The sequence below is a fragment of the Streptomyces aureocirculatus genome (assembly GCF_000720475.1).
Taxonomy (GTDB): domain Bacteria; phylum Actinomycetota; class Actinomycetes; order Streptomycetales; family Streptomycetaceae; genus Streptomyces; species Streptomyces aureocirculatus.
In genome coordinates this window covers 55924-112297 of record NZ_JOAP01000041.1, presented here as the reverse complement: position 1 = coordinate 112297, position 56374 = coordinate 55924, and the positions used below count along the sequence as shown (strand labels likewise).

The window sequence follows — 56374 nt, the reverse complement described above, 5'->3', positions numbered from 1 at the left end:
CCCGCGCCCACGTCCGTACAGCGGTGACGATCACTGAACACGGCTTGGCGGAAGCCCGCCGCTTCGTCCACGACCTGGCACCCGCGGACCTGGCAGAAGCCGCCACCAACGACGGCGAAGCCTTGCCGTCTGCCCTCCGGGCCCTGGCGGAACGGGAGACGGCGGCAGGGCTGACGATCCGCTTCCACGCCGAAGGCAGGCCCGTCCCGCTGCCCGGCAGAGCACAGTCGGCCCTGCTCCGCATCGCGCAGGGCGCCCTGGCGAATGTTCGCGAACACGCGGACGCGAGCGCGGCAGCGCTGACGCTGACATACCTGGACGACCAGGTGGTCCTCGACATCGCCGACAACGGGAGGGGATTCGTCGTCAAAGAGGGAGGGCGAGGGGGTGCCGCAACAGGGGGCGACCAGGTCCCGACCGATCTCCGCGCAGGTCAAGAGGTCGCCGTCAGCAGAGAGGAGGTCTCCATCAGGAAGGAGGAGGTGGGCGACGTGGACGAGCGCGATGGCGGGATGCGTGGGCCCTCCGACACCGGTGACAGTCCTTGGGCTCCCATCGCAGACGACGGTCACGAGTCCACCGACGCGGCCACCAGCCATGGGGCCGCCACAACCGAAGCGGACAACGGCTACGACCATGCCCACGACCTCGACCTCGACCTCGACCACAACGGTGGCCACGTTCACAGCCACGCCCACGGACCCACCGCCCCGCACACCAGCCCGAGTCCGAGTCCTGCCAGCCGTGACGCTGGTCGCGGGCCGAGCACCGACGCCAGACGAAGACCCATCGCTGCACGCGACCTCGACTCCGGATCGAGGCGGGGGCACGGATTGCCGGCGATACACGCTCGGGCCCGGCAACTCGGCGGGACGTTGACGGTGGAGTCGACACTGGGCGAGGGCACGGTTCTGTCGGTCTCCATCCCCCTGGCAGCCGCGCCGCCGCCCGCCACCGGGGCCCCGCCGCCGTCCCCGACTCCGACCACACCCCAGAGCCCGACCGCAGCTCCGGCCTCGACCCCGACCTCGACCTCGACTCCGACCTCGCCCACGCCCCCCGTTCCGTCCTCGCCCGCCACACCACCCCAGTCCGAACCGTCGCCCGATGAGTGGCCTCCGTCAGGGAGTACGCATGAGCAGTGATATGTCGCCGGATGAGTCGGTGCGGCTGGTGGTGTGTGACGACCATGTGGTGGTGCGGGCGGGACTGCTGGCGCTGCTGGCCAGTGCGCCTGGGGTCGAGGTGATCGGGGAGGCCGGTTCGGGGGAGGAAGCGGTGGCGTTGGCGGGAAAGCTGGCGCCGGACGTGGTGCTGATGGATTTGCAGCTCGGGCCGGGTATCGACGGGGTGGAAGCGACGCGTCGGATCACGGGTCGGGGGCGAGAGCGCGAGGACGACGGCGGCGGCCGTGGCGGTGGTGGCGGCGGCGGTGGCGGTGGCGGCAGTGAGGAGGTCGCTGGCCAGGGCGGTGGTGGGGCGCCGCGGGTGTTGGTGCTCACGACGTACGACACGGACGCCGACATCACGAGGGCCATCGAGGCGGGGGCGACGGGGTATTTGCTGAAGGCCGAGCGGCCCGAGGAATTGTTTGCGGCGATTCATGCGGCGGCGCAGGGGCGTACGGCGCTGTCACCGCCAGTCGCGTCCCGGGTGATGGCGCGGATGCGGGAGCCGCAGCCCACGCTCACACCCCGGGAGCTGGACATCCTCGGGCGGCTGGCGCAGGGGATGGGGAATCGGGAGATCGCCAGGACGCTGTTCATCAGTGAGGCGACGGTGAAGACGCACCTGGGGAGGATGTACGAGAAATTGGGGGTGGATACGCGGGCGGGGGCGGTGGCTGTGGCTAAGGAACAGCGGTTGCTTCCCTGAGGGCCCTGCTGCGGGGCGGCAAGGCAGGCCGACACCCGGGGGCGCAGGAAGCGTCGGCTCCAGTGAGCCCCGGGGTAGCTCCAGTGAGCTCAGGGCGGAACCGGGGCGGGGCTGCGCGGGGTCGGCGGGCCACCGGCGGGGCAGGAGGGGGAGGCTGGGCGGGGCAAGGCTCGGGTGGGGCGAGGCGCAGGTGGGGGTGAGGCTGGGCAGGGTGAGGCTCGGGTGGGGGTGAGGCTCGGGTGGGGCGGGGTGTGCGGTGTGGGTGGTGGGGTGGTGGCGTGGCACTATCGGGCGGGTGCTCGATATTGGCTATGCCCTTTCCCGCCGGTTTCCGGATCCGCCGCAGATGAACTATCGCGAGGCGGACGTTCGTGCGCTGCGGCACGACCTGTTCTGCGGGGACGTGTATCTGGCGGACACCAAGGCGGACCGGGAGGTGGGGACGGCCTGGGGGTGGGTGCCGGTGCTCGACTTCGCGTGGGCGCTGTGCGACATCGTGGAGCAGTTGGACACGGATCCGCTGGGGAGCCGGGCGTCGCGGCCGCAGTATGCGGAGCTGGACTTCACGGAGTCGACGGATCGGATGCTGTTCGCGCGACGGTTCGGGTGGGTGGACATCGAGGCCGACTGGATGAGGGCGGAGGAGGAGCCGCTCACGTTCTCGCACGGGGAGTTGCGGAGGGAGGCGCGGGACTTTCTGCACGACCTGCTGGCAGACCTCATCGACCTGCATGAGGAGCTGGGGGCGAATCCGGTGGTCTGGACGTTGCAGGCGCGGTATCCGCGGGTGGGCTAAGGGGTGGGTGTCACATTTGGTGGGGGGTGACTCGTCGTATCGGTGAACGTGTTCCCGTGCCCGTGAGGGCAGACAGAGACGGAGGCCGCCATGGCCCGCGCCCATGCCACCCGCGCACCCCACTCCTCCGGCCGTCCGCAACCGCACATCACGGTGGTCGGTGGCGGCTTCGCCGGGCTGACCGCTGCGATCACGGCGGCGGAGGCCGGGGCGAGCGTCACTTTGTACGAGTCGCATCACACGTTGGGCGGGCGGGCTCGTACGGCGGATGAGGAGTACAGGACCAACGAGGGGCCGCACGCGCTGTACAACGGTGGGCCGCATTGGACGTGGCTGAAGCAGCGGGGGCTCATCGGGGACCTCGCGCCGATCCCGCCGATCGAGGGCACCCGGCTGCGGCTGCATCACCGTGGGGTGCTTCGGCGTACGCCGCCGTTGGCGATGCTCAGGCTGTTGCGGCGGGCGCCGGAACAGGCGCCGATCGACGTGGACTTCGCCACCTGGGCGGGCGCGCAAGTGGGTGAGGAGGGCGCGCGGGCTGCGGCGCACTACTCGGCGGTGGCGTTGTTCCACCATGACCCTGGTTCGCTGTCGGCACGGTTTGTGCACACGCGGCTGCGGCGGGCGGCGAAGTTTCCGCCGGAGGCGCACTACCCGGTGGGCGGCTGGGGGTCGGTCATCGACCGGATGGCGGCCATGGCGTGGAACCTGGGGGTGCGGGTGGAGACGCTCGCCAGGGTGGACGACATCACGGAGTTCACGGACCGGGGCCCGGTGGTGGTGGCGACGTCGCTCGACGCGGCCCGACGGCTCCTGCAGGACGACACGTTGCGCTGGGAGAGCGGTCGTACGGCGCTGGTGGACGTGGCGTTGCGGACCCGGCGGGGTGATCTGTTCGCACTGTCGGACCTGGATGCCACCGGCTGGGTCGAGCGGTTCACCGCTCAGGACCGCACCCTCGCCCCCGCGGGTGAGCAGCTCATCCAGGCGCAGATCCCCATCGGGCCCGAGGAGTCGAAGGCGGACGGGGTGGCGCGGGCCGAGCATCTGCTGGATCTCGGTTTCCGTGACTGGCGTGAGCGCGTGACGTGGCGGCGTGCGGCTGTGGCGAACGGCCGTACGGGTGCGCTCGACCGGCCCGGCACCACCTGGCGCGACCGACCGGCCGTGAACCGTGGCGACGGCGTGTATCTCGCGGGGGACCAGGTGGCGGCGCCCGGACTGCTGTCGGAGGTGTCGTTCAACAGCGCCATCGAGGCGGTGACGTTGGCCCTCACCGCGGAGAGCGGACTGAGCGGGATGAGCGGGTTGAGCGGGATGAGCGACGGCAAGGGTGCGGCGGGTCGGCCGGGTGACGGCAAGCCCGCTCCCTGGATTGACCTCAAGTCCGCTTGAGGTTGGAGAGTGAGGGGAGTCGGTCCTCCGGCGGCAGTCAACCCTCCGGACGGCCCCGCATCGGCGCCCACACCGGTGCGCCCGACCGCACCGCACCCGCACCCGCACCCGCACCCGCACCCGCAAGGAGCCCCCATGCACGCCATCCGCCTCCACGCCTTCGGCCCCGCCGAGAACCTCGTCCACGAGACGGTCGAGGACCCGCAGCCCGGGGCGGGCCAGGTGCGGATCGCCGTCGCCGCGGCCGGAGTCCATCTCCTCGACACGGCGATCCGCCAGGGCGACAAGGGCCCCTCGCCGGAGCTGCCCGCGCTGCCCACCATCCCCGGTCGCGAGGTCGCCGGAACCGTCGAGTCCGTCGGCGCGGGCGTGTCCGCCGACTGGCTGGGCAAGCGCGTCGTCACGCACATCGGCTTCGCGCCCGGCGGGTACGCCGAGCTGACCGTGGCGGACGTACCCCGGCTGCACGAGCTGCCCGAGGGCCTGGGTTTCGCGGAGGCAGTGGCGTTGATAGGGACGGGGCGTACGGCGATGGGCATCCTGCAGTTCGTGGAGCTCGACGGGCGTTCGGTGGTGGTGGTTCCGGCGGCGGCGGGCGGGATCGGGACGCTGCTCGTGCAGTACGCGAAGCATGCAGGAGCGACGGTCGTGGGGCTTGCGGGCGGGGAGGCGAAGGTGGCGCGGGTGCGGGCGGGCGGTGCGGATCTTGCCGTCGACTACACCGACCCGGAGTGGCCGGAAACGGTGCGATCGTTCCTCAAGGGCCTCGACGGCCTCGATGGTCTCGACAGCCTCAAGGGCCTCGCCGACCTCGACGGCCTCGACGGCCTCGACGGGAGCGGACGGAGGGCCGTGACGCACGTGCTCGACGGGGTGGGCGGTGCGACGGGCCGAGCCGCCGTGGAGCTGTTGGGGACCGGCGGCACCCACGTCACGTTCGGCTGGTCGGCGAACGAGGGACCCGTGGAGCTCGGCGACGACGAACGCGCGGCGCGCGGCATCACGCAGATCAACCCGCTGGGCCCGGCCATGCTGGCGAAGGCGGGCGGCGAGAACCCCATACGGGTCCTGGAGCTCGCGGCGCTGCGGGCGTACGCGGGTGGATACTTCACGCCCACCGTGCAACGGTTCCCGCTGGCCGAGGCGGCCGCCGCGCACCGCGCGCTGGAGACCCGGGGAACATCCGGGAAGGTGGTCCTGATCCCGTAAGGGGCAGCAAAGGGGCAGCAGAGGGCCAGAGGAGGGCTGGAGAAGGGGCAGCAAAGGGCCGGGCGAGGGGCGGCCCCCGCCGGAAGGCAAGCGTGGCGAAAACCAGATGCCCGTGCGACATACGCGAACTACCGTCCGTTATATGGACTCCGCACGCCCCGCCGTCTCCCTCACCGTCCGCCACCTCCCCGAAACCGACATCGACCGCGCGCTCGACCTGGCGTACCTCGTCTTCCACGACACGCCGGAGGAGGAGAAGCGCAAGCACCACCACGATCTGCTGCTCGGCTGCGACCGCATCGGCGCGTACGACGGGGACGTCCTCGTCGGCCTGGTGGCCGCCTTCCCGTTCACCGTCTCCGTGCCCGGCGGCGAACTCCGCTGCTCCGGCGTGTCGTTCGTCGCCGTGGCGCCGACGCACCGGCGCCGCGGGGTGCTCTCCGGGATGATCGGGAAGCTGTACGAGCAGTGCGCGGCGGACGGCGTTCCGGTGGCCGCGCTGTGGGCTTCCGAGGACGCGATCTACGGCCGGTTCGGCTTCGGCTCGGCCACTCACGGCAACACCGTCGAGGTCCACACCGAGCGTCCGCTGGCGCTGCGCATCACCCCGGACGACGGCAGGCTCCGCCTGGTCGACCCGGCGGACGCCCCGGCGCTGCTCGGCCCGTACTACGACCGTACGCGTGCCGACCGCGGCGGCCGTATCGCCCGAGGCCAGGCGTGGTGGAGCGAGGAGTGGCTGGTCACCGAGGACGAGGAGGACGACGAGCTGTCGCCGCCACGCGTCGTCGTCCTGGGCCCGCGAGCCGATGGCTCCCACGACACCGAGGGCCCCCACGACACCGACCGCCCCCATGGCACCGAAGGCCCCCATGGCACTGACCGCCCCAGGGACATCACCGGCTACGCCATCTACCGCACCAAGTGCCGGGACGACGCCCCCGGCCTCGTCCGCCTCGACGAGTTGGAGGCCGACACTCCGCAGGCCGCCGCCGCCCTGTGGCGCTACCTCGCGGACATCGACCTCACGGGCCTGATCCGCGCCTGGGGCCGCCCCCTGGACGACCCGCTGCTCCTGTTCGCCGCGGACCGCGACCAGGTCCGGGTGACGGGACAGTTCCCGGCGCTGCGGCTGCGGCTCGTCGACGTGGGTGCCGCGTTCCGCGCCCGCTCCTGGGCCGCGCCCGTCGACCTCGTCCTGGAGGTCCGGGACCCGCGACTCCCGGCGAACGACGGCCGCTTCCGTCTCACGGTCCCCCCGGCCGACACGACCGCCACCACGTACGGAGGCACCACCACGTACGGACGCACCACCACGTACGGACGCACCCCCACGTACGAGACCACCACCCCGTCCGAGCACACCACCGCCACGTACGAGCGCACCACCGACCCCGCCGACCTCACCGTCGACGTACGCGACCTCGCCGCCGCCTATCTGGGCGGCGTCACCCGGCTCACCGCGGTGGTACGGGCGGGCCTGGCCACGGAGCACGTTCCGGGCGCGGCGGCCGCCCTGGACGCGGCGCTGTGGACGGAGCGCCTCCCCCACACGGTGGACGAGTTCTGACAGCCAAAGCCAAAGCTGAAACCGAAACCGAAACCAAAATCGAAACCGAAATCGAAATCGAACCGCAGCCGACGTACGGCGCCCCTCACCGCCCCCCAAGCTCCCCCAACGCACCGTCCGTCAGCCGGTACACCGTCCACTCGTCCTGCGCCCGCGCCCCCAACGCCTCGTAGAAGGCGATGGACGGAGCGTTCCAGTCCAGTACGGCCCACTCAAGGCGCTCGTACCCCCGCTCGACGCAGATCCGGGCCAGCTCCCGCAGCAGCGCCTTCCCGTGGCCGCCGCCGCGCGCCTCGGGGCGCACGTACAGGTCCTCCAGATAGATGCCGTGCACACCGCGCCAGGTGGAGAAGTTCAGGAACCACAGGGAGAAACCGACGGACAGGCCCGTCGTGTCGTCCACAGCGATGTGGGCGTACGCGGCGGGCCGCTCGCCGAACAGCGCCTCGTGGAGCTGCTCTTCGGTGGCGCGGGCCTCGTGCGGCACCTTCTCGTACGCGGCGAGCTCACGGACCATGGTGTGGATGAGGGGGATGTCATCGGGAGTGACGGTACGAATCATGAGCGCAGCAAGCCACAGCCCCCCGCGACGGGTCAACCACGTCGCCCCACGGCGCGAAGCCCCCCTCCGCCACCGCCCGGTGCACCCCCGTCGCGCCACCTCGACGCCGCGCCGCCGCGCCCCTCACCGCCCGAGCAACCGCCGAGCCACCTCCACATGATCCGGCGCCAACGCCCGCCCGTCCTCGATGTCCCACAGGGCGTTCTGGAGCACCCGGCCGAGCGTCCAGGCCCTGGCCCGCTCCCGGTCGAGGCCGAGGACTTCGGTCATGGCGTCGAACCGCCAGCACACCTCGTCGGCGTCGAAGAGGTTGTCCAGGGCTGGCCACAGGTCGAAGCCGGGGTCGCCGGCGAGTGGCTTGGGGTCGATGGCGAGCCAGGGTTCGCGGTCGGACGCGAGGACGTTGTCGAAGTGCAGGTCCCAGTGGAGCATCCGGTCGCCGGGCTCGCCGACGACCTCGCGCACGGCGTCGGCGCACCGCGCGATCAGGGCCCGCTCGGCCGGGTCGGGCAGGTTCCGCAGGGCGGCCGGGGTGTCGTCGAGCATCCGTGCGGCGATGTCGCCGAGGGTGCGCATGCCGGGCGGGGCGGGTACGGAGGTGAGGCGGGCGAGGAGTTCGGCGAGGAGGACGACGGCCTCGCGGGTCTTGTCTCGTCCTGCCTCGGCGAACGCGGTCAGCTCCCTGCCGGAGCGGGCGCGTTCGAGGAGCATCGTGCCGGTGGTGTCGTCGTAGTCGAGGAGCCGCACCGCGCCGTCGCCGTCCCACACGCGCAGCGCGACCGGCTCGCCCGCCGTCTCCTCGTCGAGGAGCTGGAACTTCACTACGGCGGGGCCCCCGTCGCCCCGCTCGACGGGCAGCACAAGGGCCGCCATGCCGTACATGGAGTCCCCGACGACCCGGAGCTGCCAGCGGTCGACGAACTCCGCCACCCGCGCGGGCAGCGCGGCGATGAACTCGCGGCCCGGTTCGCCCGCGTACGTGTACTGCGACTGGACCAGCTCGTCCGGGATCTGGATGTCGATCACGCGGGCGACCCTATCCACGGGCCGCGATCACCACATGCGATTAATTCCGGCCACCGGAACCCTGCCCTCCCCCCGACCTACGCACCCCTAGACCCCCCTACGCCCCCTACGCCCCCTAGGAGATCCCAGCCTCCTTGAGCACCTTCGCGAACGCCGTCTCGCTGTACAGCGCATCGCTCGCCGCCTTCTTGCCGTCGACCACGACGGTGGGCGTCCCCGAGATCCCGTCGGAGGTGAAGGCGTCCATGGCGGTGCGGACCCAGCTCTTGTACGTGCCGTCGGTCACCGCCTGCCGGAAGGCCGCGTCACGCAGACCGACCGTGTCGGCGATCTTCAGCAGGAAGGCGGGCGTGAACGCGTCCTCGCTCTCCTCCGGCTGGTTGGTGAAGACGGCGGAGTGGAACTGCGCGAACTTGCCCGAACCCACGGCGGCGCGCAGCGCGTTCGCGGCGTTCACCGAGCCGCTGCCGCCGAAGTTCCGGTCGAGGAACGAGGCGATCGTGTACTCGACCTTCACGTCCCCCGCGGCCAGCGGCCCCACGAGGGCCTGCGCGCCGCCCTCCTCGAACTTCTTGCAGAAGGGGCAGCGCGGGTCCTCGTACACCTTGACGGTGTGTTCCGCCTTCGGCTCGCCGAGCGTGATCACGCCGCCCCGCACCGAGGCGGGCACCTTGGCGAGCCGCTCCACGGAGACGGGCGGAACCTTCGCCTCCGGTACGTCCGCGGGGTCCTGGGAGGGGGCAGGGGCGCCGGACGGAGCCTTGGACGCCCCCGGGGAACCGGAACCGCCCGTCGGCCCCGCCGGGGCCGACGGCTTGCCCGGAGCTGCGCCGTCCGCCGACGCCGAGTCCTTGGGCATGCCCATCCAGTCCCCGCCGTCGTCGTCCCCACCGCACCCGGCCACCAGGGACCCGAGCAGCACGACGGCGGCCGCGGACGCGCCGACGCGCCCGGCCTTGGATACGGCCCTGCGTACGGCCATGAACAGTCCTCCACACTTCCCGTCCCCCACGCGGCCTTCCGCCACGTACAGCTCAAAGTAGCGTCCGGGCCCACGAGCACGGGAAGTCCGCCCCGCCAACCGGCCGCCTACCGGTCCGGGAGCTTGTCCGGGAGCCGGTCCGGGAGCAACCCCATGTCCAGGTCGACGACGACCCCGTGATGATCGCTCGCCCATACGCCGTCGACGGGCTTGTCGAAAGCGAGCCGGGCGCCGCGCACGCGCGCGTAGGCCGCCGGGTGGGCGTGCGGGGAGCCGACGAAGACGTAGTCGATCCGGCGCCGGTGGCCGGGCTGCCGTACGAGGCGTTCGATGTCCTCGGCCGCGTTGGGGTTGTCGGCGGACCAGGTGTGTCCGGGCCCCTCGCCCGCGATCTCCCACGCGTCGTGGAAGTGCGTGCTGCGCCCCGAAAGGGACTGTCTGCCGGTCAGGTACCGGATGCCCGCCGTGTCGGGGTCCGCGTTGAAGTCCCCGGCCATGATCGTGGGCAGGGCCGTCCGGTGCCGGGCGTCGAGGTCGCTGAGGGCGAGGACCTGACGCTCCCGCTGGGCTTCCGCGTCGAGCCTGAACGACGTCGTGGGCGCGATGAACAGCACGTCGCCGAGGTCGGGCAGCGGGACGTGCGCAGCCAGGGTGAGCCAGGGGACGTCGGGGGCGTCCACGGCCCGCTGGTCGAGGACCTCGACGACGCGGTGCGGCCACCGGGTCGCGATGGCCGTCCCGCCGTACCGGTCCTCGTACGGGGGCTGGGTCGCCGCCGTCTGCGCCTGGTGGGTGCCGTGCAGGCCGGTGCCGTCGAGCAGTTCGGACAGTTGGTCGGGCAGGACCTCCTGAAAGGCGACGAGGTCGGGCTCGTACCGCCGCAGCTCCGCGTTGATCACCGCCGTCCGCGCGGCGGCGTCGCCCCGGCTGTTCCACACGTTCAGGGTCAGGACGCGCACAGGGGCTCCCGGATCGCGGTGACGTCGAACTCGAGCAGTACCTTCGGGGCGACCATGAGCGTGGTCGAGGCGTTCCAGTTCACGCCCCAGTCCTTGCGGTTGATCGTGACGCTGCCCCTGAAGGCGACCCGCAGGTCTCCCTGCGCGTCGCTCTCGCTGCCGGTCAGCACGGCGTCCAGGGTGACCGGCCGGTTCACGCCGCGCACGGTGAGGTCGCCGGTGACCTTGTAGTGGGCGTCGTCGACCTGTGCCACCCGCGTCGACGTGAAGGTGAGCGTCGGGTGCGCGTCCGTGTCGAGGAACTTGCCGCGCAGCAGCTCGTCGCGCTGCCGGTTGCCGGTCCGGATGCTCGCGGCCTGGATCGTGAGCCATGCGCGGGACGCCGACGGGTGGTCGCCGTCCAGGTACGCGCCGCCCGTGAACGCATCGAACTGCCCGCGGACCCTGGTGGACATGGTGTGCCGGGCGACGAACGCGATCCGGGTGCGGGCGGTGTCGAAGACGTAGTCGCCGGTCAGCTCGCTGAGTCTGGAGACGGTGGACATGTGGTCTCACTCCTGGAATGGACGCGTGGGGAATGGAATGGACGCGTGGGGAACGCTGACGGGGGCCCGGGGCGGCCGCGACGCGCGGTCACGGCCGCCCCGGGCCGGGAAGGAGCGCCGGTCAGCCGAGCTGGCCGACCTTGTAGTCGCCCGCGGCCCGCTGCGTGATGACGTTCAGGCGGTTGAAGGCGGTGCCCTGCTCGGCCAGTTCCAGGGCGGCCCGCTCGGCGTCGGTGAAGACCGTGGCCTCGCGCCAGACGGCGACGAGGTTGAGGCGCTGCTGGCTCTCCCCCGCGTGCGCGGCGTTCTTGGTGTGCATGTCGACGCAGTAGCCGCAGCCGTTGATCTGGCTGATGCGGAGGGCCGCGAGCTCCAGCGTCGCGGCGGGCACGGTGGACTCGACGGCCGTCCTGCCCGCCGCGGCGAGGTGCTTCACGGCGCTGCCGGAGACGGGGTTGCTGAAGAAGTCGAGGCGGTTGTCCATGGTGATCTCCTTGCGGTGAACGTGATGAGAGGCGCGCGTCCTGGAAGCTCGACGAGACAGCGCGCCGGAATGTGAGGCGCCCCGTCGGCCTCACGGCGACATCACATTCCGGCGAGCTGTCTCGTCGTACGAGTGCCGTCTCGTCCTACGAGTGACGGGAGCCGCAGCCGAGGGAGTGTCCGAACCATGAACAACCCGAACCCGCCCGAGCGGACCGACAACCGGCACGGACGGACCGACAACCGGCACGAGCGAGCGGGCCTCCGCGCCGACCCGGCGCACGACCACCCCGACGCGGCCCTGAGCGTGATCAGGAGCGAGCGGCCCCCGCTGATCAATCTCGCGTACCGGCTCCTCGGCTCCCTGGCCGACGCCGAGGACGTCGTACAGGAGGCCTACGTCCGCTGGTACGCCATGTCCCCGCAGGCGCAGCGGGCCATCGAGGCCCCCGGTGCCTGGCTGTCACGGGTCACCAGCCGCATCTGCCTCGACCAGCTCCGCTCGGCCCGGGTCCGGCGCGAGAACTACGTGGGCGAGTGGATACCGGAGCCGCTGCCCGACCGCACGGAGTGGGCGGACGGGCGTCCTGGCGGCCGGTCCGTCGAACCGGCGGACCCGGCGGACCGCGTCACGCTCGACGAGTCGGTCAACATGGCGTTCCTCGTCGTGCTCGACTCGATGACCCCGGCCGAGCGGGTCGCGTTCATCCTGCACGACGTCTTCCGCTACTCCTTCGCCGAAGTGGGCGAGATCGTCGGCCGGACCCCGGTGGCGTGCCGCCAACTGGCCTCATCGGCCCGCCGCCGCATGCGCGCCTCCCACTCCCCCGCCGCCCCCGCGGCTCCCGCGACCCCGGCGGCCCGGCGCGCGGCCCTCGTCAGGGACTTCAAGCAGGCGTGGGAGGCCAAGGACATCGAGGCGCTCATCGGCCTCCTCGACCCCGAGGCGACGGCGCTCGCGGACGGTGGGGGCCTGGCCGCCGCCGCGCCCCACCCCATCACGGGCGGCGAGCAGATCGCGCGCTACGTGGGCGCCCTCGCCGAGAAGATCGCCCACCAGACGCTTCTGGAGCGCACGGTCAACGGCCAGCCCGGCCTCGTGCTCCAGGAGGGCGGCGTCACCGCGTCGGTGCTCGCGTTCGACTTCTCCGGCGACCGGATCACCCGCGTCTGGGCGGTACGGAACCCCGAGAAGCTCCGGACGTGGACGGTGGACGCGGGCTGACGCTCCCCCCAGGGGCAACGCCTGCGGCCTGCCGGGCACCGCGGCCGCCGTCACCACGCCAAAGGCCCTGCCGTCCGTGCGGACGGCAGGGCCTTCGGTCGTGTACTGCCATGTACTGCTCCGAGCCCCCTGTCGGATTCGAACCGACGACCTACGCATTACAAGTGCGTTGCTCTGGCCATCTGAGCTAAGGAGGCACGCACGGACCCCTCGGAGGGTGGGTGTGCCCGTGAAGTGTAACCAACACGACCGCCCAGGTAGTCGAAAATTTCCTCGAAGCTCATGACCCGTGGGCTACTGACAGACCAACGACCAGCGGGGTAGCGTCACGGGCAGTTCACCCACGTGGACTAGACCCATCCTGCTCGACCCATCCTTTACTCGGATCGTCCGGCACGTTCCTGCCGGTGAAGGGGGCCCTCACCATGGCCACTGTTACGTTCGACAAGGCGACCCGCATCTACCCGGGTTCCGACAAGCCCGCCGTCGACGCTCTTGAGATCGGGATCGAGGACGGCGAGTTCCTCGTCCTGGTCGGCCCGTCCGGCTGCGGCAAGTCCACCTCCCTGCGCATGCTCGCGGGTCTGGAGGACGTGAACGCCGGCGCCATCCGCATCGGCGAGCGCGACGTCACGCACCTGCCGCCCAAGGACCGGGACATCGCCATGGTGTTCCAGAACTACGCGCTGTACCCGCACATGACGGTCGCCGCGAACATGGGCTTCGCCCTGAAGATCGCGGGCATCGACAAGGCCACCATCCGGCAGAAGGTCGAAGAGGCCGCGAAGATCCTCGACCTCACCGAGTACCTGGACCGCAAGCCCAAGGCCCTGTCCGGCGGCCAGCGCCAGCGCGTCGCGATGGGCCGCGCGATCGTCCGTGAGCCGCAGGTCTTCCTCATGGACGAGCCGCTGTCGAACCTGGACGCCAAGCTCCGCGTCTCCACGCGTACGCAGATCGCCTCGCTCCAGCGCCGCCTCGGCATCACCACGGTGTACGTCACCCACGACCAGGTCGAGGCCATGACGATGGGCGACCGGGTCGCCGTCCTGAAGGACGGTCTGCTCCAGCAGGTCGACTCGCCGCGCAGCATGTACGACCGGCCGAACAACCTCTTCGTCGCCGGGTTCATCGGCTCCCCCGCGATGAACCTCGTCGAGGTCCCGATCACCGACGGCGGCGTGAAGTTCGGCAACTCGGTGGTCCCGGTGAACCGCGAGGCGCTGTCCGCCGCGGCCGACAAGGGCGACCGCACCGTCACGGTCGGCGTCCGCCCGGAGCACTTCGACGTGGTCGAGCAGAACGGCGGCGCCGCGAAGACGCTGTCCAAGGAGACCGAGGACGCCCCGGCGGGCCTCGCCGTGTCCGTGAACGTCGTCGAGGAGCTCGGCGCCGACGGCTACGTCTACGGCACCGCCGAGGTCGACGGCGAGCAGAAGGACCTCGTCGTCCGGGTGAACGGCCGCCGGGTCCCGGAGAAGGGCTCGCAGCTTCACGTCGTACCGCGTCCGGGCGAGATCCACGTGTTCTCGACGTCGACGGGTGAGCGCCTCAGCGACTGATCCGCCGCACGCACCCGGCGCTCACCCGCACCCGCCGTCCGCACACACCCGGCGCCCACCCGCACCCGCCGTCCGCACGGACCCGGCGCCCACCTGCACCCGGCTCCCGCACGGACCCGGCTTCCGTGCGCGCCCCGCTTCCGCGCGCACGCGTCGAACCGCTACCTTCCAAGGGCCCCGCACTCCGGTGCGGGGCCCTTGGCCGTCCGCAGCGAGCCGCCGCAGGCCCGCCGCAAGCCGCAGCGAGCCGCCGCAGCCGTCCGCAGGTCGCCGCAGGCCGTCGTCCGCCCGAGGCGTTGTCGACAAATACCCCGGCACAACGGTCATTTCGATCCGTGTGCGTCAACACGCGGCGGCCCGGACACTTTTGCGGGTCGCTCAACCGGGTGACTAAATGTCGCCAAATCATCACCTGGCGCTACTCTCACTCGCGTGACGCACTCCGCCAACCACACCCAGAAGCCGCGCCCAGGCCACCACCGCGGCCCCGGCCGCCGCATCGGGCGCACGCTCGCCCTCGTCCTGCCCGTCGTCCTGGTGCTGTCCGGCACGCTCGCGGTCACCCGGGTCAACTGGTCCGGCTCCTCATCGGACTCGGTCCTCACCGCATCCGCGGGCGACCTGTCCGCACCGGCCAAGTCCCGTACCCCGCAGGACATCCTGCGCGACCGCCTTCTCCTGGAGCTCCAGGAGAAGGATCCGGGCGCCGCCCTCACGCAGTTGCAGCAGGAGGTCGACCAGCACCCCTCGCTCGCCAAGCACTGCGTGTCCATCGCCCGCGCACTCGGCCGCGCAGCCGTCCGGGCGTACGGCCCGAGCCGCGCCCAGTCCTACGCGCGGCCGGTCTGCGACACGTCCTTCGCCACGGGCGTGGCAGCCCACCACAACCGCTGACGCGGCACCGGCAAGGGCAGCACGGCATCCTGCGCGCAGCGCCGCGTAGGGTGCCGTCATGACCTCCGGTGCCCACCACTCCGCACGCCCCACGCAGGCCGTCGTCCTGGCCGGCGGCCAGGGCTCACGCCTGCGCCCGTACACCGACGACCGGCCCAAGCCCATGGTCGAGATCCCCGGCACGGGAACGCCGATCATCGGCCACCAACTGGCGTGGCTCGCCGCTGAGGGCGTCACGGACGCGGTCGTCTCCTGCGGCCATCTCGCCGAGGTGCTCCAGGAGTGGCTGGAGTCCGCTGACCTGCCGCTGAAGGTCAGCACCGTCGTGGAGACGGAGCCCCTCGGCCGCGGCGGCGGACTCAAGTACGCCGCCGCGCACCTGCCGCACGCCGGCGAGCCCTGGTACGCGACCAACGGCGACATCTGGACCCGCTTCTCGCTGCGGGACATGGCGGCCTTCCACGCCGAGCGCGACGCCACCGCCACCCTCGCCCTGGCCCGTCCCCGCATCCCCTGGGGTGCCGTGGAGACCGACACCTTCGGGCACATCACGGACTTCGTCGAGGCCCCGCCGTCGCCGTACCTCATCAACGCGGGCGTGTACGTGTTCTCCGCGGCCTTCACGGAGCTGCTGCCCGACCGCGGCGACCACGAGCGCACCACGTTCCCCCGTCTCGCCCGGGAGCGGCGCCTCGCGGGCTATCCGCTGCCGCAGGGCGCGTACTGGCGCGCGATCGACACCGCCAAGGACCTGACGGAGGCGGCGAAGGAACTCGCTTCCCCGTCGCGCTGACGGTCTCTTGGAGGCGTCCGCCCGAGGCCCGTCCAGACCCGTCCAGGCCCTTCCAGGACGTACGGGACGTACGGGAACACGGGTGGGGCCCCGCACACAGCACGTGTGCGGGGCCCCTTCGCTCTGCCGGGAGGGGAGGGTGCCTCAGCCGAGGACACCGCCGAGCAGGCCGCCCGGCTTGTCTCCGCTGCCCCCGGTGCTGCTGCCACCGCTGGTACCGGTGCCGCCGGAGCTGGTACCGCTGCTGGTGGCGCCGCCGCTCGTGGTGCCCGTGCCGCCCGTGCCGCCGCCGGTCGTGGCAGCCGGGCCGCTGGAGGCCGCGGGCTGCTCCTGCTGAGGGGGCGCCTGCTGCCGCTGCTGCGACGACGGCGCCTGACCGCCGGTGCCCTGGGTGGCGCTCGGCTGGTCCTCGCTCACCCCGCCACCGCCGGTCTCCGGGGCGGCGCCGGGGGTGCCTGCCGCGCCCTGGGTGGGGCTGGCCGAACTGCCCTGGGTGGGTGCTGACGCGTCGGTGGGTGCCGTGGGGCTCTGGCGGTCGCGGCGCAGCTTGCGCTCGTTGTCCGGGTCCTCCGGAAGCGGCGATCCCGGCAGTTCGTTGCGCGGTGCCTCGCCCGGGCCCGGCACGGTGACGCGGTCCGCGTCCCGCACGGCACCGCCGAGCACCGAGCCGATGAGCAGCGTGAGGCCGACGACGACGGCCCCGACGAGCGCGCCGCGCCGCAGCACTCGGCGCCGCAGCTCCCACAGTTCGGCGCGCGGCCCGAGCGTGCGCCAGGCCTCGCTCGCGAGCCTGCCGTCGATGGAGTACACCGGCGCGCCCGCGATGATCAGCGGGGACCAGGCGGCCAGGTAGATGATGTCCGGCGCGTCGTAGGCGGGCACGGTCTTCCAGCTCACCGTCACCAGGAGCGCCGCCGAGAGCAGCACCCCGATGGACGCCGCGACCCGCTGCCAGAGCCCGAGCACCGTGAGCACGCCCACGATGACCTGGAGGAAGGCGATGACGAGGCCCGCGCCCACGGGGTGCTGGAGCGCCCAGTCCCGCAGCGGTTCCGCGAGCGCCCACGGGTGCAGGGAGTTCAGCCACTTCACCATGGAGCCGCGCTCGCCGCCGTCGAAGTAGACGGGGTCGCACAGCTTGCCCATGCCTGCGTAGATGGAGATGAAGCCGAGGAAGACGCGCAGCGGGAGCAGCACGACGCCCAGGTTCATGCGGCGGCCGGGGAAGTAGGCGTGCCGCAGTCCGGCGCCGGTGCGGCGTCCGGTGGTCTCGTCGCGGTCGTCGTACTCGTCGGGTCCGGCACCACGGCCGTCGTCGTAGCCGTCGCCGTCGTCCTCGTCGGCGTAGGAGACGGCGGCCGCGGCGGCCGCGCGGTGTTCGTCGTCGGCGCTGCCCGGCAGGCGCATCTGCGGCAGCAGCCGGGTGCCGTCGCCGGGGTGGCGGGGCGGGATGAAGGCGGCCGTCTCCGCGGGGTCGCGGGGCGGGGTGAAGGCGGCGGTCTCGGCCGGGTCGCGGTACGGGTCGTCGAGGTCGACGCGCGGGATGGTCTGGGTGGAGCCGCCGTCGTCGTAGGGGTCGCGGCCGCCGAGCGCGGTCCCGGCGTCGCCGTCGCGGCCAGGCCCTTCGGCCGAACGGCGCACACCGCTCGCGCGCGCGGCCTGAAGGAGCCCGCCGGCGTCGAGGTCGCCCGGCGCGGACTTGCCGCTCCACACGACGGGCGCGCGCCTGCGCGCCGGTGCGGGGGCGACGGCGGCGATGCGCACGGTGTCGTCCGCGGTGTTCAAGTGGCGTGCGATGCGCGGAGATTGGGTCCGCCCGGCGGTGGGGAGCTGCACGCGGAAGCTCGCGTGATTGACGATGACCTGCGCCGGGTCGCAGGGCACCTTCACCATGCTCAGCGCGGGAGTGTCGTCGAACCCTGACGAGCGTCCCCCCGTGGGTGTGCGGGGTGTTCTGGTGTCCACACTCATCTAACCGAGTGACGTGTGGTTTGGACACTGCCTTGACCCACGCGAAATGTCCGGACCCCGTCAAGCACCCGTTACCGGGGTGCTCGACGGGGTCCGGCCCGCGGCGCCGTCAGCGCCTGCGGCGCGCCGCCTCGTACAGCACCACACCCGCGGCCACACCGGCGTTCAGCGACTCCGCGCCGCCGGGCATGGGGATGCGCACCCGGAAGTCGCAGGTCTCGCCGACGAGCCGGGACAGGCCCTTGCCCTCGCTGCCCACGACGATGACGACGGGGCCCGCCAGGGCGTCCAGATCACCGATCTCGTGGTCGCCGTCGGCGGCGAGGCCGACGATGGCGATGCCCGCCTTCTTGTACGCCTCCAGGGCGCGGGTGAGGTTGGTGGCGCGCGCGACCGGTGTGCGCGCCGCCGTGCCCGCCGACGTCTTCCAGGCGCTGGCCGTCATCCCCGCGGCCCGGCGCTCGGGCACCAGGACGCCGTGCCCGGCGAAGGCGGAGACGGAGCGGACGACCGCGCCGAGGTTGCGCGGGTCGGTCACGCCGTCAAGGGCGACGATGAGCGGGTCCTCGCCCCGGTCGTAGGCGGCCGCGGCGAGGTCCTCGGCGTGCGCGTACTCGTACGGCGGCACCTGGAGCACCAGGCCCTGGTGGTTGAGGCCGTTCGTCATCCGGTCCAGCTCGGCGCGCGGCGCCTCCATCAGGTGGATGTCACCGCGCTCGGTGGCGAGCTGGAGCGCCTCGCGGACGCGCTCGTCGTTGTCGATGAACTGCTGGACGTACAGCGTCGTGGCGGGCACGCCACCGCGCAGCGCCTCGTAGACGGGGTTGCGGCCGACGACCATCTCGGACGCCGACTTGCCGCCCCGGCCACGGGGGGCCTGCCTGCCGGTGACGCGGCGCGCCTTGGCCTGGGCGGCGCGCTGCTTCTGGTGCCCCTTGCGCATCTCGGCGGGCGGCGTGGGCCCCTTGCCCTCTAGGGCCCGGCGCCGCTTGCCGCCGCTGCCGACCTGCGCGCCCTTCTTGCCGGACATGCGGCGGTTGTTAGCGGCCATGACCTACCTGTCTGTGTGAAGCGGGTTTGCGTCCGCGCGCGGGGCGTGCGGACGCATCGGAAGTCTCGTGTGCGTCGAAGCGTCGGTGCGTCGTCGGTGTCTGTTGTGTCTGTGCGATGTACGTACGTACATGCAGTGTGCCGCCCGTGTCCGCGGGCGGCACATCAGCACGCGTACCGGGTTAGCGCGGCCCGAGCGTCCAGCGGGGGCCCGCGGGGCTGTCCTCGATGACGAGGCCCGACTGGCCGAGCTGGTCGCGGATGGCGTCGGCGGTGCCCCAGTCCTTGCGGGCGCGGGCGGCCTCGCGCTGGTCGAGTACGAGGCGTACGAGGGTGTCGACGACGCCGTGCAGGTCTTCGCCGCCGTCGCCGTCGCCGCCCGCCCAGTGCGGGTCGAGCGGGTCGAGGCCGAGGACGCCGAGCATGGCCCGCACCTCGGCGAGGCGCGCCACGGCGGCTTCCTTGTCGTCGGCGGCGAGCGCGGAGTTGCCCTGCCGGACCGTGGTGTGCACGATCGCGAGCGCCTGCGGGACGCCCAGGTCGTCGTCCATCGCGTCGGCGAACGCGGGCGGCACCTCGGCGGCGGGCTCGACGGCGCCCCCGGCCTTCTCCACCACGCGCTGCACGAAGCCCTCGATGCGCGCGAACGCGGACTCGGCCTCGCGCAGGGCCTCCTCGCTGTACTCGATCATCGAGCGGTAGTGCGGGGTGCCGAGGTAGTAGCGCAGGACGATCGGACGCCACTGCTTGACCATCTCGCTCACGAGCACCGAGTTGCCGAGCGACTTCGACATCTTCTCGCCGCTCATGGTGACCCAGCCGTTGTGCACCCAGTACCGCGCGAAGGTGTCGCCGAAGGCCTTGGCCTGGGCGATCTCGTTCTCGTGGTGCGGGAAGATCAGGTCGATGCCGCCGCCGTGGATGTCGAACTCCGCGCCCAGGTACTTGTGCGCCATGGCGGAGCACTCCAGGTGCCAGCCGGGCCTGCCGCGGCCCCAGGGCGTCTCCCAGCTCGGCTCCCCCGGCTTGGCCGCCTTCCACATGGCGAAGTCGCGCGGGTCGCGCTTGCCGGTCTCGCCCTCGCCCTCGGGCTGGAGCAGGTTGTCGAGCTCCTGGTTGGAGAGCGCCAGGTACCCGGGGAAGGACCGCACGTCGAAGTAGACGTTGCCGTCGGCCTCGTAGGCGTGGCCGCGCTCGATCAGGCCGCGCATCATCTCGATCATCTCGGTGATGTGGCCGGTGGCGCGCGGTTCGTAGGTGGGGGGCAGGCAGCCGAGGACGTCGTAGCCGCTGTTGAAGGCGCGCTCGTTCTCGTACCCGATGGACCACCAGGGGCGGCCCTGTTCCGCGGACTTCTTGATGATCTTGTCGTCGATGTCCGTGACGTTGCGGATGAACGTCACGTCGTAGCCGCGGTGGGCGAACCAGCGGCGCATGATGTCGAAGTTGAGGCCCGACCTGATGTGTCCGATGTGCGGGGCTGCCTGCACCGTGGCGCCGCAGAGGTAGATCGAGACACAGCCTTCGACGAGGGGGCTGAAGTCACGGATCTGCCGGGCGCTGGTGTCGTACAGGCGAATCGTCACCACTCCAGGGTAGTGGGCGAAGGACAGTGCCCCGCGCCCCCGGGGGACACAGGGCACCCAACTGTGACGCGCCGGTGCCGAGCCGGTGTCCTCAGAGCCGTCCGGTCACCTTGCGGGGCGTGACCCGCACGACCACGCGCGGGCCGTCCTCGCCGGACCTCGGGTTGAACTCGGCGTACCGCTGGCCGGTGTACTTGAGCGACAGTTCGTCGATGAGCTCCTGGCCGCCCTCGCTGGAGATGGTGGCGGTGCCGCGGATCTCCGCGTACGTGTAGGGCGCGTCGAAGGGCTGGAGGAGCACCGTCACGCGCGGGTCGCGGCGCAGGTTCTTCTCCTTCTGGCGCCCCACGGTGGTGGAGAAGACGACGTCGTTCCCGTCCCGCTTCACCCAGACCGGTGAAAGCTGGGGGCTGCCGTCGGGCTGGACGGTGCCGACGACGATGAAGACCGGGGTGTCGAGGAGTGCCTTGAGCTTGTCGGACATTGCTGCGGTCACGGTGTCTCCCTGCGGGTGCCCGTCCGGGCGGGTGCGGTCGGATATGTGCCGGAGTACCCGATCATCCGCCGGCACACCCGACCGCCCGGGGATTTCCACGCCACGGTGCGCTGGCGCGCTCGTCCTCAAGCGCCGGACGGGCTATTTCTAGCCCGTCCGGCGCTTGAGGACGAGGCGCGGAGCGCCGACAAGACGGCTTACGGCACGGGGGCATGCGGGTGCCCGGAGCCCGCCCCGCCCCTAGGCGCCCCGGACAACCAGCGCCGTGGCAACGGCGGCCAGCCCATCCCCCCGGCCGAGAAAGCCGAGCCCGTCGGTGGTCGCCCCGGAGACCGTGACAGGGGCGCCCGCTGCCTCAGAGAGGACCTTCTGCGCTTCCTCGCGCCGCTTGCCGATCTTCGGCCGGGGGCCGACGACCTGCACGGCCACATTGCCGATCACGAATCCCGCGTCCCGCACGATCCGCGCCGCCTCGGTGAGCAGCGCGAGCCCGGAGGCGCCGGCCCACTCGGGGCGCCCGGTGCCGAAGTGCGCGCCGAGGTCGCCGAGACCCGCGGCGGAGAACAGCGCGTTGCACGCGGCGTGCGCGACGACGTCCGCGTCGGAGTGCCCGGCGAGACCGGGCCCCTCCCCCTCCCACTTGAGGCCGGCACACCACAGCTCACGGCCCTCTTCGAAGGCGTGGATGTCGGTGCCGATGCCGACCTGCGGCAACGGGAACGGCGACGCGGGGGTGTGCGCCGTGACGGTGCGCGCCGCGGTGGTGCGCGGTGCGTCAGAAGCCATCGTTGGCCCTCCTGCGGGCGAGTACGGCCTCGGCGAGTACGAGGTCGAGCGGCCGGGTCACCTTGAACGCCTCCTCGTGGCCGGGTACGAGCACGACCGGCTCGCCGAGGCGTTCCACGAGTCCGGCGTCGTCCGTGGCACCGTCCCCGACGACGGCGGCCTCGTGCGCGCGCAGCAGGGTGGCGCGGTCGAAGCCCTGGGGCGTCTGCACGGCGCGCAGGCGGGCCCTGTCCGGGGTGGCGACGACGGGCTCGGGCGTGCCCGGGGCGGCGGAACCGGCGGGGGCCGCGGGTCCCGCGGGGGCGACTTCCTTGACCGTGTCGGTGACCGGAAGGGCGGGGACCACGGCGGGAGCCCCGTCGCGGACGGCCTCGATGACCCCGTCGACGGTGTCGACGGGGACCAGGGGGCGGGCCGCGTCGTGCACGAGCACGATGTCGATGCCGGGCGGCAGCGCGTCCAGGCCGAGACGCACGGACTCCTGGCGGGTCGCGCCGCCGGACACGACGAGGACGTCGGTGCGCTCGGGCAGGGCGTGGTCGGTGAGCAGGGTCTTGACCTCGGCGGCGCCGTCCGGCGGGGCCACGACCACGACGAGCGAGACGGCCCGCGATGCGGCCATGGCACGCACGGCGTGGACGAGCATGGGTGTGCCGTTCAGCGCGCGCAGCGCCTTGGGGGCGCCCGGGCCGAGCCGCACTCCGCGCCCTGCGGCGGGGATCACGGCCGCGGTGCGCGGTCGGCGGACCTGGGGCTGCGCGGCGTTTCCGGGGCCGGGCCGGACCGCCGCGGTAGATGCGTCAGACATCGGTTCCGTTCAGGTTTGTGTGCTCGGGCGACGTGGGTATGGCCTGGGGGTACCCCCTGCTTGGAGCAGTATCAGAGCTGGGGGAGTGCCGGGCGAGAGCCTTGACCGGACCCTTCCGTGACATCTGGTCGAGCAAGCTGCCCGAGCCCGGCACGCCAGAACGCCGGGGGAACGACCACGTGTACGCACGGTGTATGCACGGGGGGAATGACCACGTGTACCGGGGGAAGACCACCCGGAGACGGGTATGCCGCAGTGCCCGGCAACACCTTTCGGAGTCATCGGGCACCGCGGCAATGTGTGCTTCTCTGCTCGCACGTCACGCATGGTCGTGCACTGCTTGACCGTGCACCGCTTGGTCGTGCGCTTTGACCATGCACTGCTTCGTGCGCGCGTCGGTCAGGACGCGAGCACCTCGTCGAGCAGGGCCTCGGCCTTGTCCTCGTTGGTGTTCTCCGCGAGGGCGAGTTCGCTCACCAGGATCTGGCGGGCCTTGGCGAGCATGCGCTTCTCACCTGCGGAAAGTCCGCGCTCGCGCTCCCGACGCCACAGGTCACGGACGACTTCCGCGACCTTGATGACATCGCCGGAGGCGAGCTTTTCGAGATTTGCCTTGTAACGGCGCGACCAGTTCGTGGGCTCTTCGGCGTACGGCGCGCGCAGTACTTCGAAGACCCGGTCCAGGCCGTCCTGCCCGACCACATCACGCACACCGACGAACTCCGCATTGTCCGCTGGCACACGTACCGTCAAGTCGCCCTGGGCGACCTTCAGCACCAAGTAGGTCTTGTCCACGCCTTTGATCTGGCGAGTTTCGATAGCCTCGATCAGCGCGGCCCCGTGATGGGGATAGACCACGGTGTCGCCAACCTTGAACGTCATGTGACAGGTACCCCTTCCGTGGCTATCCAGGGTAACACGGATACGGCGTCTTCTGAATGGCGTTTTCGCAGGTCAGGGCATATCTCGGGGCTTGACAACAGCGACAGGAACGTGCTGCGCGAGGGCCGCGGAAGGGGGTATTCGCAGGTGGGAGCCGCTGTCCGGCGGAGGTGAAACGTCCATGTTGCGCACCCCGGGAGGGCGCCCCAAGGGGACGAACGTCCCGGTTTGCCGGGTTCCCGTGGGTGAACTTTCGCTACTCCGTTCGGCCATCGACGGCACGCGCAAGCCGACTAGGTGAATCAGGAATTGATCAAGTCGCGGGGAGCGCCGGGAGCGCCCGAAGCGCGCTCCGATCCGCCCGCCGTCGGGCGGTGATGATCCACTCCCTGTTCTTCCGCCGTTCCCACCTCGGCCTTCCTCCGATCTCCCACCTGATCTCCCGTCTGATCTCCCATCCGATCCTCCGCCTGGCGAATTCCCGGAGAGGTGGCGCATTTCTTGCGGAAAAATGCCCGCGCGGCGTTGCGTGCGGTTATAAGAATGCGAAGCGCCGGACGAACAGGAGGCCCCAGGAGGCCGCACGAGCCCGCAGCAGGTCATCGGGGCGGCCGAGGCGCGAGGAACCGGGGAGGCTCGCGGGCCGCAGGGGCGGGTCGGGTGCGGCGGCGCGGGAACGGCTCGGTAACCTAAGCCCGCTGACACACCCTTAGGGCGGTCGACCGGCTGCCCGCCATCCGTTACCGCCCTCGTTCTAGGAGTTGCCGCCGCCGTGAGCCGCAGCCTTCGACGCGGCGCCATCGCCGCCACCGCCCTCGCGTTCTCGCTCGCCTCACTCACCGCCTGCGGTGCCGGAAACAACGCCGACACGATGGAGATCAAGCCGGACAACGCGGCGATCGCCGTCGGCGACATCAAGATCCAGAACGCCATGATCATCACGCAGCCCGATCGTGAGTCGACCGGCCCCGCCGTGTTCGCCGCGACGGTCTTCAACAACGGCGACACCGACCAGACCCTCGACGCGATCACCGTCAACGGCGCCGGCAAGAAGGCCGAGCTGTCCCCCGCCAAGGGCCGGAAGAAGGGCAAGGGCGGCGGTCTGACCATCCCGGCAGGCGGCTCCGTCACGATCGGCGGCAAGGACAACGCCTCCGCGGTCCTGCCCTCGAGCCGTGAGGCCGTCAAGGACGGCAACGCGCAGCCTGTCACCTTCGCCTTCAGCAAGACCGGCGATGTGAAGCTGAAGACGTTCGTCGTCCCGGCCGAGAGCTACTTCAAGAAGTGGGGCCCGAGCGAGCTCCCCAAGAGCCCGGACGGGAAGCCGTCGGGCAAGCCCTCGGGCGACAGGTCCGGCAAGCCCTCGGGCAAGCCGTCCGGTGCGGCCTCCGGCAATCCGTCGGGCGAATCGAACGGCGCGGACACCGGGACGCCGTCCGGCGAGGGAACCCAGTCGGGCGACGACGCCAAGCCGCCGGCGGACGGCGCGAACAACGCGGTGAGCGGCGCGCAGGGCGACGCCGGGCACGACGAAGGGGCGACCGCGCAGCACTGACGGCGCCGACGCCTCGTACGCAGCCGTACGCACCTCGTACGAAGCCGTACGCCACGTAGGCAGCCCTACGCCACGTAGGCAGCCCTACGCCACGTAGGCAGCCGTACGCCACGTACGCAGGGAGCAGCAGGAAGGGCGGGAACCCCCAGGGGTTCCCGCCCTTCCTGCTTGGGTGTCGGTGGTCAGGTGTCGGTTTACGGCTCGAACTTGTAGCCGAGACCGCGGACCGTCACCAGGTAGCGCGGCGCCCCCGGGTCCGGCTCGATCTTGGCGCGCAGGCGCTTGACGTGCACGTCAAGGGTCTTGGTGTCGCCCACGTAGTCGGCGCCCCAGACGCGGTCGATGAGCTGCATACGGGTGAGGACGCGGCCCGCGTTGCGCAGCAGCATCTCCAGGAGGTCGAACTCCTTCAGGGGCAGGTCGACCTTGGAGCCGGAGACGGTGACCACGTGGCGGTCGACGTCCATGCGGACCGGCCCCGCCTCCAGGGCCTGCGGGGCGACCTCCTCCGGCTCGCCCCGGCGGCGCAGCACCGCGCGGATGCGGGCCACCAGTTCGCGCGATGAGAAGGGCTTGGTGACGTAGTCGTCGGCTCCTATTTCCAGTCCGACGACCTTGTCGATCTCGCTGTCCTTGGCGGTGACCATGATCACCGGCACGTTCGAGCGGCTGCGCAACTGGCGGCACACCTCGGTGCCGGGCAGGCCGGGCAGCATCAGGTCGAGCAGGACGAGGTCGGCGCCATTGCGCTCGAACTCGTCCAGGCCGTCCGGGCCGGTGGCCGCGATCGCGACCTCGAAGCCCTCCTTGCGGAGCATGTACGACAGGGCATCGCTGAAGGACTCCTCGTCCTCGACGACGAGCACTCGGGTCACGGAAGGACCTCCGGGGCGGCAGGAATGGGTTCGTATGCAGTTGTGTCGTCGGGCCTTGCGCCCTGGTGCGCGCCGTCCGCCGCGAAGCCGTGTCCGGCTCCGCGGTCGCGGGCCGCGGCTGCCTCGGGCAGGCGCAGCGTGAAGGTGGAGCCCTGTCCCTCCGAGCTCCACACGGTGACCTCCCCGCCGTGCGAGGCGGCCACGTGCTTGACGATGGCGAGGCCGAGACCGGTCCCGCCGGTGGCGCGCGAGCGGGCCGGGTCGACGCGGTAGAAGCGCTCGAAGATGCGCTCCTTGTCCTTGTCGGAGATTCCGATGCCCTGGTCGGTGACCGCGACCTCGATGAGGTCTCCGCCCGGTGCGGTGACCCGGCGTGCGGCTATGCCGACCCTGGTGCGGGCCGGCGAGTAGTTGACGGCGTTCTCGACGAGGTTGCCGAGGGCCGCGGCGAGCTGGCCCCGGTTGCCCCAGACGTGCAGGTCGGCGAGGCCGGCCTGCCGTCGACCGGCGGCGCCCTGGCCTGGACCCTGACCGAGCCCCTCGGGCGCGGCCATGTTCGTGGCCATGGTGATCTGCTTGGTGCCCGCCTGGTGGCGGCAGCGGTCGATGGCCTCGCCCACGAGTTCGTCGACGCGGACGGGCTCGGCGTCCTCCAGCGGGTCGTCGTTCTGCACCCGGGAGAGGTCGATGAGCTCCTGCACGAGGTTGGTCAGGCGGGTCGCCTCGTTCTGCATCCGGCCGGCGAAGCGTTCGACGGCCTCGGGGTCGTCGGCGGCGTCCATGACGGCTTCGGAGAGCAGGGAGAGGGCGCCCACCGGGGTCTTGAGCTCGTGGCTGACGTTCGCCACGAAGTCGCGGCGCACGGCCTCGATCCGGCGGGCCTCCGTGAGGTCCTCGACCAGGAGCAGCACGAGGCGGGAGCCGAGCGGCGCGACCCGCGCGGAGACCGCGAGGGCGTCACCGCGCCCGGTGCCCCGGCGCGGCAGGGCGAGCTCGACCTGCCGTATCTCGCCGTCCCGCCGGGTGTCCCTGGCCATCTGCAGCATCGGTTCGACGGCGAGCTTGCCGCCGCGCACCAGTCCGAGGGCGTACGCCGCGGAGCTCGCCTTGACCACGCTGTCCGCCTCGTCTAGGACGACGGCGGAGGAGCGCAGCACGGAGAGCACCGTGTCGACGCCGGGGGGAAGGACCGGGTCCGTGTGCAGGGATGTCCTGGTGGGCCTCTTCTGGTCGCGTTCGCTCCAGCGAAACGCCAGCATGGCGATGACGCCGGTGCACACCCCGGCGATCGCTGCCGCTGCGGCGACCGCCGCGTTCACGTCCATGCCTCCAGGTTATGCGTGTTCGGAGCACCTCCCACAGCCATCCGGGTGGCCACTCGAACACTCGTCGCTCAGAGTTCACCATGGGGACGGCAGTGGTTCATTTCGACTGGAGGGCCTGCTGGACCGGGTGATTCCGGTGCGGGGCACGCCCTCCGGGTGCGGGACGGGGGTCACCGCTGGGGACCCTGCGTGCAGTGTGGCGCATCCGGGGCGGCACGGGGCACCGTCGCCCACAGTTCACCTTGACGACAGAGCTGATTCATTTGAGATGACTTAAACGGTCGCGTCCGCCCCGCACCGTGGGAGCGTAGGGGTGACCCCCTGTGACGTACGAGAGAGGGACAGCCACATGCGTGACGCGTACCACGAGGAACTTGACTCGATCGGCGATGGCCTGGTCGAAATGGCCCGCCTTGTCGGGTCGGCGATCGGGCGCGCCACCACGGCCATGCTCGACGCCGATCTGAAGCTGGCCGAGAGCGTGATCGCCGCCGACCAGAAGGTCGACGACCTCCAGCACGAGCTGGAGGCCCGGGCGATAGCCCTGCTGGCGCGGCAGCAGCCGGTCGCGACCGATCTGCGCATCGTCGTCACCTCGCTGCGGATGAGCGCCGACCTGGAGCGCTCCGGCGACCTGGCCCAGCACGTGGCCAAGCTGGCCCGGCTGCGCTTCCCGGACACCGCGGTGCCGCGCGACCTGCACGCGACGATCCTGGAGATGGGGCAGCTCGCGCAGCGCCTGATGGCCAAGGCGGCGGAGGTCATCATCACGAAGGACGTCGATCTGGCGCTGCAGCTCGAACAGGACGACGACGAGATGGACCTGCTGCACCGCACGCTGTTCCAGCACCTGATGGACGACCGCTGGAAGCACGGCATCGAGACGGCGGTCGACGTGACGCTGCTCGGCCGGTACTACGAGCGCTTCGCGGACCACGCGGTGTCCGTCGCCAAGCGGGTCGTGTACCTGGTGACGGGTGAGCACGCGGACGAGATCCAGCCGGGCGGCGCGCCGGTCGAGGGCGCGTAACGCCTTCGGGGAGCGCCTTCGGGGAGCGCCCCGAAGGGTGGGCATCGCGCTTGCGGGGCGCGGTGCCCACCCTTCGGCATCCGTCGGTGCGTCAGCCGCAACCGCCGCCACACTGGCACGGGCCGCCTGACTGGCAGCCACAGCTACAGCCGGGACCGCACTGGCAACCGCTGGAACAGGTGACGGGCTTGGGGGACTCGGCCATGGTCTCCTCCTCGAAGGCGTACTGCGAAGACGTACTGCCTGCCGGTCCATTGCACGCCCACAGCGGCGGGGCGCGTCAACGGCGCACTTGTGCGCGACCGTGCCCCTGCGCGCGGGTCGTCGCCTCCCGTGCGCGGGGACGCCGTCTCCCCCCGCCACTCCCTCCCCACCAGCCATGCAACAGGCCCCCTGCCCACGGGAAACCGGGGGCAAGGGGCCTGGAAAGTCGCGGGCAAGGGGCCTGGAAAGCCGGGGGAAGCGGGAGTAAGCGTCAGGCTTACTTCTTCTTGCCCTGGTTCTTGACCGCCTCGATCGCTGCCTTCGCGGCGTCCGGGTCGAGGTAGGTGCCGCCCGGGTTCAGGGGCTTGAAGTCGGCGTCCAGTTCGTAGGACAGGGGGATGCCTGTGGGGATGTTCAGGCCCGCGATGTCGGCGTCGGAGATGTTGTCCAGGTGCTTGACCAGGGCGCGGAGGCTGTTGCCGTGGGCGGCGACGAGGACGGTGCGGCCCGTGAGGAGGTCGGGGACGATGGCGTCGAACCAGTACGGGAGCATCCGGACGACGACGTCCTTGAGGCACTCCGTCTGCGGGCGCAGCTCCGGCGGGAGCGTCGCGTAGCGCGGGTCGGAGAACTGGGAGTACTCCGCGTCGCGGTCCAGGGGCGGCGGCGGGGTGTCGTACGAGCGGCGCCACAGCATGAACTGCTCCTCGCCGAACTCGGCGAGGGTCTGGGCCTTGTCCTTGCCCTGGAGCGCGCCGTAGTGGCGCTCGTTCAGGCGCCACGACCGGTGTACGGGGATCCAGTGGCGGTCGGCTGATTCCAGAGCGAGCTGCGCGGTGCGGATCGCGCGCTTCTGGAGCGAGGTGTGGACCACGTCGGGGAGCAGGCCGGCGTCCTTGAGCAGCTCACCGCCGCGGACCGCCTCCTTCTCGCCCTTCTCGTTCAGGTTGACGTCCACCCAGCCGGTGAACAGGTTCTTCGCGTTCCATTCGCTCTCGCCGTGGCGGAGGAGGATCAGCTTGTACGGTGCGTCGGCCATGCCCCCGAGCGTAATCGAACCGTCCGAGCGGCCGCGCCCCGGAGCGGGCGCCGGGACGATTGACCAGCGGCGTCAATCGGGTGGCGAGGGTGCTCGACGGCGAAGTAATTTGTGCTCGCCGGTTTGGGCACTTACAACTACCGCTCGCATCGCCTCGGGGGAACCATGTCAGTCGCCGCAGTCAGACGTGCCGTCAAGGACTCCGTCTCGGGCATGCCCCCGGCCTTCTGGTGGCTGTGGACCAGCACCCTGGTCAACCGGCTCGGGGCGTTCGTCGCCACGTTCATGGCGCTCTACCTGACCCTGGACCGCGGGTACTCGGCCACGTACGCCGGGCTCGTCGCCGCTCTGCACGGTCTCGGTGGTGTCGTCTCCTCGCTCGGCGCCGGTGTGATGACCGACCGGCTCGGGCGGCGCCCGACGCTGCTGATCGCGCAGACCTCGACGGCCGCCTCCGTGGCGCTGCTCGGCTTTATGCAGCACCCGGTCGCGATCGCCGGTGTCGCCTTCCTCGTCGGCATGGCGAGCAACGCCTCGCGGCCCGCCGTGCAGGCGATGATGGCGGACATCGTGCGCCCCGAGGACCGGGTGCGCGCCTTCTCGCTCAACTACTGGGCCATCAACCTGGGTTTCGCCATCTCCTCAGCGGGCGCTGGCTTCATCGCCTCCTACAGCTATCTCGCGGGGTTCCTGATCGAGGCCGCCATGACGCTGGTGTGCGCGATCGTCGTGTACGTGAAGCTGCCGGAGTCACGGCCGCAGCCGAGTGCGGCGGGCGGTGACGCGGACGGCGTCGGGCTCGGCACCGTGCTGCGCGACGGGCGGTTCATGGGTGTCGTCGGCCTTTCCTTCCTGGTCGCCCTGCTCTTCCAGCAGGGCTCGGTGGGGCTGCCGATCGCGATGGGCGAGGCGGGTTTCTCGCCGAGCGACTACGGCGTGGCCATCGCCGTGAACGGCGTCATGATCGTCGTACTGCAGATCCCGGTCACGCGGTTCATCGAGCACCGGGACCCGCAGCGCCTCCTTGTCCTGTCCTCGTTCCTCGCGGGCATCGGTTTCGGGCTCACCGCGTTCGCCGGTTCGGTCGGTCTCTTCGTGGTGACCGTGATGATCTGGACGCTCGCCGAGATCGTCAACGCGCCCACCCAGACGGGCCTGGTCGTGCGGCTCTCGCCGACCCATGGACGCGGCCGCTACCAGGGCATGTACACGATGTCGTGGGCCGTGGCCGCCCTGGTGGCACCCCTGATGTCCGGCCTGTTCATCGACCGGCTCGGGGCGCAGTGGCTGTGGGGCGGGTGCGCGGTCGTGGGTACGGTCGCGGCGCTCGGGTATTGGGGGCTGATGCGGGGTCTTTCGGAGGCGGTGGGGCCGGACGCGGAGGGGGCAGAGGACGCAGGGGGCGTGGAGGCCGCGAAGGGCGCAGGGGGCGTGGAGGCCGCGGAGGGCGTGGAGGCCGCGGGTGGCGCCGGGGCCGGGAAGATCGCGCCGGCTCCGGTGGGCTCCGTGAACGCGCCGGTCGCCGCAGCTACCGTGAGCCCAGCGCAGGATCCACTTGGACCGCAGGGAGAGTGACCTGACCATGGCCGAACCACTGAAGACCTTCATCGGCGGCGAGGAGGTGGACGTCCCCAACACCATCCCGGACATCCGCGCCGCGCTGCCGGAGGAGCGGCGCGCGGAGTTCGACCGCGCCATCAACGAGGCCGGGGTCGACGAGATCCACTCCGTGATGCGGCACTGGATGCTGGAGGCCGTGCCCGACCCGGAGGCCGAGGCCCTGCTCGCCCGCCTCGCCGCCGATGAGGCCGAGAGGCGGAGCATCGCGTGAGCCGTCACCGCAGGAGCGGGAACTATCGCATCACGTACGCGCCACCGGCCGACGACACCCTCGCCAAGATGGCCGACGCGGAAGCCTTCCGGGCGGCCATGGCCCGCACGCTCGGCCGCGACCCCTACGGGCACGGTTCGACCGCCGTGTCCGCGGAACCCACCGAGCCCGACCGCCGTGAGGCGACGGTCGGCGGCGCGATCGTCCTCTACTACGTGTCCGGTTCGGTCCTGACCGTGACGGTGGTCCGCCTGGTCCCGTTCGGCTGAACCGGCGCCCACCGGACGCCCTGCCGGGCCTTGCCGGTGGTCACTCGTCCAGGGCGCGTTGCGCCTCGTACAGGTTCCGCGGCCGTACCGCGCCCGTCGAGCTCTCCGGAGAAGTCGGGTACGTCGATCTGGTCGAACTCACGCACCCGGGAGATGCCCACCGCGGCGCTGTACGGGGCGATGCCGTCAATTCTGACCAGTCCATGTCGTACCGCGGGAAGCTGGATTCAGAACTCGGGGCGAGCGTCGTACCGGACCATCGCGCGCCGGGGAACGAGTGGGCGGGTGAGAGAACACCCGCCGCGGAGCGGCGGAAAAGGATGGCCACCCGCGCGCCGCAAGGAAACGAACTACCGAGGCTGGGTCAGGTGGGTGAACGCATCCAAGTTGCGGGTGGACTCGCCGCGCGCCACACGCCACTCGTACTCCTTGCGGATCGCCGAGGCGAAACCGAGTTCCAGGAGGGTGTTGAAGGAGCCGTCCGCCGCTTCGAGGACGGAGCCGAGGAGGCGGTCGAGTTCGTCGGGGGTGACGGCGGTGAGCGGCAGCTTGCCGGTGAGGTACACGTCTCCGAGGGAGTCGATCGCGTAACCGACGCCGTACAGACGCAGGTTGCGCTCCAGGAGCCAGCGGTGCACGGCTTCGTGGTTCTCGTCGGGGTGCCGGATCACGAAGGCGTTCAGGGACAGCGAGTGGTTGCCCACGCGCAGCGAGAGGGTCGTGGAGAGCTTGCGCGTACCGGGCAGCTTCACCACGTAGGAGCCGGGTTCGGGGGACTCCCATTCGAGCTCGGCCTCATCCAGAGCCCGCTCGATCACGGCACAGGGCGCCCCGCCAGCAACGTCAGCCATGGTGCGAGCGTACGTGACGGCGGTGATCGTGCACGGCGGCGGAGTACACGTCGGCCGTGGCGGACGCCGCGGTCCCCCAGCCGAAGGACTGCGCGTGCCGCGCGGCCGCCGCGCCCATGTGGTCCACAAGCTGTGGACGGTCGGCGAATTCACCCAGCACGCGCGCGTAGTTGGCGGGTTCGTGACCGGAGATCAGGAATCCGGTCTCGCCGTCGCGCACGGCGACGGGCAGTCCCCCCACCGCCGCGGCGAGCACCGGCGTGCCCGCGGCCTGCGCCTCGATGGCCACCAGGCCGAAGGACTCGCTGTAGGAGGGCATCACGAGCACGGACGCGGCCCGGAACCAGTCGGCGAGCTGCTCCTGCCCGACGGGCGGCTGGAAGCGGACGACGTCCGCGATCCCCAGGCGAGCGGCCAGCTTCTGCAGCCCCTCGGGCTTGGCGAGGCCACTGCCGCTCGGCCCGCCGACGATCGGCACGACGATCCGCGAGCGCAGTGCGGGCCGCTCGTCGAGCAGCCTGCCCACCGCGCGCAGCAGCACGTCGGGGGCCTTCAGGGGCTGGATGCGACCCGCGAAGAGCGGAATCAGGGCGTCCTGCGGCAGCCCGAGGCGATGGCGGGCGGCGGCGCGGCCGTCGGCCGGGCGGAAGCGGTCCAGGTTCACACCGGGGTGGACGACGGCGACCTTGCCGGGGTCGGCCTCGTAGTGGCGGACGAGTTCGTCGGCCTCTTCGGAGGTGTTGGCGATGAGCCGGTCGGCGGCGCGCACGATCTGGGTCTCGCCGATGACGCGGGCGGCGGGCTCAGGGGTGTCGCCCGCGGCGAGCGCGGCGTTCTTGACCTTGGCCATGGTGTGCATGGCGTGCACGAGGGGGGCGCCCCAGCGCTCGGCGGCCAGCCAGCCGACGTGGCCGCTGAGCCAGTAGTGGGAGTGGACCAGGTCGTAGTAGCCGGGCCGGTGACCCGCCCAGGCCTGCATCACGCCGTGCGTGAACGCGCACAACTGGGCCGGCAGCTCCTCCTTGGCGAGGCCTTCGTAGGGGCCCGCGTCGACATGGCGCACGAGGACGCCAGGCGCGAGCTCCACGGTCGGCGGCAGCGTTCCGGTGGTGGCGCGGGTGAAGACCTCGACCTCGATGTTGAGGGCGGCCAGGCGCTTGGCCAGCTCCACGATGTAGACGTTCATGCCGCCCGCGTCACCGGTGCCGGGCTGGTGCAGCGGCGAGGTGTGCACGCTGAGCATGGCCACCCGGCGGGGGCGCCGCGACGAGCCGGGCAGCCTGATCCGGGCGGTAGCGGATGGGGAGCGACGCCCGAGCCTGGTCACGTAGTGGCTCACGTGGCGGTCCTCCTTGGCCTTGGCGGCGGGCACGACGAGAGGGAGGCCGGGAGCGCGCCTCCTGGGGGAGCAACGCCGGAAGAGTCAGCTCCATTTCCTCTTTGCCAAAGCATTACCTAGTCATTCTCAACCCATTCCCTTGCTTACGCTTGCCCCATGTCCGCCCGCGCGCCCCGCCCGCCCCTCCGCCCCGTGGGAACGGTCACGCGCGGAACCACGAATCCCAACCGGTTGCGCCGCATGGACCGCTGGATCGCCGCCTCCCACGGCGCCGCGCTGCGCGGGGCCGACGCGCCGCTCGCCGTCGACCTCGGCTACGGCGCGGCCCCCTGGACCGCCGTCGAACTGCTGCTCCGGCTGCGCACGGTCGCCCCGCGCGCGTGCGTGACGGGCATCGAGATCGACCCGGAGCGGGTGGCGGCGGCCCGGCCCTACGAGCGCGAGGGGCTCACCTTCCGGCACGGCGGCTTCGAGGTGCCCCTTGCCGCGCGCCCGCAGTTGATCCGCGCGGCGAACGTGCTGCGCCAGTACGACGAGGACCAGGTCGCCGCCGTCTGGGAGCGGCTGTGCGCGCGGCTCGCGCCGGGCGGGCTGCTCGTCGAGGGAACCTGCGATGAGATCGGACGACGGCACGTGTGGGTCGCGCTCGGCCCCGAGGGCCCGCGCACGGTGACGTTCGCGGCCCGCCTCGCCTCCCTGGAGCGCCCGTCCGACCTCGCGGAGCGGCTGCCGAAGGCGCTCATCCACCGCAATGTGCCGGGCGAGCCGGTGCACGCGTTCCTGCGGGACTTCGACCGGGCGTGGGCGGCGGCGGCCCCGTACGCGGCGTACGGGGCGCGGCAGCGGTGGGCGCGGGCGGTGCGGGACCTGACGGCGGACTGGCCGGTGGTGGACCGCGGGGCGCGGTGGCGACAGGGGGAAGTGACGGTGCGGTGGGGGGCGTTGGCGCCGCGCGGGGTCTGAACAGTCCGCAGGCGGTGAGCGGCCCGCACGTGCCGAGCGGCCCACACGCGGTGAACGGTCCACACGCGCTGAACAGCCCACACGCGCTGAACGGTCCACACGCGCTGAACAGCCCACACGCGCTGAACAGCCCACACGCGCTGAACGGCCCACACGCGCTGAACGGCGCGCACGCGCTGAGCGGCCCGCACGCGCTGAGCGTCGGCTCCCCCTCCGGGCGGTCCGCACGCTCCGAGCGGTCCGCCCACCTCGCGGGAACGATCTCCGCGTCCCGTAGGGGTGATCTCCGGGTCCGCCGATGGAACGATCTCCGCGTTCGGCTCGTCACACGAGGCAGGCGGGTAATCGGAGTTACCGCGTGGCTCTGTCGCAATCGGCGCCGACGTGGCACCATCCCGAAAACGCCGAGAGGTTACTGACGGTAAATCAGCTTTGGGGGTGGCGGGCGTGACCGGCAAGAGGCACTCGACGACGACGGCCGTGGCACTGATCTGCGCGTGCGCTGCCGCGGTGCTCGCCGCACCGGGCACGGCGTTCGCCAGTCCCGCCGAGCCGCTTCCGCCCACGAAGAGATCCCTCGAACAGGTCCGCAAGGAGATCGACAGGCTCTACCGCGAGGCGGGCACGGCCACGGACGCGTACAACGCCGCGGAGGAGAAGGCCGAGAAGCAGTCGCAGGAGATCGTCAGGCTCGCCCGGTCCATCGACAAGGGACAGGCGAGGCTGGAGAAGCTCAAGGCCCGCGCGGGCGCAGCGGCCCGCGCGCAGTATCGCGGCGGCGGAGTGCCGGACGAGGCCAAGCTGCTGCTCAGCGACAGCCCGAGCCGCTTCCTCGACGGCGCGGGCCGACTGCGCCAGGGGCAGCACGCGACGAAGTCCATGCTGACGGAGATGTCCCGGACGCAGGAGGACTTGACGACGTACGCCAAGGACGCCTCCGCCCAGTGGAAGCGCCTGGAGGCCAACCGCAAGGCCAAGGCGGAGGCGAAGAAGAAGGTCAAGAAGAAGATCGCCGCCGCCGAGAAGCTGGAGTCGCGCCTGGAGAAGAAGGAGCGCGAGCGGCTGCGGAAGCTGGAGGAGGAGGCCGCCCTGGAGCGGCAGTCGGCCTGGGTGGACACCGGCATACTCAAGGACGCGAAGGGCGATGCGACGTCGCCGGGCAAGAAGGCCATCGCCTACGCCACCGCGCAGATCGGCAAGCCGTACGTATGGGGCGCCGAGGGCCCGAAGTCCTTCGACTGCTCGGGGCTCACGTCACAGGCCTGGGCGGCCGCGGGCAAGGGCATCCCGCGCACCTCGCAGGAGCAGTGGAAGCAGCTCCCCCACGTCGACGTGAAGAACATGCGCCCGGGCGACCTGATCATCTACCACAAGGACGCCAGCCACGTCGGGCTCTATGTGGGCGACGGCGCCATCGTGCACGCCCCCCGCCCCGGGCGGAACGTGACGGTCGCGGGAGCGGGCTCGATGGAGATACTCGGCGTGGTGCGGCCGGACAAGTAGCGGCCCGGCCGTCTCCCCCCGCGCAGGGCGCCGGACTGTGACCCGTGCCGCACGCCACGGCCCCCGCTCGACCCACCGGACGTGACGTTCGTCATCACAAGCGGACCGAGTTCGTTCCAAATGCCGTCCAGGATGCGGCATATGCCGTCAGCCGCGTGCCGGGCGCCATTCCCCGCGAGCCCCGGCTACCGCTATGGTCCCCGTCTGGTGGTGCGTGCGACCGTCGCTCCACCATGCCCTCGGGGGGAGGGAAGGAACCCAACGATGCCCGTACCCATACCGCGGCAGAGAGCGATCCCGGCCGCGGAAGGCGGTCAGGTTAAGACCACCCCGGCAGCCGACGGCGCCGGCCCCGCGGACCACGACTCCACCGCGGGCGACGGGCCCGCGGACCGCGGCACCGTCGGCCACAGCACCGCAGGCCACAGCACCGCAGGCCACAGCACCGCCGAAGGCGGCCGCGAAGGCGACGGCGACCCCGCGGGCAGCGGAACCGGTAAAAATGGAACCGGCAACGGCACCTCCCTCACCCTGCTCGTCATCGAGGACGACCCGACCGGATCCCTGCGGCTTCCCGAGCTCCTGGACTCCGCGGGCAAGCCGATCCGTATCCGCACCGCCCGCAACCTCACCGAGGCCGAACGGCTGCTCACGGACGACGTGCACTGCATCCTGCTCGACCTGGCCCTGCCGGGGCGGGCCGCCGCGAACGGGCCCGAGGGCACCGACCGCGGCGGCACCGAACCCGATGAGCTCGCCGTGCTCCGGCATGTGCTGCGCCTCGCACCCCGCCACGCCGTGCTCGCGCTCACCGCGTCCGGCGACGCCGAGACCGGTGCCCAGGCCGTGGGGGTCGGCGCCCAGGACTACCTGCTGCGCGAGGAGCTCGACGGCCGCCTGTTGAGCCGCGCCATCCGGTACGCGGTGGAGCGCAAGCGCGCCGACGTCGCGCAGCGCCAGCTCTCCGAGTCGCGGCTGCGCGCGCAGGAGAACGCCCGCCTGGAGCGCGGACTGCTGCCCACGCCGCTGCTCGACGGTTCCCCGCTGCGCTTCGCCGCCCGCTACCGCCCGGGCCGCTCCCGCGCGCTGCTCGGCGGCGACTTCTACGACACGGTGCGCACGCCCGACGGCTCGGTGCACGTGATGATCGGCGATGTCTGCGGGCACGGCCCCGACGAGGCGGCGCTCGGAGTCGAGCTGCGCATCGCCTGGCGCGCGCTGACCTTCGCGGGGCTCTGCGGCGACGAACTGCTCTCCACCCTCCAGCAGGTCCTGGAGCACGAGCGCGCCGACGAGGAGATCTTCGCGACCCTGTGCACGGTGGACATCGCGCCGGACGGACGCAGGGCGGGACTGTGCCTCGCCGGGCACCCGTCACCGCTGATAGCCCGGCCCGGCCGGCCCGCGGAGCTGCTCCCGTACGACAACGGCGGCCCGGCGCTCGGCCTGCTGCCGCGCGCCCGGTGGCCGCGCCGCCAACTGGAACTCGGCGGCAGTTGGAGCCTGATGCTGTACACGGACGGCCTGATCGAGGGCCGGATCGGTCAGGGCAACCAGCGGCTCGGGCAGGACGGCATGGTGGAGATGGTCCGCCGCCAGATCGCGGCGGGCCTCGGCGGCGAGGAACTCCTTGAGGCCGCGGTGAACGAGGCCCGGGACCTCAACGGCGGGGATCTGACGGACGACGTGGCGGTACTGCTGCTCGACCGGACGCGCTAGGGCCTGTCGGACGGTCCCGATCGACCGGGCGCGCCGACGCCCGGCTCCGTACGACCGGACGCCCGGCTCCGTACGACCGGACGCCCGGCTCCGTACGACCGGATGCCCGGCCCCGTACGACCGGACGCACTGGCGCCCGGTTCCGCGCCCCCGCCCCGAGCCCGCGGCTCGGCGCCCGATCCGGCTCGCGGCGCAGCGCCCGCCGCTGTCTCCCGGCTCAGCGCCCGCCGTTGTAGGGACCGTAAGGACCGTCGCTGCTCGAACCGCGGCGGCCGCCGCCCCCGCCGGTGATCTGGCGCAGCGCGGGCCGCACGTCGACCATGTACACGATCGTCGCGATGAGGCCGATGATCGGCAGGAACGACAGGATCGGGAAGAGCAGGTTCACCACGAAGGCGAGCCCGAGGATGATCAGCCAGAACGGCTTGGTCTTCTTGTCCGCCGCGCGATAGGCGTCCTCCCGCCTGATGGCGGCATCGAGGAGCGCGAAGCCGCTGAACACGATCAGGGCCAGCGACAGCAGCCACATGAGGTTCGCGAACCCCTGCATCAGCACAACGTCCACCACCAGTCTCGGCGTATCCCTACGCGACGTACGGAGTCACCGTCACCGTACCCGCTTACCCTGACAACGGGCCGGGCACTCCGCGAGTGCCCGGCCCGGTGAAACGGAGCCCTGTCGTCTGCTTCGCCTACTTGGCGGGCGGCGTGGTCTTCTTCGCCGTCGTGGACGACGTCGAGGACGACGAGGACGACGGGGAAGACGGCGCCGACGACGACGCCGACGACGAGGTCTTCTTGGCGGCGGGCTTCTTGGCCGTCGTGGTGGTGGTCTTCTTGGCGGCGGGCTTGTCCGTGGCCGTGGCGGAGGCGCCCTTGCTGGACGCGCCCGTGCCGGAGGACGCCGAGCCCGTGCCGGACGAGGCGGCGCCGGCGGTGGTCTTCGAGTCCGCGGACTCCTCCGGTTCCACCGTGACGGCCAGGTCGGTCAGGCCCTCGGAGGCCTCGCCGCGCCAGGAGCGCACGGTCTGCTCACCGTGCTCGGCGACCTGGTCGTACTTCTCCCGCGCCTGGACCGCGTACTCGACGGCGACGCCGACGCTGCGCAGGGCCAGGTCCTGGGCGCCTTCGCCGAGCTTCTTCAGGTCCGTGTCCAGGGAGCCGAAGAGCTCGCCGACCTTGGCCTGGATGACCTCACGGGCCTCCTTGGCGCGGGCCGCGGCCTTGTCCTGGACTTCCTTGGGGTCGGTGTTGCGGACGGCGTCGATGCGCGCGGGGGCCTCGGCGGCGATCTGCTCGATGAGGCTGGGCACCTTCTTGGCCTGCTGGTACGCGAGGTCGGCGCCGCCTGCGAAGAAGTAGAGGGGCTTGGGGTCGGTGAACGTCTTGCGCACGTCGTCGGTGATGGGCATGGCGAATGGTCCTCCCGGATTCGCTTCGGCTTGCGGACCGCTCGCCCTAGGACGGCTTGCCCTGGGGCGGCTTGCCCGCGGATTGCTTGCGTGTGGGTGGCGCTTCGTCGTCACTGCCGTCGGCCCGGACGCCGTCGTCCCCCGACGCGTCCTGGTCGGTGCCGTCCGCGTCCTGATCGGTACCCTCAGCGTGGTCGGTACCGTCCGCGTTCTGGTCGGTGCCGTCCGCGTCCGCCGAGGTCACGAAGCCGTTCTCCTTGCGGAACGACTCGTAGATCTGCAACAGCACTTGCTTCTGCCGCTCGTTGATGGAGGGGTCGGCGAGGATGACGGCGCGCGTCTCAAGCTCGTCCCGCTCCTTCTCGTCGAGGATCCCCGCCCGGACGTACAACGTCTCGGCCGAGATCCTCAGCGCCTTGGCCACCTGTTGCAGCACCTCGGCGCTCGGCTTGCGCAGCCCGCGCTCGATCTGGCTCAGATACGGATTGGACACCCCGGCGGCATCGGCGAGCTGCCTGAGCGAAAGCTGCGCGGTGCGCCGCTGCTCGCGCAGATACTCCCCGAGATTGCCGACGTTGAGCGATGCCATGGGTCGATGGTGCACCCATCTCGCTAACTATTGCAAGCACCCGCTTGCAAAAGTGCGCTACGCCACGTCGGTATGTGATCCCCCCGGCACGGCCGTGGGAAACCCGCTAGCGCTTGACCGTCCTGGCGAAGGACGCCTTGGCCCAGAAGTAGCCGACGGCGGAGAGGCCGAGGAGCCAGGCCAGGGAGATCCAGGCGTCGTTGCCGATCTCGGTGCCGAGGAGCAGGCCGCGCAGGGTCTCGTTGATCGGGGTGAAGGGCTGGTACTCGGCGAACCAGCGCAGGCCGTCCGGCATCGTGTCGGGGGTGACCACCGCGGAGCCCAGGAAGGGCAGGAACGTCAGCGGCATCGGTGCGTTGGAGGCGGTCTCCACGCTCTGCGAGCCGAGGCCCATCGCCGCCGAGATCCAGGCGAGGGCGAAGGCCAGGGCGACCAGGATGCCGAGCGCGGCCAGCCACTCCACCGCGCCCGCGTCCGGCCGGAAGCCCACCGCGAGGGCGACGACGATGACCAGGGACAGGCTGATCAGGGTCCGTATGACGTTGCCGACCACATGACCCACGAGCACGGAGGACCGGGAGATCGCCATGGTGCGGAAGCGGTTGATGATGCCCTCGGTCATGTCGGAGCAGACCGACACGGCCGTGGAGATGGCAGCCGATGTCACGGCCATCAACAGGATGCCGGGCGTGACGTAGTTGGTGTAGTCGCCCCGGTCACCGCCGCCGGTGGCACCGGGGATGTCGATGCCACCGCCGAGCGCGCCGCCGAAGACGTACACGAACAGGAGCAGCATCAGCAGGGGCATGGCGATGACGGAGATCGTCATCGACGGATAGCGCCGGGCGTGCTTGAGGTTGCGGCGCAGCATCGTCATCGAGTCGCGCACGGCGTACGAGTCGGCGCTCATCGCCGGGCCTCCTTCGCTGGGGGGCGGGCGGCGTTCTCCGCGGGTTTCAGCGGTGGGTTCAGCGCCGGGTTCAGCGCTGCCGCGCTGTAGGCGTCCGGGGCGTGGGCCGTGTGGTCCCGGCCGGTCAGGGTCAGGAAGACGTCGTCGAGGTCGGGGGTGTGCACGGTGAGCGTCTCGGCGTGGATGCCCGCGCCCTCGAGCACGTCGAGCACCGAGCGCAGGGCGGCGATGCTGCCGTCGCTCGGGACCTGCAGGCTCAGCGTCTCGTCGTCGCGGACGACCGTGGAGAGCGCGAGGCGGTCCACGGCGGCCTCGAGCTGCCCGATGTCGTTGAAGCACACCCTGATGTGGCCGCCGGGGATGAGTCGCTTGAGCTCGTCCGCCGTGCCCTCGGCGACGATCCTGCCGCCGTCGAGGACCGCTATGCGGTCGGCCAGTTGGTCGGCCTCTTCGAGGTACTGCGTCGTCAGGAAGATGGTCGTGCCGCCCGCGACCAGATCGCGGATGAGCTCCCACATCGTGCGGCGGCTGCGCGGGTCGAGGCCGGTCGTCGGCTCGTCGAGGAAGATGACGTCGGGGTCGCCGACCAGGGTCATCGCCAGGTCGAGCTTGCGGCGCATGCCCCCGGAGAACGCCGACGCGCTCTTCTTGGCCACGTCGGCGAGGTCGAAGCGGGCGAGGAGCTCGGCGGCGCGGCGCCTGCCCTCGGCCCGGTCGAGGTGGAGCAGGTCCGCGATGAGGAGCATGTTCTCCTCCGCGGTGAGCAGGTCGTCCACCGCGGCGAACTGCCCGGTGACGCCGATGGCGGACCGTACGGCGTCCGCGTCGTGTTCCAGGGAGCGGCCCGCGACCAGGGCCCGTCCTTCGTCGGCGGTGATGAGGGTGGAGAGGATCTGGACGGTGGTGGTCTTGCCGGCGCCGTTGGGGCCGAGGAGGGCGAAGATCGTGCCCGGGGCGACGTCCAGGTCGATGCCGTCGAGCACCACCTTCTCGCCGTACGCCTTGCGCAGCCCCTGAGCGGTGATGCCCTGCGGCGGAGCGGTCTCAACGGTGGTGGCAGTCATCGTGCCGCCGCCTCCTCATTCCTTGGTGGTACGGGGAATTCCTTGGTGGTACGGGTGATCAGGGGTTTGCCCCCGGGGGTCCCGGGGGCCGTGCGGTGTCGGGCGCCGCGCGTCGGGCGTTCGTGCCGTGCGGCGTACGCGCTGTCGGGCGCCCCGCGTCAGGCGTTGCGGCGGATCACGATGTCGCCGACGCCGGTGCGGGCGCGGACGGTGACGGACTCGGCGTCCGGGCCGGGGGCCTCGGCGGTGTCGATCGAGTTGTGCACCGTACCCGCGTGGGACTTGACTTCGAGCTGGGCGACGCTGGTCCTGCGGATGCCGACCTCGACGCTGCCGTCGGACGTCTCCAGGGTGATCATGCCCCGGGTCACCTCGTCGACCTTGATCGTGCCGCTGTCCGCCGTGATGTCGACCGCGCCGTGCGCGACGCCGACGGAGACGGCGCCGCACGCGGCGGTGGCGCGCAGTTCGCCGGTGACCTCGCGGATGGTGGTGTCGCCCTTGAAGTTCCTGACGGTGGCGGCGCCCGCGATGTCACCGAGCTGGATCCGGCCTGCCGCCTCGGCCTCCACGTCGCCCGTGGCCCGGTCGAGCGCCACGTCGCCGTAGCTCGTCTTGAGGAAGGCCGCATCGGCCTCCGTCGCCCGGATGTTCCCGGACGCGGTCTCGAGGCGGCAGTCGCCGAGGCGACCTTCGGCGGTGAGGGAGCCCGCGGCCGTCAGGGCCCGGACGTCCGACCCGGCGGGCAGCTCGACCGTGACGTCGACCGAACCGGACTTGCCGCCGAAGAGCGACCGCTTCTTGGCGCCCTTGACGAGCAGCGTGCCGCCGTTGCAGGTGACCTCGATCTGCTCGGCCGCCTTCACGTCGGCCTGCTCGGACCCGTTCGACGGCGTCACCGTGACGACGGTGTCGAGCCGCTTGCTCGCGGCGATGCGGGCGGTGCCCATGTCGAACTCGACGACAGCGGAGATGGGCTCGGGGGTGTCGAAAGTAGGCATGGCCGTCCTGTTCTGACTGTGGCGGGGCCCGCTGGAGTCAGCGAGCACGTCGGTCGTCGTACGTTCCACCGGCTCGGCCCTCGCTTTCAGCGGGCCCTCGCCGTTGGTGATGCCAGCATGGCATCACCGTGGCACCAACGCAAGCTTCGTTGGCACACGCATGGTGCCATCAGAGGTACGGAGGGGAGCGCACCGCTGGCGCACGCCCACGCGAAGCTGCCGCGAGCTGCGGCTTTTCCGCCGGAGGTGGTTTGGCGCCCACCTAGCATCCCGGGGCCCGGGGAGGCGTCAAGAAAGCGTCAAGATGGCGTTGGGATGCGCCGGAGTGGCGCGGTCCGGTGATGGAGGGCACCTGAGGGGCACCTCAAGACGCCACGCGGGGCGGCGCGGGCAGCCCGGGGACGGCGCGGGGCAGCCCGGGCCGGCACAGGTCAGTGCGGGGGCGGCGCGGGGTCGACCCGGGTCAGTCAGCGGGTGCCTCGGGCGCCAGTCCCGCCAGCGCCGCAGCCACCGTGCGGTGCAGCTCACCCGCCCCGGCCCCCGCCCGCGACCGCACGTTCACCCCGTACGCGAGCAGCACCAGCACCTCCGCGCCGTCCGCCGGGGTCACTCCCGCCGCGAGCCGGCCCCGGTCGCGGGCGGTCTCCAGGGCGGTGCGGAACGCGTCCCGCAGGCGCCGGTGGTGTTCGTCCAGGACGGCGCGGACCTCCGGGTCCGCCCCCTCCTCACCCGCGTACGCGTTGACGAGCATGCAGCCCCACCGGGCGTACTCCCCCTCGCACCGCGCCTCGATCAGACCGGCGAAGAAGTCCCGTACGGCGGGCAGCCCGCGGGTGTCGTCGGCGAGCGCCGCGCAGGCGGGCACGGACCGCAGCCGCACATAGCGGCGCAGCGCGGCGAGGTGCAGTTGCCGCTTGCCGCCGAACGTCGCGTACAGGCTGGAGCGGTTGAGCCCGGTCTCGGCGGCGACGGCCTGGATGGACGTGGTGGCGGCGCCGTGTCGCCAGAAGAGGCGCTCGGCGCGTTCGAGGGCCTCGTCGGGGTCGAAGTGCTTGATGTCGGGCACGGTGCCGCCGCCCTCTCCGCCCTCGTACGTTCCTGAACTGGCCGTTCCAAGTTACCTCTTGACGCCCCGCCAGCCTACCCTCATCCTGAAACGGCCGTTCCAAGATACGTAGGCCAACCCCCGACCAACCCCCCGCACCGGACCACACTTCCGCAAAGACAAGGACGGTCCCGCCCATGACGCTTCGCGACGAGCTCCGCTTCGTGCACGACAACCGGCACGTCAGGCTGTCCGCCGACCGGATGGAGACGATGGACCGCAACGCCGCGGCGCTTGCCGCGTCCGGCATCGTGGAGCGCGCCGCCGGTGTCGGCGACCGCGCGCCGGACTTCACGCTCGGCTCCGCCACGGGCCGCCAGGTGTCGCTGTCCGCCCTGCTCACCGACGGTCCCGTCGTCCTCACCTTCTACCGGGGCGCGTGGTGCCCCTTCTGCAACCTCGCCCTGCGCGCCCTCCAGGCACACCACGAGGCGATCACCGCACGCGGCGCACGCCTGCTCGCCGTCTCGCCGCAGGTCCCTGACGAGTCGCTGTCCCTGACACAGAAGGAGGAGCTCGCCTTCGACGTCCTCAGCGACATCGGCTCCGACGTCGCCGAGCGGTACGGCATCGCGTTCGACCTGGGCGAGGAGCTGGGGGCGCTGTACGACGAGCTGGGCTTCGAACTGCGGCGCGTGAACGACGGCCACGACCGGACGCTGCCGCTGCCCGCGACGTATGTGATCGACCGCGACGGCGTGATCCGCTGGGCGTTCGTGGCGAGCGACTACGCGGTGCGGGCCGAGCCGTCGGACATCCTGGCGGCGCTGGACTCCTTGAGCTGAGCCGGAATCATGGGCTGGACCGAAGGGTGCGGCGGGACGCAGGGTTGCCCCATGACCGACACCGCCGCACCCCGCCCCTCCGGATCACGCCCAGACGCTTCTTCCCCCGCGCCCTCCTGGCACGCGCGCCCCGCCGCCCGGGAGTGGCGTTGCCCGCCCCCGCCCGCCGAGGTCCGCGCCTTCCACAACTCGCTGCCCGAGTACGCGCCCACACCCCTGACGGAAGCGCCGTCCCTGGCAGCGGAGTTGGGAGTCGGGCGCGTCTTCGTCAAGGACGAGTCGGCGCGTCTCGGCCTGCCCGCGTTCAAGGCGCTCGGGGCGTACTGGGCGGTGCACCGGGTCCTCGCGCGGCAGCCGTCCGGGGCCCCGCTGGAACTGGTCACCGCGACCGACGGCAACCACGGCCGCGCGGTGGCCCGGATCGCGCGGCGGCTCGGGCAGCGGGCCCATGTGTTCGTGTCGCACGGGGTGCATCCCGGCGCCGCGGCCGCGATCGAGGGCGAGGGCGCGCGAGTGACACGGGTCCGGGGGAGCTACGACCAGGCGGTGCGGGCGGCTGCGGACGCGGTGCGGGCGGCGGGTTCGGTCCTGGTGCAGGACACGGCGTGGGAGGGGTACGAGGAGGTGCCCGCGTGGATCGTGGAGGGGTACTCCACGCTCTTCGCCGAGGTCGACGCCCAACTGGCCGCCGCCGGTGCCGGATCGCCTCACCTCGTGGCCGTGCCCGTGGGAGTGGGGTCGCTGGCCCAGGCCGCCGTCACCCACTACCGGAGCCGGGACGGCCGGGGCCCCGCGCTGCTCGCCGTGGAACCGACGGCGGCCGCGCCCGCGCTCGCGAGCCTGGTACGGGGTGAGCCGCTGCCGGTGACCACCGAGGAGACGGTGATGGCGGGGCTGAACTGCGGCACGGTGTCGCGGCTCGCCTGGCCGGTGCTGCGGCAGGGCCTGGACGCGGCGCTGACGGTGACCGACGCGGACGCCTTGGCGGCGGCCCTGGACCTGGGGGTGCTCGGGGTGTCGTCGGGACCGTGCGGCGCGGCCGCCCTGGCCGGTGTGAGGGCCGCCCTCACGGGGGCGGCGGCCCCGGCCCGCCGAGAGGACCTGGCCGTCGGCCCGCACGCCATGGTGGTCCTCCTGAACACGGAGGGCAGGGAGGCCAACCCCCACGGGGCTTAGCCGGACAGCCACCCCGCACGGGGCTTGCCCGGACGGCCACTCCGCACGGGGCTTGCCCGGACGGCCACTCCGCACGGGGCTTGCCCGGGCGCCCACCCCGCACAGGGCTTAGCCGGACGCCCAACCCGCACGGGGCTTAGCCGGACAGCCACCCCGCACGGGACTTGCCCAGACGGCCACTCCGCACGGGACTTACCCGGACAGCCACCCCGCACGGGACTTACCCAGACGCCCACCCCGCACGGGACTTACCCGGACGCCCACCCCCACGGGACTTACCCGGACAGCCACCCCGCACGGGACTTACCCAGACGCCCACCCCGCACAGGGCATACCCGGACAGCCACCCCGTACGGGTTCCTTGGCCGAACGGCCACCCCGGGGACCGGCCGGCGCCGTCAGGCCCCGCCCTCCCAGGGAAGCCCCCCACCCCCGCACACCACATCCAGTCGCGACACGGCCCGCGTAAGCACCACGTACAAACGGTGCATACCGCGCTCCTCCGCCGTCACGATGTCGGCGGGTTCCACGGCGACCACGTGGTCGTACTCAAGACCCTTGGCGAGCGTCGCGGGCACCACCGTGACCCGGGCGCCCAGTTCGTCGGGGCCCGCCGCCGCGACGCCCGCGCCCGTCAGGGCCGCGTGCACCCGGTCCGCGGCGGCGTCCGCGACGACGACGCCGACCGAGCCCTCGCGGGTGAGGGCGCGGCGTACCGCGTCGACGGTGCCCGCGGCCACGTCCCGTACCCGGTGCACGGTCACCTCGCCGTCACCGCGGAGCGACCGCGCGGGCGGCACATCGACGTCGAGCCCGGCGAGGACCCGGTTGGCGAGGGCGACGATCGCCTGCGGTACGCGGAAGCCGGTGGTCAGCGCGGTGACCGCGGTGTCGGGCTCGCCCAGGTGGGCGAGCTGGGCCTTCCAGGTCCTGGCCGCCCACGGCGTGGTGCCCTGCGCGAGGTCGCCGAGCACGGTGAGCGAGCCGAAGTCCGCGCGCCGCGCGATCGCCCGGCACTCCATCGGGGAGAGGTCCTGCGCCTCGTCCACGACGATGTGGCCGTAGCCCGCGGGCCGCTCGATGAGCCCGGCGAGCTCGTCGAGCAGGACGAGGTCGGCAGCCGTCCAGCGCACGGACTTGACGGGCTTGACGGGCTTGACGGGCTTCGCGGACTCTGCGGACTTCGCGGACTCCGCGGACTTGTGCGAGCGCGGAGGCCGGGTCCACAGCAGGTCCTTCTGCTCCTGCGGGGAAAGAATCCCGTCGGCTGCGGCCGCCAAGGCGCCCGCGTCGGCGAGGAGTTCGGCGAGCACCTCCTCGGGACGGGCCCGCGGCCACACCGCGTCGACGAACGCGGAGACGGGACGGGCACGGGAGATCCGCTGGAGCCAGGCGTTGCCGACCGGGCCCGCGCGCCGCTCCGCCTGCTCCTGGATGTGGCGTACGGCCCGGGCGCGCACGCGCTCGCGACCCGTCCCGTACGGGGGCTCCTCCGCGCGGACGTCCGCGACGATCCGGTCGAGGTCACCGGCGGGCACGCGCCAGCGGTACGAACCGTCCGGCACCGCGAGCGGTTCCGCGCGGGACCGCACCCGGGCGTAGAGCGCGCGCCGCAGCACCCGGGCCATCCGGGCGTCGTGCTTCACGGCGGCCGCCGCGTCCGTGTCGAGGGACCGCACCGGCTGCCGGGCGATCTCGTCGAGGACGGTGGACTGGCGAACCCCGGTCTCGCCGAGGGAGGGCAGCACCTCGGCGATGTAGCGCAGGAAGGTGCGGTTGGGGCCGAGGATCAGGAGCCCGGAGCGCTGGATCCGCTGGGGGTGGGTGTACAGGAGGTACGCGGCACGGTGCAGGCCGACGGCGGTCTTGCCGGTGCCGGGGGCGCCCTGCACGCAGACGGACTCGGCGAGCCCTGCTCTCACCAGGTCGTCCTGCTCGGGCTGAATGGTGGCGGCGATGTCCCGCATGGGTCCGACGCGGGGCCGCTCGATCTCACCGGTGAGGATGCGGCTGCGGCCGGCCGGGGCCGCGTCCCGCGCGTCCGGTCCATCCGGTCCATCCGGTCCATCCGGTCCGTCCGGCGCCAGGAGGTGCTCGTCCTCCAGGCCGGTCAGGTCCGCCGAGTCGCCCCTGCTGCCCGGCGCCCAGCCGAAGCGGCGGCGTACGGCCACGCCCTGCGGGTCGCGTACGCCCGCCTGGTAGAAGGCGCGGGAGACGGGGGCGCGCCAGTCGACGACGAGGGGCGGCGCCGAGGGGTGCTCGGTGATGCGAAGGCGGCCGACGTGGTAGCGCTGGCCGCGGTGGTCACCCGCCTCGGGGGCGTGCGCGTCGAAGTCCAGGCGACCGAAGAACAGCGGTGCGTCGGGGAGTTCGCGCATCTCCTTGGCCCTGCTGCGCAGTTGGTACCCGAGCACTTCGGCGTCCGCCCCGGACGCCGACACCTGCTCGCCGGTGACGACGTGCTCCTGCGCGCCGTCGACCATCGCGGCGAGGGCGGCGCGGCAGGTGTCGTGGTAGCGGCGCTCCCGCCCGAGCGCTTCGTCAAGTGGCGTCATACCGTCGAGCGTACAAGAAAACGTTACCGAGTCACATTTATAACCGAGACTCATTCTGCGGTACGCTACCGGGCATGACCGGCGAGAACGAGGACACCAGCACACCCGGGGCCCCGGTGGGCCTGCGGCAGCTCAAGAAACAGCGCACGTACGAGGCGATCTCGGAGGCGGCGATCGCGCTGTTCCTGGAGCGCGGCTTCGAGAAGGTGTCGGTGGCGGAGGTGGCCGCGGCGGCGGAGATCTCCAAGCCGACGCTGTTCCGGTACTTCCCGGCCAAGGAGGACCTGGTCCTGCACCGGTTCGCCGACCACGAGGACGAGGCGGCCCGCGTCGTGACCGGCCGCCCCGCGGGCCGGTCCCCGCTGGCCGCGCTGCGCGCCCACTTCCTGGACGGCCTGGACCGCCACGACCCGGTGACGGGTCTCAACGACGCCCCAGGAGTCCTCGCGTTCCACCAACTCCTCTACGCCACGCCGTCGCTCGTCGCCCGCCTCCACACGTACCAGGAGCGGATGGAGCACACCCTCGCGGCCGCCCTCGACACCGACTCCGCCGGGGCCGCCCCCGACGACTCCCCGAGGGCCGCCCCCCTCCTGGACGCACGGCTCGCCGCCGCCCAGATCCTGGCGGCGCAGCGGGTCCTGGCCCGGGAGAACTGGCGGCGCGTGGACGCGGGTGAGCGGGCGGGCGATGTGCACGCGGACGCGGTGCGCGCGGCGACGCGGGCGTTCGACCAGTTGAGCGCGGGGCTCACTCGGTACGCGTGAGACTCACGAGGCGCACGCGGCACGTGTGAGACTCACGAGGCGCACGCGGCACGTGTGAGACTCACGAGGCGCACGCGGCACGTGTGAGACTCACGAGGCCAACTTCCTACGGGGCGCACGCGGTGCGCGTGAGCGGCCGGACCGGCCCGGCGGGCGTGGGCGTACGCAGGTGCGGCGAGGCTCAGCCGTTCCTCGGCAGGAGCGCCTCGACGCCGTCGAGCACACACCGCAGCCCGAACTCGAACTCCGCGTCGGGCGAGTCGTCAGGCTCGCCGAGGGCTCCCGATGCGAGGAGGCGCCGCAGCGCGGGATAGCGGTCGGGGCCGGGTGCGGGGTCGGTGCCGATCAGGGCGCCGACGGTGCGTTCGTAGCGCCGCATGACCTCGGCGGGGGTCTCGCCGCGGGCGGTGACGGCGGCGGTCAGGTCGGCCATGAGCGTGGCCTCGTTGCGTACGTACCCGCCGACCAGCATGATCACGGAGATCCTGCGGCCGTCGTCGAGACCGGTGCCGTTCAGGGCGGCGAGCCCCCGCTCCATCCATTGCAGCGCGTGCGGCGAGGCGGGCGGCGAGGAGATCGGGATCCGCAGGAGCCACAGGTTCCGGTGGAACACCGCACGCTGGGCGCGCGCCCACCACTCCAGGCGGGCACGCCAGCCGGTCACGTCGTCCGGTGTCGGGGGCGGCGGGCCGAAGGCCGAGTCCTCCATCAGGACGTACAGCTCGTCCCTGGCGGACACGTACCGGTACAGGGACATCGTCGAGACGCCCAGCTCCTTGGCGACGCGCCCCATGGAGACGGCGCCGATGCCCTCCGCGGCGGCGACGCCGATGGCCGCGGCGACGATACGGCCGAGACTCAGGCCGGGCCGCGGCCCCTTCGCGGGACGCTCCCGCAGCCCCCAGGCCACCTCGAGGCTCGGCGGCAGCCCCGTACCGCCGTCACCCCTGCCGTCCGGCATGCCCGACCCTCCTCCACCACTGGCTCGACGTACCCGACGGAACCCACGGACACGAATCCCGACGAACACCGCTTGACGCACATCGTATTTCTGCGTAACCCTTACACGGTAATGCTTATGCCATACACAGTACTGGCGGAGTGCGGGAAGTACTGGCGGAGTACTGGCAGCAGTACAGGCCGCTGGGAGACGGGGAGAGACGATGTCCATCGCCGCGATCGAGGCGACCGGCCTCACGAAGTCCTACGGAGCACCCTCGCGGGCGGGCGGCACCGGGCCGCCCGTCACCGTGCTGCGCGGTATCGACCTGCGCGTCGCGCCCGGCACGGTCTTCGCCCTGCTCGGCCCGAACGGCGCGGGCAAGACGACCACCGTCCGCATTCTCGCGACCCTCACCGAGCCGGACGCGGGCACGGCTGCCGTCGCCGGGTACGACGTCCGGGACGAACGCCACCGGGTGCGTCGCGCGATCAGCCTCACCGGCCAGTTCGCGGCCGTCGACGAGGCGCAGACCGGCAGGGAGAACCTGCGCATGATGGCGCGCCTCGCGGGCCTCGGACGCGCCGCGGCCCGCGCCCGCGCGGCCGAGCTCCTGGACCGCTTCGGCCTGTACGGGGCCGGTGACCGCCTCGTGCGTACGTACTCCGGAGGCATGCGGCGGCGCGTCGACCTCGCGGCAGGCCTTGTCGGGGAGCCCGAGGTGATCTTCCTGGACGAACCGACGTCGGGGCTCGACCCGCACAGTCGCCGGGCGTTGTGGGACACGGTGGGTGAGCTCGCCGCGAACGGGACGACGGTCTTCCTGACCACGCAGTATCTGGAGGAGGCCGACCGGCTCTCGGACCGGGTCGCGGTGCTGCACGACGGCGTGATCGTGGCGCAGGGGACGGCGGCGGAGCTCAAGTCCCGGACGGCGGGCCACCGGCTCGACCTCACCCTGGCGACGTCAGCGGCCTATCTGCGCCTGACCGCACGGACCCCGCACGCCAGCCACCACGACCCCGGGGCCCGCACCCTCGGCCTCCCCACCGACGGCTCGGCCCGCCACGTACGCGCACTCCTCGACGAACTGGATCCGGCCGGAACGGACGTGACGCACTTCGCCGTGCACACGGCGACGCTGGACGACGTGTTCCTGACCCTGACGGCACCCGGCCCCGGCCCCGGCCCCGGCCAAGGAACGGCACACCATGCCTGACAAACCGAGCCGCCCCTCCCCCGCCCTCGCCCTGACGAACCCCCGCACGAACGCCTGCGCAAACCCCCTCACGAACGTCCTCACGAACGTCCTCACGATGACGGGGCGCTCGATCCGCCTGAGCCGACGCAACGTGGACGCGCTGATCACGGCTTTGGCCCTCCCCGCCCTGCTCCTCCTGATCTTCGTGTACTTCTTCGGCGGGGCGATCGGCGGCCGGACCGGCACGCGGTACGTCACATACGTCGTCCCCGGTGTCCTCCTGCTCTGCGCGGGCTTCGGCTCGTCAAGCACGGCCGTTGCGGTCACGGAGGACCTGAAGGGCGGCATCGTGGACCGCTTCCGTTCCCTGGACGTGAGCGGCACGGCGATCCTGGCGGGCCATGTCCTGGCCTCCGTGGCCCGCAACCTCCTGGCCACCGCGCTCGTCCTCGCCCTGGCGTTCGCCATCGGCTTCCGCCCGTCGGCTTCACCGGCGGGCTGGCTGGCGGCCGTCTCGGTGCTTGTGGCGTTCATCCTGGCCCTGTCCTGGCTGTCCGCGGCGGTCGGCCTCCTCGCCAGGTCCCCCGAGGCCGCGGGCGGCTACACCTTCTTCGTCAGCTTCCTGCCCTACCCGAGCAGCGCCTTCGTCCCCACCGACACCATGCCCCGCTGGCTCGCCGCCTTCTCCGACCACCAGCCGGTGACCCCGGTCATCGAGTCCCTCCGCTCCCTCCTCCTCGCCCAGCCGCCCGGCACCGCGCCGTGGGTGGCGCTTGCGTGGTGCGGGGGGATTCTGGCGGGGGCTGTGGGGGTGGCGGGGGTGTTGTTCAGGAGGCGGGTGGGGTGAGAGGTCGGGCGACGCGCCACAGGGTGTCGAACAGCAGGCCACGCTGACGGATCTTCTCGCGGGCGGCCGACCCCGAGTCGATGTGCCAGTGCGTGAGCAGGGCGTCGTACCCCATGAGGTCGAGCACTTCCCGCTCCGGCGGTTTGGCGGCGGGGCCCTGGACGACGTGGTCATATATCCCGTCGAAGAGCTGCTCACGGCCAATCAGGCAGAACTTCAGGAACGGCGAGATGTGCAGGACCCGGAACTCCGCGTGCAGCTCCCCCTTCCGGCCGGCGCAGAGCCGGCCGCTCAGGGCGCGCATGGCCGCCGCGTTCCTGCGGACCTTGTCATCAAGTTCCTGCCGCCAATCGGGATCGTCCTCGGCCTTCCCGCCGACGATCCGTCCCGGCACCTCCATGGGCCTCCCGAAGTCCGGCACGATGACCCGCAGCCGCACCTGCGGGTGTCCCTGCAGATCACGCCGCTCCAGGCAGAGTTTCAACTGCTCCACGACCGTCTCCCCGGTGAACCCGACGGCATCGATCCGTGGATCCGATGCCAGCACCGCGGTGAAGTACTGCCCGAGGTCCCCCGCCTGCACCTCGTGCCGCGCGGCGGGGTGCAGGGAGTTCTTCAGGTCCTGTACGGCGCCGTACAGGACGTAGCCGACGAGGGTGAAGAGGGCTCCACCCAGATACACCTTCCCTTCCAGCGCGTCCCCGACAGGGGTCACGAACTGCGCGACCAGGCTCAGCACGAAAGCGAACAGCAGCAGCCCTCGGGTCAGCGCGGGCTCGAACCGCGTCCAGCGATCCCTGGTCCGCTCCCACGCCGTACGGTCTTCGGCCACCAAGTCCCCCATACACGCGCCGGGTTACCGCTCAATCCCGTGCAGGTGCACATGGTGCCCGGATCCCATCCGATCAGGAAGTGGCGGGAACAGACCAGCAGTGCAACTCACCTGTCGGTGCCAGGGCGCCGGGCGGGGCCCGCGTGCCAGTCCCGCAAGGCGGCCTCCACCTTTCGCCGGTCCGGCACCTCCAGCTTCAGGGGCTCGGCGGCACGCCGCAATGCCCGGCACACCTGCGCCGCCGCGTCCCGGAAGTCGTCGTCCATGGCTCGTACGGGCAGCGCAAGGGCCGCACGCATGACGTCGGGGAAGACCGACTGGGCGTATTCGAAGTCCAGGTAGACCTGCAAGTCGGTGTCGAGTCCGGCGGTATGGGCGGCGAGGCCGGCCCGCACCATCTCCTCTCGCCACAGCGCCCGCATTTCCCAGTGCTGGTCCTTGTCATAGTCCATACGGACGAGGTGGGTGGCCAGGTCGTGCAGTGGATCGCCGTACAGCGCCAGTTCCCAGTCGATGACGGCGAAACCGCTGCCGTCGATGATGATGTTGGCGCGGTGGACGTCGGTGTGCAGCAGACAGAACGGTCGCTCGACCAGGCGGGGGCTGCCGCCCTTGAAGTCCGCCATGGCGTGCGGGCGGATTCCCACGGCCTCGAACAGCGTCGCGAAGTGTTCGCGGTGAGGTCGGTGAACCCGTTCTTCAGTGAAGTCGATGAGCCAGTGCAGAAAGCCAGTGGTGTCGCCGTCCGCGGGCCAATCGGCCCGCAGGGGCGGCAGCTCGTCCTTCGGTACCGCTGCGGTCCTGGCGAAGAATTCGGCGAGGCCCTTCAGGAGTTCGGGCTGCAACGGCTGCTGGGAATCGCGTTCGGCCAGAGGCTTGCCCGCGTGGTAGGCGTGCATCGACCAGTCGCCGAAGTCGGCCAGACAGCGCGGCACTTCCTTGAGGTGGCGGGTGACCACCGCCAGAACCTCGTTCTCCTTGGGCCAGATACGCGGCACGACCTCGACGGCCTGCAACGGCGTACGGCACTTCACTCGGGCCCGGGGCATCGTGCCCAATAGCAGCGCCAGCCTCCAGCCGAGCGGAACGATGTAATTGCTGTTGTGGTACCCCGCCACCACCCTGCCGTGGCGCCGCTCACGGTGCCCGGCGGCAAGCCTCCTCACCCACCGCGCACGAAGAGTTGCCAGTGGGCCCACCTGGGCCTCGAGCGCTCTGTGAGGCAGAGGGGGCGACATACGCCGAGAGTAGCGTCGGAGCGAGAACACATCGGCCACCTGCCACGATGCGAACGCTCGCTCGACCTACGTTGTGCTCATACTCCACCGTCAGCAGAAACGCGGTGTCTCGCGGGAGAGGCATCGACCGAGAATCCTTCGCCACCGACCGGGAGACGGCGATGGCCGACGATCCACTGTACGACTTGGCCACGCACGCTTGTCCCACACGCACATCTCATGCCTCCCGCGTCACTTGACGCACTCAAGCACCCGCTCCAGCGACCCCACGACCACCCCCACCCCCACCCCCCGCAACACCCCCTCCTTGCGCTCATTACGCGCGTAGCCAAGGAACTCCACCCCCGCGTCCCGCGCCGCGAAGTAGTCCGCCGGGCTGTCCCCGATCATCAGGGCGGTCGACGGGTGCGCGCCCATGGCTGAAAGGGCCCGGTTGACGCAGTACGGGTTGGGCTTGAGGAGGTGGAGGTCCTGGGTACGGCCGTAGATGTGGGGGGCGAAGCAGTCGATGAGGCCACGGTCGGTGAGGTAGCTCGCGGCGACCCGCGGGGAGTTGTTGGTGGCGATGGCGAGCCGCGCGCCCACGGCCGTCCAGGTCCGGATCAGCGCGTCCGCGTACGGGGTCGGCCACGCCGACACCACCGCCTTCAGCTCCTCGCGCGTGAGCCGCTCCTCGAGTTCGGCCACGAGGTCGCTGTCGGGGTGGCGGTGGTCCACGGCGCGCAGGACGCTGTGCGGGTCGGGGTCGTCCCGGACGCCGTCCGCGAGGAGGCCGTGGAGGCCCTGTTCCTCCAGCCAGTCGACCTGCTGCCGGGCCACCCGCGCCGCGGAGTGGCGGGCGAAGAGCCGGCAGATGGGCCCGTCGAAGTCGAACAGCACGAAACGGGCTCGGCCTATCAGGTCGCGGAGGCTGTCGGCCGAAGCGGCCGCGTCGGTCGGGCGGGTGGTCGAGTGGTCGTTCGCGTCACCGGTCACCTAAGAGAGTGTTAGGTCCCTGGTGATCGTTTCCCAGAGGGCGGCGAACCACTTCTGGGATTCTTCGACGAAGCCGGTGTCGCGCGGGCTGCTGCCGTCGGTGAAGGAGAACAGTGCCGCCGTGAGCCCGCCCACGTCATAGGCGTCCACCGGCTCCGGCAGGTCGGCGCCCGCCGCCCGCCCCTCGGTGTCCGCGTCGAACGTCAACTGGGCGCGCTCCAGGGTGTAGTACGCGAGCAGCGCCTCCTTGCCGTTGAGCAGATACAGCTTCACCGGCGTGGTGAACGGCAGCGCGCGGAACGTGACCCTGACATCGATGCCGTGCGACTGCCGCAGCGCGGTGAGGTTGTGCCGGAGGACCTGCCCCTGGGCGTTGCGCTGCGCGAGCCAGCGCCGGTGCAGCCGGTCGCGGTCCCGCTCGTCCCCGGACTCGACCGGCACCGGGAAGGCGAGGTTGATCTCGCTGCTCGGCAGCAGAATCCGCACGTCGATCGACTGCGGCCGCAGCCGCCCCTCGTGGATCTGCCTGATCGGCTCCATGACGGCGTTCATCAGGGTCTCCGCCGTGTACGAGACCACGTCGATCCGCACGTGCGGCTCGCCGAACGCTTCGGCGAGGCGCGGGGCGAGTGCCACCATCGACGGCTGCGGCTGGGGCTGCTCGGCGGGCGGGACCGAGGCGCCGGGGCCTTCCGCGACCCGTGGCGGGCTGCCCCTGCTGATGTGGTTGAGCAGCCCGTCCCGCTGCAGCGAGAGCAGCGCCTGCCGCACCGTGCCGCGCTCCACGCCGAACTCCTCGGCGAGCTTGGCCTGGGTGGGGAGACGGTCGCCCGCCTTGAGGGTGCCGGTACGGATGCGGTCGCGCAGGGCGTCGGCGATGTCCTGGGGGGAGGTCTTCCTGCTGCCGTTCACTGCACCGTTCTCCTTGGTCACGACCAGAAGATACAACTCGGCACAACTCGACGCCATCTCCCAGGAGTTGACGCCAGGTTGTTTATGCACGCTCACCAAGTGGGGAC

53 protein-coding genes, 1 tRNA gene and 1 pseudogene (1 of these 55 cut by a window edge) are annotated in these 56374 nt (G+C 71.7%); 23 read left to right on the top strand and 32 right to left on the bottom strand.

Annotation, left to right across the window (positions count from 1 at the left end; translation table 11 throughout):
• The 6 genes and pseudogenes from IG78_RS52775 to IG78_RS0130850 form a co-directional block, all read left to right on the top strand.
• Positions 1-380, top strand: a pseudogene (locus IG78_RS52775) (sensor histidine kinase) (its annotated part extends 625 nt beyond the left edge of the window); the annotation flags it as partial.
• A gap of 754 nt (positions 381-1134) precedes the next feature.
• Complete coding sequence (locus IG78_RS0130870; RefSeq protein ID WP_030569184.1) at positions 1135-1875, top strand: LuxR C-terminal-related transcriptional regulator; 741 nt, start codon at positions 1135-1137, stop codon at positions 1873-1875.
• Positions 1876-2170: 295 nt separating this feature from the next.
• Positions 2171-2671, top strand: a complete 501-nt coding sequence (locus IG78_RS0130865; protein WP_030569181.1) for a hypothetical protein — start codon at positions 2171-2173, stop codon at positions 2669-2671.
• Positions 2672-2761: 90 nt separating this feature from the next.
• Positions 2762-4066 (top strand): NAD(P)-binding protein, encoded by a 1305-nt coding sequence (locus IG78_RS0130860; protein WP_078965724.1) that lies wholly within the window; start codon positions 2762-2764, stop codon positions 4064-4066.
• 135 nt (positions 4067-4201) lie between these two features.
• Positions 4202-5275 (top strand): zinc-binding dehydrogenase, encoded by a 1074-nt coding sequence (locus tag IG78_RS0130855; RefSeq protein ID WP_030569175.1) that lies wholly within the window; start codon positions 4202-4204, stop codon positions 5273-5275.
• A gap of 142 nt (positions 5276-5417) precedes the next feature.
• Entirely contained in the window at positions 5418-6845 is a 1428-nt protein-coding gene (locus IG78_RS0130850; protein ID WP_030569169.1) for a GNAT family N-acetyltransferase, read from the top strand.
• Positions 6846-6930: 85 nt separating this feature from the next.
• Here the strand turns inward: IG78_RS0130850 and IG78_RS0130845 are convergent, their stop codons facing one another.
• From IG78_RS0130845 to IG78_RS0130820, 6 genes are all read right to left on the bottom strand, one after another.
• Positions 6931-7407 carry a GNAT family N-acetyltransferase gene (locus tag IG78_RS0130845; RefSeq protein WP_030569168.1) on the bottom strand — a complete coding sequence of 159 codons (477 nt, stop codon included), beginning with the start codon at positions 7405-7407 and terminating at the stop codon, positions 6931-6933.
• A gap of 123 nt (positions 7408-7530) precedes the next feature.
• The gene (locus tag IG78_RS0130840) at positions 7531-8433 is read right to left on the bottom strand and encodes an aminoglycoside phosphotransferase family protein (protein WP_030569166.1); all 903 of its coding nucleotides are present in this window, start codon (positions 8431-8433) and stop codon (positions 7531-7533) included.
• A 115-nt stretch (positions 8434-8548) separates the two neighbouring features.
• A complete protein-coding gene (locus IG78_RS0130835) occupies positions 8549-9415 on the bottom strand; it encodes a DsbA family protein (protein WP_030569163.1) in 867 nt (288 codons plus the stop codon).
• Between the two features lie 107 nt (positions 9416-9522).
• Positions 9523-10374, bottom strand: coding sequence for an endonuclease/exonuclease/phosphatase family protein (locus IG78_RS0130830; RefSeq protein WP_051853068.1), 852 nt, complete (start codon positions 10372-10374; stop codon positions 9523-9525).
• On the bottom strand, positions 10362-10919 hold the full coding sequence (locus IG78_RS0130825; RefSeq protein WP_030569158.1) for a YceI family protein: 558 nt from the start codon (positions 10917-10919) through the stop codon (positions 10362-10364). The genes IG78_RS0130830 and IG78_RS0130825 overlap by 13 nt, the downstream gene beginning before the upstream one ends.
• Before the next feature lie 121 nt (positions 10920-11040).
• Complete coding sequence (locus IG78_RS0130820) at positions 11041-11403, bottom strand: carboxymuconolactone decarboxylase family protein (RefSeq protein ID WP_030569155.1); 363 nt, start codon at positions 11401-11403, stop codon at positions 11041-11043.
• 186 nt (positions 11404-11589) lie between these two features.
• On the opposite strand from IG78_RS0130820, the gene sigJ reads away from it, so the two are divergent.
• Positions 11590-12627, top strand: coding sequence for an RNA polymerase sigma factor SigJ (gene sigJ / locus IG78_RS0130815; protein WP_037686778.1), 1038 nt, complete (start codon positions 11590-11592; stop codon positions 12625-12627).
• 123 nt (positions 12628-12750) lie between these two features.
• On the opposite strand, the gene IG78_RS0130810 is transcribed toward sigJ, so the two are convergent.
• Positions 12751-12824, bottom strand: a tRNA-Thr gene (locus IG78_RS0130810).
• A gap of 228 nt (positions 12825-13052) precedes the next feature.
• Between IG78_RS0130810 and IG78_RS0130805 the strand changes: the two genes are divergently transcribed.
• From IG78_RS0130805 to IG78_RS0130795, 3 genes are all read left to right on the top strand, one after another.
• Positions 13053-14189 carry an ABC transporter ATP-binding protein gene (locus IG78_RS0130805; protein ID WP_030569149.1) on the top strand — a complete coding sequence of 379 codons (1137 nt, stop codon included), beginning with the start codon at positions 13053-13055 and terminating at the stop codon, positions 14187-14189.
• Between the two features lie 432 nt (positions 14190-14621).
• The gene (locus IG78_RS0130800) at positions 14622-15083 is read left to right on the top strand and encodes a hypothetical protein (RefSeq protein WP_030569146.1); all 462 of its coding nucleotides are present in this window, start codon (positions 14622-14624) and stop codon (positions 15081-15083) included.
• Between the two features lie 58 nt (positions 15084-15141).
• Positions 15142-15876, top strand: a complete 735-nt coding sequence (locus IG78_RS0130795; protein WP_030569144.1) for a nucleotidyltransferase family protein — start codon at positions 15142-15144, stop codon at positions 15874-15876.
• A gap of 144 nt (positions 15877-16020) precedes the next feature.
• On the opposite strand, the gene IG78_RS0130790 is transcribed toward IG78_RS0130795, so the two are convergent.
• The 7 genes from IG78_RS0130790 to IG78_RS0130760 form a co-directional block, all read right to left on the bottom strand.
• Positions 16021-17841, bottom strand: a complete 1821-nt coding sequence (locus tag IG78_RS0130790; protein ID WP_030569141.1) for a DoxX family protein — start codon at positions 17839-17841, stop codon at positions 16021-16023.
• A 115-nt stretch (positions 17842-17956) separates the two neighbouring features.
• Positions 17957-18898 (bottom strand): 23S rRNA (guanosine(2251)-2'-O)-methyltransferase RlmB, encoded by a 942-nt coding sequence (gene rlmB / locus IG78_RS0130785; protein WP_030569138.1) that lies wholly within the window; start codon positions 18896-18898, stop codon positions 17957-17959.
• A gap of 181 nt (positions 18899-19079) precedes the next feature.
• A complete protein-coding gene (cysS, locus tag IG78_RS0130780; protein ID WP_030569135.1) occupies positions 19080-20483 on the bottom strand; it encodes a cysteine--tRNA ligase in 1404 nt (467 codons plus the stop codon).
• A 91-nt stretch (positions 20484-20574) separates the two neighbouring features.
• Positions 20575-20979: a PPOX class F420-dependent oxidoreductase gene (locus IG78_RS0130775; protein WP_030569133.1), complete on the bottom strand. Its 405-nt coding sequence runs from the start codon at positions 20977-20979 to the stop codon at positions 20575-20577.
• A gap of 240 nt (positions 20980-21219) precedes the next feature.
• Entirely contained in the window at positions 21220-21765 is a 546-nt protein-coding gene (gene ispF, locus IG78_RS0130770) for a 2-C-methyl-D-erythritol 2,4-cyclodiphosphate synthase (protein ID WP_078965721.1), read from the bottom strand.
• Complete coding sequence (gene ispD / locus IG78_RS0130765) at positions 21755-22573, bottom strand: 2-C-methyl-D-erythritol 4-phosphate cytidylyltransferase (RefSeq protein ID WP_030569127.1); 819 nt, start codon at positions 22571-22573, stop codon at positions 21755-21757. Before ispD ends, ispF begins: the two co-directional genes overlap by 11 nt.
• A gap of 399 nt (positions 22574-22972) precedes the next feature.
• The gene (locus tag IG78_RS0130760) at positions 22973-23455 is read right to left on the bottom strand and encodes a CarD family transcriptional regulator (RefSeq protein WP_003953493.1); all 483 of its coding nucleotides are present in this window, start codon (positions 23453-23455) and stop codon (positions 22973-22975) included.
• 772 nt (positions 23456-24227) lie between these two features.
• On the opposite strand from IG78_RS0130760, the gene IG78_RS0130755 reads away from it, so the two are divergent.
• Complete coding sequence (locus tag IG78_RS0130755; protein ID WP_030569124.1) at positions 24228-25010, top strand: copper chaperone PCu(A)C domain-containing protein; 783 nt, start codon at positions 24228-24230, stop codon at positions 25008-25010.
• 194 nt (positions 25011-25204) lie between these two features.
• On the opposite strand, the gene phoP is transcribed toward IG78_RS0130755, so the two are convergent.
• Together phoP and phoR are read right to left on the bottom strand one after the other, a co-directional pair.
• Positions 25205-25885 (bottom strand): two-component system response regulator PhoP, encoded by a 681-nt coding sequence (gene phoP, locus IG78_RS0130750; RefSeq protein ID WP_030362171.1) that lies wholly within the window; start codon positions 25883-25885, stop codon positions 25205-25207.
• Entirely contained in the window at positions 25882-27210 is a 1329-nt protein-coding gene (gene phoR, locus IG78_RS0130745; protein ID WP_030569121.1) for a two-component system sensor histidine kinase PhoR, read from the bottom strand. Before phoR ends, phoP begins: the two co-directional genes overlap by 4 nt.
• Positions 27211-27559: 349 nt before the next feature.
• Between phoR and phoU the strand changes: the two genes are divergently transcribed.
• Positions 27560-28240 (top strand): phosphate signaling complex protein PhoU, encoded by a 681-nt coding sequence (gene phoU, locus IG78_RS0130740; protein WP_030569118.1) that lies wholly within the window; start codon positions 27560-27562, stop codon positions 28238-28240.
• 481 nt (positions 28241-28721) lie between these two features.
• Here phoU and IG78_RS0130735 read toward each other — a convergent pair whose 3' ends face one another.
• Positions 28722-29483 carry a phosphoglyceromutase gene (locus IG78_RS0130735; RefSeq protein WP_030569116.1) on the bottom strand — a complete coding sequence of 254 codons (762 nt, stop codon included), beginning with the start codon at positions 29481-29483 and terminating at the stop codon, positions 28722-28724.
• Positions 29484-29648: 165 nt separating this feature from the next.
• On the opposite strand from IG78_RS0130735, the gene IG78_RS0130730 reads away from it, so the two are divergent.
• The 3 genes from IG78_RS0130730 to IG78_RS0130720 all read left to right on the top strand — a co-directional run bounded on the left by IG78_RS0130730 (position 29649) and on the right by IG78_RS0130720 (position 31583).
• On the top strand, positions 29649-31058 hold the full coding sequence (locus IG78_RS0130730) for an MDR family MFS transporter (RefSeq protein WP_078965719.1): 1410 nt from the start codon (positions 29649-29651) through the stop codon (positions 31056-31058).
• Between the two features lie 7 nt (positions 31059-31065).
• Positions 31066-31314: a hypothetical protein gene (locus IG78_RS0130725; protein WP_030569110.1), complete on the top strand. Its 249-nt coding sequence runs from the start codon at positions 31066-31068 to the stop codon at positions 31312-31314.
• A 68-nt stretch (positions 31315-31382) separates the two neighbouring features.
• A complete protein-coding gene (locus tag IG78_RS0130720; protein ID WP_051853076.1) occupies positions 31383-31583 on the top strand; it encodes a hypothetical protein in 201 nt (66 codons plus the stop codon).
• Positions 31584-31933: 350 nt separating this feature from the next.
• On the opposite strand, the gene IG78_RS0130715 is transcribed toward IG78_RS0130720, so the two are convergent.
• Both IG78_RS0130715 and mshA read right to left on the bottom strand, forming a co-directional pair.
• Positions 31934-32434, bottom strand: coding sequence for a type III secretion system chaperone family protein (locus IG78_RS0130715; protein WP_030569104.1), 501 nt, complete (start codon positions 32432-32434; stop codon positions 31934-31936).
• A complete protein-coding gene (mshA, locus tag IG78_RS0130710; protein WP_030569101.1) occupies positions 32427-33773 on the bottom strand; it encodes a D-inositol-3-phosphate glycosyltransferase in 1347 nt (448 codons plus the stop codon). Before mshA ends, IG78_RS0130715 begins: the two co-directional genes overlap by 8 nt.
• 156 nt (positions 33774-33929) lie before the next feature.
• On the opposite strand from mshA, the gene IG78_RS0130705 reads away from it, so the two are divergent.
• From IG78_RS0130705 to IG78_RS0130695, 3 genes are all read left to right on the top strand, one after another.
• Positions 33930-34736 carry a class I SAM-dependent methyltransferase gene (locus IG78_RS0130705; RefSeq protein ID WP_030569098.1) on the top strand — a complete coding sequence of 269 codons (807 nt, stop codon included), beginning with the start codon at positions 33930-33932 and terminating at the stop codon, positions 34734-34736.
• Positions 34737-35174: 438 nt separating this feature from the next.
• Positions 35175-36239 (top strand): C40 family peptidase, encoded by a 1065-nt coding sequence (locus tag IG78_RS0130700; RefSeq protein WP_030569094.1) that lies wholly within the window; start codon positions 35175-35177, stop codon positions 36237-36239.
• Between the two features lie 264 nt (positions 36240-36503).
• A complete protein-coding gene (locus IG78_RS0130695; RefSeq protein WP_030569092.1) occupies positions 36504-37958 on the top strand; it encodes a PP2C family protein-serine/threonine phosphatase in 1455 nt (484 codons plus the stop codon).
• 217 nt (positions 37959-38175) lie between these two features.
• Here IG78_RS0130695 and IG78_RS0130690 read toward each other — a convergent pair whose 3' ends face one another.
• The 7 genes from IG78_RS0130690 to IG78_RS0130660 all read right to left on the bottom strand — a co-directional run bounded on the left by IG78_RS0130690 (position 38176) and on the right by IG78_RS0130660 (position 44000).
• A complete protein-coding gene (locus IG78_RS0130690; protein WP_225882285.1) occupies positions 38176-38526 on the bottom strand; it encodes a DUF2516 family protein in 351 nt (116 codons plus the stop codon).
• A gap of 124 nt (positions 38527-38650) precedes the next feature.
• Complete coding sequence (locus IG78_RS0130685; RefSeq protein WP_030569087.1) at positions 38651-39370, bottom strand: hypothetical protein; 720 nt, start codon at positions 39368-39370, stop codon at positions 38651-38653.
• Positions 39371-39416: 46 nt separating this feature from the next.
• Positions 39417-39959, bottom strand: a complete 543-nt coding sequence (locus tag IG78_RS44375; protein ID WP_051853067.1) for a helix-turn-helix domain-containing protein — start codon at positions 39957-39959, stop codon at positions 39417-39419.
• Between the two features lie 106 nt (positions 39960-40065).
• Positions 40066-40869, bottom strand: coding sequence for an ABC transporter permease (locus tag IG78_RS0130675; protein WP_030569081.1), 804 nt, complete (start codon positions 40867-40869; stop codon positions 40066-40068).
• Complete coding sequence (locus tag IG78_RS0130670) at positions 40866-41933, bottom strand: ATP-binding cassette domain-containing protein (RefSeq protein ID WP_078965718.1); 1068 nt, start codon at positions 41931-41933, stop codon at positions 40866-40868. The genes IG78_RS0130675 and IG78_RS0130670 overlap by 4 nt, the downstream gene beginning before the upstream one ends.
• Positions 41934-42091: 158 nt before the next feature.
• Positions 42092-42934 (bottom strand): DUF4097 family beta strand repeat-containing protein, encoded by an 843-nt coding sequence (locus IG78_RS0130665; RefSeq protein WP_030569076.1) that lies wholly within the window; start codon positions 42932-42934, stop codon positions 42092-42094.
• Between the two features lie 463 nt (positions 42935-43397).
• Positions 43398-44000 (bottom strand): TetR/AcrR family transcriptional regulator, encoded by a 603-nt coding sequence (locus IG78_RS0130660; protein WP_030569073.1) that lies wholly within the window; start codon positions 43998-44000, stop codon positions 43398-43400.
• 176 nt (positions 44001-44176) lie between these two features.
• On the opposite strand from IG78_RS0130660, the gene IG78_RS0130655 reads away from it, so the two are divergent.
• Both IG78_RS0130655 and IG78_RS0130650 read left to right on the top strand, forming a co-directional pair.
• Positions 44177-44824 carry a peroxiredoxin-like family protein gene (locus IG78_RS0130655; RefSeq protein WP_030569071.1) on the top strand — a complete coding sequence of 216 codons (648 nt, stop codon included), beginning with the start codon at positions 44177-44179 and terminating at the stop codon, positions 44822-44824.
• Between the two features lie 51 nt (positions 44825-44875).
• Positions 44876-46000 (top strand): pyridoxal-phosphate dependent enzyme, encoded by a 1125-nt coding sequence (locus IG78_RS0130650; RefSeq protein WP_031129476.1) that lies wholly within the window; start codon positions 44876-44878, stop codon positions 45998-46000.
• A gap of 398 nt (positions 46001-46398) precedes the next feature.
• Here IG78_RS0130650 and IG78_RS0130645 read toward each other — a convergent pair whose 3' ends face one another.
• Entirely contained in the window at positions 46399-48555 is a 2157-nt protein-coding gene (locus IG78_RS0130645; protein ID WP_030569066.1) for a HelD family protein, read from the bottom strand.
• Between the two features lie 74 nt (positions 48556-48629).
• Between IG78_RS0130645 and IG78_RS0130640 the strand changes: the two genes are divergently transcribed.
• A complete protein-coding gene (locus IG78_RS0130640; protein WP_051853066.1) occupies positions 48630-49322 on the top strand; it encodes a TetR/AcrR family transcriptional regulator in 693 nt (230 codons plus the stop codon).
• 181 nt (positions 49323-49503) lie between these two features.
• Here IG78_RS0130640 and IG78_RS0130635 read toward each other — a convergent pair whose 3' ends face one another.
• Positions 49504-50283 carry a TetR/AcrR family transcriptional regulator C-terminal domain-containing protein gene (locus tag IG78_RS0130635; RefSeq protein WP_030569061.1) on the bottom strand — a complete coding sequence of 260 codons (780 nt, stop codon included), beginning with the start codon at positions 50281-50283 and terminating at the stop codon, positions 49504-49506.
• Positions 50284-50485: 202 nt separating this feature from the next.
• Between IG78_RS0130635 and IG78_RS0130630 the strand changes: the two genes are divergently transcribed.
• Together IG78_RS0130630 and IG78_RS0130625 are read left to right on the top strand one after the other, a co-directional pair.
• Positions 50486-51481 (top strand): ABC transporter ATP-binding protein, encoded by a 996-nt coding sequence (locus IG78_RS0130630; protein ID WP_051853065.1) that lies wholly within the window; start codon positions 50486-50488, stop codon positions 51479-51481.
• Between the two features lie 97 nt (positions 51482-51578).
• Complete coding sequence (locus IG78_RS0130625) at positions 51579-52310, top strand: ABC transporter permease (RefSeq protein WP_030569054.1); 732 nt, start codon at positions 51579-51581, stop codon at positions 52308-52310.
• On the opposite strand, the gene IG78_RS0130620 is transcribed toward IG78_RS0130625, so the two are convergent.
• The 4 genes from IG78_RS0130620 to IG78_RS0130605 form a co-directional block, all read right to left on the bottom strand.
• Positions 52291-53142, bottom strand: coding sequence for a hypothetical protein (locus IG78_RS0130620; RefSeq protein ID WP_157855916.1), 852 nt, complete (start codon positions 53140-53142; stop codon positions 52291-52293). The two genes, IG78_RS0130625 and IG78_RS0130620, sit on opposite strands and share 20 nt — an antisense overlap.
• Positions 53143-53249: 107 nt before the next feature.
• Positions 53250-54191, bottom strand: a complete 942-nt coding sequence (locus IG78_RS0130615; protein ID WP_225882284.1) for an aminoglycoside phosphotransferase family protein — start codon at positions 54189-54191, stop codon at positions 53250-53252.
• A 420-nt stretch (positions 54192-54611) separates the two neighbouring features.
• Entirely contained in the window at positions 54612-55355 is a 744-nt protein-coding gene (locus tag IG78_RS0130610) for an HAD family hydrolase (protein WP_078965716.1), read from the bottom strand.
• Entirely contained in the window at positions 55356-56294 is a 939-nt protein-coding gene (locus IG78_RS0130605) for a winged helix-turn-helix domain-containing protein (protein ID WP_030569042.1), read from the bottom strand.
• Positions 56295-56374: the final 80 nt, after the last annotated feature.

Bases quoted from the DNA above. Each gene is read 5' to 3' on its own strand.
- IG78_RS0130870 (WP_030569184.1), top strand. From the start codon at position 1,135: ATGAGCAGTGATATGTCGCCGGATGAGTCGGTGCGGCTGGTGGTGTGT.
- IG78_RS0130860 (WP_078965724.1), top strand. From the start codon at position 2,762: ATGGCCCGCGCCCATGCCACCCGCGCACCCCACTCCTCCGGCCGTCCG.
- IG78_RS0130855 (WP_030569175.1), top strand. From the start codon at position 4,202: ATGCACGCCATCCGCCTCCACGCCTTCGGCCCCGCCGAGAACCTCGTC.
- IG78_RS0130850 (WP_030569169.1), top strand. From the start codon at position 5,418: ATGGACTCCGCACGCCCCGCCGTCTCCCTCACCGTCCGCCACCTCCCC.
- IG78_RS0130845 (WP_030569168.1), bottom strand. From the start codon at position 7,407: ATGATTCGTACCGTCACTCCCGATGACATCCCCCTCATCCACACCATG.
- IG78_RS0130835 (WP_030569163.1), bottom strand. From the start codon at position 9,415: ATGGCCGTACGCAGGGCCGTATCCAAGGCCGGGCGCGTCGGCGCGTCC.
- IG78_RS0130825 (WP_030569158.1), bottom strand. From the start codon at position 10,919: ATGTCCACCGTCTCCAGACTCAGCGAGCTGACCGGCGACTACGTCTTC.
- IG78_RS0130820 (WP_030569155.1), bottom strand. From the start codon at position 11,403: ATGGACAACCGCCTCGACTTCTTCAGCAACCCCGTCTCCGGCAGCGCC.
- sigJ (WP_037686778.1), top strand. From the start codon at position 11,590: ATGAACAACCCGAACCCGCCCGAGCGGACCGACAACCGGCACGGACGG.
- IG78_RS0130805 (WP_030569149.1), top strand. From the start codon at position 13,053: ATGGCCACTGTTACGTTCGACAAGGCGACCCGCATCTACCCGGGTTCC.
- IG78_RS0130795 (WP_030569144.1), top strand. From the start codon at position 15,142: ATGACCTCCGGTGCCCACCACTCCGCACGCCCCACGCAGGCCGTCGTC.
- rlmB (WP_030569138.1), bottom strand. From the start codon at position 18,898: ATGGCCGCTAACAACCGCCGCATGTCCGGCAAGAAGGGCGCGCAGGTC.
- ispF (WP_078965721.1), bottom strand. From the start codon at position 21,765: ATGGCTTCTGACGCACCGCGCACCACCGCGGCGCGCACCGTCACGGCG.
- ispD (WP_030569127.1), bottom strand. From the start codon at position 22,573: ATGTCTGACGCATCTACCGCGGCGGTCCGGCCCGGCCCCGGAAACGCC.
- IG78_RS0130760 (WP_003953493.1), bottom strand. From the start codon at position 23,455: ATGACGTTCAAGGTTGGCGACACCGTGGTCTATCCCCATCACGGGGCC.
- phoR (WP_030569121.1), bottom strand. From the start codon at position 27,210: ATGGACGTGAACGCGGCGGTCGCCGCAGCGGCAGCGATCGCCGGGGTG.
- phoU (WP_030569118.1), top strand. From the start codon at position 27,560: ATGCGTGACGCGTACCACGAGGAACTTGACTCGATCGGCGATGGCCTG.
- IG78_RS0130735 (WP_030569116.1), bottom strand. From the start codon at position 29,483: ATGGCCGACGCACCGTACAAGCTGATCCTCCTCCGCCACGGCGAGAGC.
- IG78_RS0130730 (WP_078965719.1), top strand. From the start codon at position 29,649: ATGTCAGTCGCCGCAGTCAGACGTGCCGTCAAGGACTCCGTCTCGGGC.
- IG78_RS0130725 (WP_030569110.1), top strand. From the start codon at position 31,066: ATGGCCGAACCACTGAAGACCTTCATCGGCGGCGAGGAGGTGGACGTC.
- IG78_RS0130720 (WP_051853076.1), top strand. From the start codon at position 31,383: ATGGCCGACGCGGAAGCCTTCCGGGCGGCCATGGCCCGCACGCTCGGC.
- IG78_RS0130715 (WP_030569104.1), bottom strand. From the start codon at position 32,434: ATGGCTGACGTTGCTGGCGGGGCGCCCTGTGCCGTGATCGAGCGGGCT.
- IG78_RS0130705 (WP_030569098.1), top strand. From the start codon at position 33,930: ATGTCCGCCCGCGCGCCCCGCCCGCCCCTCCGCCCCGTGGGAACGGTC.
- IG78_RS0130695 (WP_030569092.1), top strand. From the start codon at position 36,504: ATGCCCGTACCCATACCGCGGCAGAGAGCGATCCCGGCCGCGGAAGGC.
- IG78_RS0130685 (WP_030569087.1), bottom strand. From the start codon at position 39,370: ATGCCCATCACCGACGACGTGCGCAAGACGTTCACCGACCCCAAGCCC.
- IG78_RS44375 (WP_051853067.1), bottom strand. From the start codon at position 39,959: ATGGCATCGCTCAACGTCGGCAATCTCGGGGAGTATCTGCGCGAGCAG.
- IG78_RS0130675 (WP_030569081.1), bottom strand. From the start codon at position 40,869: ATGAGCGCCGACTCGTACGCCGTGCGCGACTCGATGACGATGCTGCGC.
- IG78_RS0130670 (WP_078965718.1), bottom strand. From the start codon at position 41,933: ATGACTGCCACCACCGTTGAGACCGCTCCGCCGCAGGGCATCACCGCT.
- IG78_RS0130665 (WP_030569076.1), bottom strand. From the start codon at position 42,934: ATGCCTACTTTCGACACCCCCGAGCCCATCTCCGCTGTCGTCGAGTTC.
- IG78_RS0130655 (WP_030569071.1), top strand. From the start codon at position 44,177: ATGACGCTTCGCGACGAGCTCCGCTTCGTGCACGACAACCGGCACGTC.
- IG78_RS0130650 (WP_031129476.1), top strand. From the start codon at position 44,876: ATGACCGACACCGCCGCACCCCGCCCCTCCGGATCACGCCCAGACGCT.
- IG78_RS0130645 (WP_030569066.1), bottom strand. From the start codon at position 48,555: ATGACGCCACTTGACGAAGCGCTCGGGCGGGAGCGCCGCTACCACGAC.
- IG78_RS0130640 (WP_051853066.1), top strand. From the start codon at position 48,630: ATGACCGGCGAGAACGAGGACACCAGCACACCCGGGGCCCCGGTGGGC.
- IG78_RS0130635 (WP_030569061.1), bottom strand. From the start codon at position 50,283: ATGCCGGACGGCAGGGGTGACGGCGGTACGGGGCTGCCGCCGAGCCTC.
- IG78_RS0130630 (WP_051853065.1), top strand. From the start codon at position 50,486: ATGTCCATCGCCGCGATCGAGGCGACCGGCCTCACGAAGTCCTACGGA.
- IG78_RS0130625 (WP_030569054.1), top strand. From the start codon at position 51,579: ATGACGGGGCGCTCGATCCGCCTGAGCCGACGCAACGTGGACGCGCTG.
- IG78_RS0130615 (WP_225882284.1), bottom strand. From the start codon at position 54,191: ATGCCCCGGGCCCGAGTGAAGTGCCGTACGCCGTTGCAGGCCGTCGAG.